This is a genomic window from Oerskovia enterophila (genome assembly GCF_001692445.1).
GTDB lineage: Bacteria > Actinomycetota > Actinomycetes > Actinomycetales > Cellulomonadaceae > Oerskovia > Oerskovia enterophila.
This window is the reverse complement of sequence record NZ_MAQA01000036.1, coordinates 1-51,004: the sequence shown is the minus strand read 5'-3', so window position 1 is coordinate 51,004 and position 51,004 is coordinate 1. Positions and strand designations below refer to the sequence as shown.

Genomic DNA, 51,004 nt, shown 5'->3' with positions numbered 1-51,004 from the left:
CCGCCCCCCTCCCCGCGTCCGCCCCAGCAGCAGCCTCGCGCAACGCCGCTCCGACGGCCCCCTTGACGGCCGCCCGCACCGCCGCCTGCGCCTGGGGCGCGAGGCGTCGCTGGAGCGAGACGAGGTCCTTGGACTCGTCGAGCACGACCTCGCCGCCGCGGCGCTCCTCGATGACGCGGAAGGTCATGCGAAGGTGGCCGGGAAGGCGTTCGGTGCGGGCGTCGTCCCAGGCGTCGTCGGGGATGACGACGTCGCGCAGGGCGCGGACGGCGCGCGTGAACGCGACGTGGAAGGGCTCGGCCATGTCGCCCGCGCGGGTGATGTCCTCCCAGGCCGGGGTGTTCTCGCGGAGCCAGCCGACGACGTCGCGCGCGACGTCGGGGGCGGGGACGAGCTGGACGCGCACGGGCTTGGGCAGCGAGCGGATGGTCGCGGTCGCGAGCTCGTCGAGGAGGCCCGGGACCATCCAGTCGAAGCCGTCGGGGACGACGCGGTTCAGGACGCTGATGGGGATGTGCACGGTCACGCCGTCGGCGTCGGTCCCAGGCTGGAACTGGTAGGTCAGGGGGAGCGTGAGGTCGCCCTGGGCCCAGGTCTCGGGGAAGAGGGAGGTGTCGACGGACTCGGCGTCGGGCACGAGCTGTTCGAGCGTGAAGGTGAGCAGGTCGGGGTCGCGGCGCCTGGCGGACTTCCACCAGGTGTCGAAGTGGCGCGCGGAGACGACGTCCTCGGGGATGCGCTCGTCGTAGAACGCGAAGAGCACGTCGTCGTCGACCACGAGGCCGCGCTGGCGCGAGCGCGCCTCGAGCTCCTCGGCCTCCTCGAGCAGGCGGCGGTTCTCGTGGAAGAACTGGTGGTGGGTGGTCCACTCGCCCTGGACCAGGGCGTGGCGGATGAACATCTCGCGCGCGGCCTCGGGGTCGACCTTGCCGTAGAGGACGGTGCGGTCGGCGACGATGGGCACGCCGTAGAGCAGGACCTTCTCCTTGGCCTGCGCGGCGCCCTGCTTGGTGGACCAGTGCGGCTCGGAGTAGGTGCGCTTGACGAGGTGACCGGCGAGCTCCTCGGCCCACTCGGGCTGGATCTTGGCGACGTCGCGGCCCCACAGACGGCTGGTCTCGACGAGCTCGCCGGCCATGACCCACACGGGCGGCTTCTTGGACAGGGGCGAGCCGGGGAAGATCGCGAAGCGTGCGCCGCGCGCGCCGAGGTACTCGTTGCGGGCCTGCTTCTTGGCCCGCTTCATGGCGAGCTCCTTCTGCTGGCCGCGCAGGTGCGCGACGGACGAGGCCTTGACCTCGGTGGCCTCCTGCATGCCGATCTGGGAGAGGAGCCCGGCGAGCAGTGCCTGGTGGATGGTGTCGTCGTCCCAGGTCAGGCGGTGCTCGACGGGCTGGTCGGTCGCCTCGGCGACCGTGGTGCCCGACGACGTCGCTCCCCTCCCGGAGGTCGCGTCGCCCCGGGTGCGGGGTGTGTAGGACATGTCGATGCCGAGCGGCTTGCTCATCTCGCGCAGCTGCGCGACGACGTCCTGCCACTCGCGCACGCGCAGGAAGTTGATGTACTCGGCCTTGCACAGGCGCCGGAACGCCGACGACGAGAGCTCGCGCTGCTGCTCGCGCACGTACTCCCACAGGTTGAGGTAGGTGAGGAAGTCGGAGCGGGGGTCCGCGAAGCGGGCGTGGAGCTGGTCGGCCTGGGCGCGGAACTCGGCGGGTCGTTCGCGAGGGTCCTGGATGGACATCACGGCCGCGATGATCGCGACGTCGCGCGCCACGCCGCGGCGCGAGCCCTCCCAGATCATGCGGGCCAGGCGCGGGTCCATGGGGAGCTGGGCGAGGACGCGGCCGACCTCGGTGAGGCGCGTGACGGCGCGGCCGGGCTGTGCGTCCTTGTCGGCGCCGCTGCGACCGGCGGGCTCCGCCGCGGTCTCGAGGGCGCCGAGCTCGGTCAGGAGCTGCACGCCGTCGCGGATCGAGCGCGTGTCCGGGGGCTCGACGAACGGGAAGCGCGCGACGTCGTCGGGCGAGGAGACGACGCCCACCGAGATCATCTGCAGCAGGACCGACGCGAGCGAGGTGCGCAGGATCTCCGGCTCGGTGAACTCGGGGCGGGAGAGGAAGTCCTCCTCGGAGTACAGGCGGATCGCGATGCCGTCCGCGACACGGCCCGAGCGCCCCGAGCGCTGGTTGGCGCTGGCCTGCGCGATGGGCTCGATCGGCAGGCGCTGCACCTTGGTCGCCTTGGAGTAGCGCGAGATGCGGGCCGTGCCGGGGTCGACGACGTAGTGGATGCCGGGGACCGTCAGCGACGTCTCGGCGACGTTGGTCGCGAGCACGACGCGGCGCGAGGAGTGCGCCTGGAACACGCGGTGCTGCTCGGCCGAGGACAGGCGCGCGTAGAGCGGCAGGATCTCGACGAAGTCGGGGCGCTTGGCGTCCCGCGTGCGCTCGCCCAGGCGGGACTCGAGGGCGTCGGCCGTGTCGTGGATCTCGCGCTCGCCCGACAGGAAGACCAGGACGTCGCCTGGTCCCTCGGCCATGAGCTCCTCGACCGCGTCGACGATGCCCGTGACGAGGTCCTTCTCCTGGCCGGCGGCCCCCTTGGCGGTGCCCCGCTTGGTCTTGCCCGTCTCGGGGTCGACGTCGGGGCTCAGCGGCCGGTACCGGATCTCGACGGGGTAGGTACGACCCGTGACCTCGATGACGGGAGCCGTGGGGGGATGGTGAGCGGCGCCGTCGGGCCCGTCGACTGCCACGGACCCGTTGTCAGAGGTGCCCAGGTCCCCCGCCCGGTCTGCCTCTGACAGCTCGTCGGCCGTGAGCGGCGGGAGCGGGCCGCCCGGCGCGAAGTGCCGCGCGAACCGCTGCGAGTCGATCGTCGCCGACGTGATGATGACCTTGAGGTCGGGGCGCTGCGGCAGGAGCCGCGTGAGGTACCCGAGCAGGAAGTCGATGTTGAGCGAGCGCTCGTGCGCCTCGTCGATGATGAGCGTGTCGTACGCCAGGAGCTGCGGGTCGCGCTGGATCTGCGCGAGCAGGATCCCGTCGGTCATGACCTTGACGAGCGTCTGGTCGCTCGACTGGTCGGTGAACCGGACCTGGTAGCCGACGATCTCGCCGAGCGGCGTGCCGATCTCCTCGGCGATCCGCTCCGCGACCGTGCGCGCCGCGATCCGTCGGGGCTGCGTGTGCCCGATCTGGCCCTTCCGGCCTCGGCCGAGCTCGAGCGCGATCTTGGGGAGCTGCGTCGTCTTGCCCGAGCCCGTCTCGCCCGCGACGATCACGACCTGGTTCTCCGCGATGGCTTTCGCGATGTCCTCGCGCCGCGCGGAGACGGGCAGCTGCTCGGGATAGGTGATGGGCGGCACGACGACCTGCGCGCGCCGCTCGGCGGCCCGCGCGAGCTGGGCGCGGCTCACCTGCTGGCGGCGGGTGCCGCGCTGGTTGCCACGCGTCGAGGTGCCCGACGTCGGACGCTCGCCCCGGGCGTTCCTGTCGCCCTCGGGTGTCTTCTCGGCGCGGGCGCGGCCGGCGTCCCGGCGGGGGGCGGAGTCCGTGCGACCGGCGGCCTCGTCGGCCTTCTCGGCCTGCTCGGTGGCGGGGTTCTGCTCGCTGACCTGGGGCTTCGCCCGTCCGCGTCCTCCGCGTCGGCGGCGTGGGCTCCCGCCCGTGCGCGGCTCGCGACCCGCCTCGCCCGTGGGGGCGCTCGCAGGGCTGTCCACGGCGGGCCGTGCGGGGCCGTGCGGTTCGGTGCTCACGACCAACCATTCTCTCAAGCGGTCGCAACTTCAATTGCCCGGACGTCGTCCGGCACGTGCCGTGGCGAGGAGGATCGGCCCGGCGCGTCGGCTCGTGGGAAGGCGTGGCACTACGGTGACGACGTGAACTCCATGGCCGAGGTCGTCGGCGCCGCACTTCCCCTCGCAGTGGCCGTCGCGCTCAGCCCGCTGCCGATCATCGCCCTCGCGCTGCTCCTGACGTCGGACCGGGGACGCGCCTCGGGCGTGACCTTCGTCGTGGGCCGGCTGCTCACGCTCGCGGCCCTGCTCGGCGTGGTCGTCGCGGCGTCGGACGTCGTCGAGCACCTCCTGGGGTCGAGCGAGCTCCCGGCGTGGGTGCGGATCGTCCTGGGAGCCGCGCTCATGGTGCTCGGCCTCACGCAGTGGCGCCCCAAGCCCGAGGGCGAGGTGGCGAGCCTCCCCGGCTGGCTGGCCTCGATCGCGGACGCCACCCCCGCGCGTGGCCTCGGCGTCGGTGCGCTGGTCACGGTCGCCAACCCCAAGGAGCTCGCGTTCGTGCTCGCCGCGGGCGTCTCGGTGGGCGGAGCGGCGCTCGGGTTCGTGCAGGAGGTCGTGGTCGTGCTGGCGTTCGTCCTGGTGGGCGGGCTGTCGGTCGTGGTGCCGCTCGTCGCGACGCTCGTGGCCCCCGCCCGCGTCGTGCCGTGGCTCGACCGCCTGCGGGAGTGGCTGACCGCCAACACGTCGCTCGTCATGGGGGTGCTGCTGCTCGTGATCGGGGCGACGGTCCTGGGGAACGCGATCGGGGAGCTGTAGGGGCTCGGTCGGACGGCCCCGTCCCGGGGGCCATTGCAGCCGGCGGGCCCGGGAATGGCAGCCGCTCGGCCTCCCGGGGGATTGCAGCCGCTCGGCCCCCCGGGGGATTGCAGCCGCTCGGCCTCCCGGGGGATTGCAGCCGCTCGGCCCCGGGCGCACGCTGGGGGCATGGCCACGTCCTGGGTCGACAGGTGGCAGCTCGATCTCGATCGGCTGCGCTGGTACCCCGCGGCCCAGGAGATCCGCGCGGTGCGCCGGGAGGACCCGACCACGCTCGTGCTCCGCTCGACCACCGCGCGCCTGGTCTGGGAGCCGTGGCGCCTGCTCCCGGTCTACGCGGTCCCCGCGGCGGACGTGCGCGTGCCCCTCGTCGAGGGCGAGCACCAGGAGGGGCAGGTGCGGCACGGGCTGATCCCGCACCCGCTGCACTTCGAACGGCACACGTGCGGGGGGACCGAGCTGTGGCCCGGGGGCCCGGACGGCGTCCCCGAGCCCGGCACGTCGGCGACGTTCTTCCGTCCCGACGACGGGGACCTCGCGGGCCACGTCCTGGTCGACTTCCAGGCGTACGACTGGTTCGCCGAGGACCAGCCCCTCGCGGCCCACCCGCGTGACCCGTTCAAGCGGGTCGACGTCGTGCCCAGCTCGCGCCACGTCGTCGTGTCCCTCGGCGACGTGCTGCTCGCGGACAGTTCGCGGGCCATGGCGCTCACCGAGACCTACCTGCCCCTGCGGTGGTACGTCCCGCGCGAGGACGTGCAGTGGGACGCGCTGACGCCGAGCACGACGACGAGCGACTGCGCCTACAAGGGGCACGCCCGCTACTGGTCGCTCGCGTCGGGCGACCCCGCCGGCGCGGACATCGGCTGGAGCTACGAGGACCCGTTGTCCGACGGCGAGAGGGTGCGCGGGTACGTCGCCTTCTGGTGCGAGCGCACCGACCTCGTGCTCGACGGCGTCGAGATGCCGCGCCCCGAGAGCCTGTTCTTCCCCCGCGGGAGACGCTGAGCGCAGTGCGACGCGCGTCGACCGGGACGCTCAGCCGACCCGGACGCTCAGGACGAGCTGCTCGCCGACGTCGAGCCGCACGTCCGAGAGCGTGACGCCCGGCGGCAGCGAGGACGCGAGGTCGATGCGCTTGCCGTCGACCTGCTCGAGCTTCCCGCGGACGGCCAGCAGGAGCGCCGCGACGACCGGGTTGCGGCTCGTCGCCCCGATGTTGCTCAGCGTGAGGACCATGGCCTGGTCGATCTCGGCGGTCGCGGTGATCTGGGCGCTCGCGGACAGGAAGCCCTTGCGGATCTTCGCGGACGCCACGATCGACGCCGCGCGCGGCCCACGGGACGCGAGGTCCACGTCGAGGGCGGTGAGCGTGAAGCCCTGGTCCGCGAGGGCCTTGGTCGCGAGCTCGCGGACCGTGGTGACGAGCGCGTCGCGGCTCGCTGCGGCACGCAGGTGACCGCTCACGGGGTGCTCGGTGTTCTGGCCGGACTCCTCGATCGAGAGCGAGCCGTCGGCACCCTCGACCCAGGAGAAGCGCAGGTCGCGGATCTCGGCGTCGAGGTCGACCGCGACGCCGGCGACCGTGACGGGATGCCCCTGGGCGCGGATCGTCCGCGCGACGGCCTTCTCGCGCCCGACGACGTGCTCGACGTTCTCGGCCGGGTCAGGGGCGTCGGCGGCACCCATCGCGCGGACGACGAGGCCCGTCACGTCGACGTCGAGGCTCTGGACGTCCGGGCTGCCGGGGACGGTCGCGGCGTCGATGCGGACGCGGTCCAGGCCGGAGGCGTGGGGCCCGAGGTTCCTGGTCATGACCTCGCGCAGGCGCTCGGCGAGCGCGGGGCCCGTGTCCGGGCGCGGGGCGCGGCCGAAGGGGAGGACGTCGTGGGCGGGGCTCAGGTCGTCGGACATGCGCCGAGCCTACGACGAGGCAGGCGCCCTGGACCGCCGAGGGTGACCGACTGGCGTGCTGAGGGTGGCCGTGCGGTCACCGTCGGCAGTCCACACGGTCACCTTCGGCGGGCAGTGACCTCCGCGAACGCCCGCACCGGGAACGTCCCGAATCCCTCGACCTTGGGCGGCGCGGCGGTGAACCGCGCACCGCGCGGCGGCACGGCACCCAGGTTCGTCAGGTGCTCGACGACGTGGATCCCCGCCGCGAGGAGCAGCGAGTGGGCGGGGCGCGCCCCGCCGGAACTCACGGGGTCCGTGTCGTCGATGTTCAACGAGTCGATACCGACGAGCGCGACCCCCGCGTCGACGAGGTGCTGTGCGCCGGCCTCGGTGAGGAAGGGCGCGGGCTCCCCGTAGGCCGGGGTGCCGAAGTGTCGGTCCCAGCCGGTCTGGAGCAGCACCGCGGTCCCGGCCAGGTCGCGGTCGAAGAAGACCTCGGCGCCGATCCCGCGACGACCACCCCGCGCGGGGTCGACGACCTCGCTCAGCCGAAAGACCTCGGCAGGCAGCCCGACGAGCGACTCCAGCTCGAGCCCGGAGAGGTCGGTCCCGCCCTCGTACCGGTGGAAGGGGCTGTCGAGGTAGGTGCCCGTGTTGCCGATCATGGTCAGGACGTCCATCGCGAACTGGGTCCCGGGCGCGTACTTCGCGACCGAGTCCGCCCGGGTCAGGAACGGCGTGATCGTCGGGGCGGGCAGGCCCGGGTAGGTCACGAGGCCCTCGCGCACGGTGTGGCTCAGGTCGACGAGCCGCGTCGCGCGGCCCGCTCCTTCGCGGGGTCCGGCCCCTTCGCCGACCCCAGCGTCACCGACGGCGCGACCGACCCCACGGCTCCCCACGTGCGGTTCCTCGACGAACGTCAGCCCCGTGATCTCGACCGACCCGACCAGTGCGAGGCCCAGGTGGCGGACCAGGAGGCGAGCGACGTCGTCGGGCAGGAGGTCGCCCGACGGGACGTCGAGGCGGAAGCCCTCCGTGCGGAGGCTGCCGCCGTTGGCGAAGGTCACGTGGGCGTCGAAGTGCGCGCGCTGCTCGGTCATCACCGGAGTCTCGCACCGCGGGCGGCCCACGGGAAGACGCAGCGAGGCCGCCGCCCCCGGAAGGGGACGACGGCCTCGTGGGCGACCGGGAAGGTCAGTACGTGCTGAGCTCGCCCGACGCGGCCAGCGCGGCGAAGGCGATGATGTAGACGACCCAGCCGATGGCTCCGAGCACCGTGAAGATGATGCTGAGGATGAGGCCCCACTTGGCGAGCTGGTTGTCGAAGCCGGCCTCGCGGGACTTCTTCTTGGCGATCGCGCTGACGACGATGCCCGCGATCGCGAAGACGAACGCCAGGACGAAGCCGACGATGCCGAGCGTCTTGCCCGGGTCCTCGACGGGGGCGCCGTAGTACTGCGGGGCCTGGTCGGACTGCGGGGCCTGCGGGGCGCCGTAGGGAGTGGTCACGGGGGTTTCTCGTTTCTCTCGCGCGCCCGAGCCTTGCCGGGAGCGTGGGGATCGTGGCAAGGAGTGCCACGGGAGTGCGGTGCTCATTGTGGAGGAAAACGGCGCGCCTGCACAGGGGTAATTCTCCCCATGGGGGTGAAAAACGACTCGCGGCTCTGCTCTCGGCAGAGCCGAGGCGGGCTCAGCGCTCGAGGTGGCCGCCGCGTCAGGCCGCGGCGCGGCTCGTCTCGCCCCGGAGGTGGTCGATCGTGTTCTGCACGTCGCGCAGCGTCGAACCGACGTCGGCGCCCTGTGCCACGGTCTTGTCGGCGACGTATCGGACCTGGGCCGAGGCGGCGTCGAGCGCGACCTGGGCGTCGGTGAGGGCGAGGACCGCGCGGCCGTCGCCGAACTCGTCGGTCGCGGCCTGCGCGAGCGCGGCGTTGGCCTCGTCCGTGGCGGCCTGGGCGTTCGCGACGGCGTCCTCCACCTCGAGGCGCAGGCCGGAGGGGAGCGTGGAGAGCTGGGTGCTGGCCTTCTCGAGGTCCTCGCCGATCGAGTCGACCTGACACTGCGTGTCCTCGATGAGCCGGGATACCTCGGCGGCCGATGCGGTCGCGCTCAGCGGCAGCATCATCGCGAGTGCGAGGAAGCTGGCGGCGGCGAGCCGGGCGGCAGGTCCTGATGTCTTCGGCGACGTCATGCCGAGAAGTCTGCCCGGTGAACCTGGGAAAAGACAGGGAGGACATGGAGGGCTCGTGGAGATTTCGCCCACGGCACACGCAGGGGCCGCCCTTCCGGCGCCGGCGGGGTCCGCGCGCCCGGGTAGCGTTGCTGCCGTGTCCCACCCCGTAGCCCTCGAGGCAGCCCGATGATCCGCCGCGCCCTGGCGCGCGCCTACTGGGCGGCGAGTCGGTGGACCCTGCGCACCGAGCAGCCCCCGACCGACCGCCCCGGCATCCTCATCGGCGCCCCGCACACCTCGAACTGGGACTTCGTGCTCATGCTCGCGATCTCGGCGAGCGTCGGCGTCAAGGTCCGCTGGCTCGGCAAGCACACGCTGTTCAAGGGCGTCGTGGGACCGTTCGCGCGGGCCCTCGGCGGGATCCCCGTGGACCGGACGGACCCGAGCCGTGTGGTCGACGACATCGTCTCGCGGGTCCGCACGGGCGAGGTCTTCTCGCTCGTCATCACGCCCGAGGGCACACGCAGCAAGGGCGAGTACTGGAAGTCGGGCTTCTACCGGATCGCGCGCGAGACGGGCATGCCCGTGACCCTGGGCTACGTCGACCGCACGACCATGACCGCGGGCCTGGGCCCCACGCTCGACCTCACGGGTGACGTCCGTGCCGACATGGACCTGGTCCGCGCGTTCTACGCAGACAAGGCCGGGTTCGACCCGTCGCGCCGCACCGAGCCGCGCCTGCGCGAGGAGGACCGGCCCGCCCGCGGGGCGAGTGCCGCAGAGGGCGACCCGAGCGTCTGACGGGCGCGGCGCCGTCGGGCCATCGTGGCCCCTCGGACCACGCGGCCCGACGGCGGTGCTTCCGTCACGGGGCTGCGGCGGCTCGCGTCGTCCTCGTCCAGGAGACGGGCCGTCCCCGGACCCGCTCGGCCTCAGCCCGCAGCCGGGTCTGTCGGTGCGTAGACCCGGAGCCCGCCGCGCACCATGGTGAGCGTCGCGTCGACGACGCGGTCGCCGTCGATCTCGAGCGTCTCGCCGTCGTGCGCGAGGATCACCGGGTCGTGCGGCTCGCCGTCCCCGAAGCGCAGCGCGAGGTCGGGCGTCGTCCACGAGTCGACCGCGAGGTGGCGTTCGAGGGGCTGGACGCGCTGCGCGAGCGAGGACGCGCCACCGCCCGCGACGGTCTCGAGGAACAGCCGGGCCCGGCTGTAACGCTTCTCGGCGCGTCCCGTACGGACGTCGAGCACGCCGTCGTCGAGCCGGACGCGCTCGACGGGCGCGAGGTTCTGCGGGACGTACTTGTTGACGCCCGCGAAGAACGACCAGTAGGAGCCGACCACGCCGTCCACGGACAGCCGCAGCGGGGCGGCCGAGCGCAGGACGCGCGAGGTGGCCCACACGGTCGCGGGCCACTTGCCCAGGCGCTTCTCGGCGCGCTCGCGCTGCGAGACGAGCTCGGGGTAGATGCCGAGCGAGAACGTGTTGAGCACCGTGAGCGGGTCCTCGCCGTCGACGCGCAGCTCGGCGACGTCGACGCTCACGCCCGAACCGGTCCGGACCGCGTCGACCGTCGCGGACATCGACGTGAGGTCGGCCGCCTTGGCGAAGTGGTTGAGCGTCCCGCCGGGCAGGACCACGAGCGGGAGCCCGTGCTCCCGGGCGGCCGCAGCCGCTGTCGAGACGGTCCCGTCGCCCCCGCTGATCCCGAGCGCGACGGCGGGGCGGACGTCGTCGGACTCCGTGCCGGGGCCCGCAGCCCCACCAGACCCGACGGCCCCGCCGTGGGCCGCCCGGTCGTACAGCTCGCGCAGGTCGTCGCCCTCGGCGAGGACGTGCACCCGGGCCCTGGGGAGGTCACGGCGGAGGACCTCGAGCGGGTCCTCCTTGAGGAGGCGCCCGGACCCGGCAGACGTGTTGACGACGACGAACAGGCCCTCGCCGTCGGCCAGCGCGGGCACGTCGGTGGGCGGCCCGGCGGGCACGTCGGGTGCGGGGCCCGGGGGAGAGGGCACGAGCCACCTGCCGAGCACGGCGAGACCGACCCCGAGCGCTGCACCCCCGACGACGTCCGAGAACCAGTGCGCCCCCACGTGCAGCCGCGAGTACATGACCGCGCCGGCGACGGGCGCGACGACCAGCCCGGCGGCGGGCCACTCGAGGGCCACGCCCGTCGCGAACGCGGCAGCCGACGCCGAGTGACCGGACGGGAACGAGGGGGTGGTCGGGTAGCGGCGCAGCCGTCGCACGAGCGGCAGCACGTCCGCGGCGGGACGATCGCCACCGAACAGGCCCTTGCCGAGCAGGTTGGCGGCCGCGCTCGCGACGGCGAGCGTCCCCAGGCCCCGTACCGCCGCCCGGCGCCCTCGGGCACCCGTCGCGGCCAGCCCGGCGCCGAGCCCCATCCACAGGACGCTGTGGTTCGCCGCCGTCGAGAGCCGCACGAGCGCGGCATCGGCCTGCGGGCCGAGCCGTCGCCCGTAGGTCCGTTCGTTCATGCGGCGGTCGAGCCGGGCGATCGCGGGGAAGGCCTCGTGGGGCTTGATGAGGCCCGTGAAGCGGGGCTTCCGCCGACGGTTCCGGACGGGGACGGAGGAGGACGACGGCATCCTTCCACCGTAGGGCCGCCCCGCCGGCCCTGCCCGCCCGCGCGCTGTGACGTCGAGCCCGCGCTCCTGCGGGAGCGGCGCCGTCGGGCCTCCTGCTCGTCCGGCACCCTCGTTCTGACACAACTCCGATAAGTTCTCCCTATGGGCACCACCCCCGACCCCATCCGGGTCTTCCTCCTCGACGACCACGAGGTCGTCCGCCGTGGCGTCGCCGCCCTCCTCGAGGCCGAGGACGACATCCAGGTCGTCGGCGAGGCCGGCACGGCCGCGTCGGCGCTGCCGCGCATCCGTGCGGTGCGACCGGACGTCGCCGTGCTCGACGTGCGCCTGCCCGACGGCTCGGGCGTCGAGGTCTGCCGCGACGTGCGCTCCGAGATGCCGGAGATCGGCTGCCTCATGCTCACGTCCTTCGCGGACGACGAGGCGCTGTTCCAGGCCGTCCTCGCGGGGGCCTCGGGCTACGTCCTCAAGCAGATCCACGGCTCCGACCTCGTGGGTGCGGTGCGGACCATCGCGGGCGGAGGCTCGCTGCTCGACCCGGTGAGCACCGCGCGCATCCTCGACCGGCTGCGCACGCCGCAGGCCCAGGAGGTCGACCGCCTCGAGGGGCTCTCGCCCCAGGAGCGGCAGATCGTCGACCTGATCGGCGAGGGCATGACGAACCGCCAGATCGGTGAGCGCCTGTTCCTCGCGGAGAAGACGGTCAAGAACTACGTGTCGCACATCCTGTCGACGCTCGGGCTGCAGCGCCGTACGCAGGTCGCGGTCCTCGCGACCGAGATGCGCACCGAGGACCGCCCGCGCGGCTGAGCCGCACGGCCCGCTGGGCATCGCCCGACGGCGGAGCGATCGTCCGTACCGGACCTCACCCTCGTCGGTGGTCGCCTCGTCACCGACGGGTCACGGGTCCTCCGCGTGGCCGCACGAGGTGAGGCGGTCGGCGACCGGACCGAGCACGAGCATCCCCGTCGCGCCGCCCGCGAGCTCCTGGCGCGCAGGCTCGAGCGCCCGGCACGACCTCTCGGCCGCGCGAGGGTGCGCGGCGAGCGTCGCGGCATCGGCGACCAGGCTCCACAGGGCCTCGACGAGGAGGCCCGGTGGGGGGTCGGGAACGTCGTCCAGGAGCGCGGCCGCGGCCGCGGTCTCACCGGCGCGAGCGTGGCGGAGCGGGGCGAGCCAGGGGTCATAGGCGCCTGCGTGCAGGTCGTCGAGCGGCGCGTCGTCGGCCCGGACGCCGACGAGGGCGAGAGCGAGGAGGCCCTCGGCGACGCCGGGCATCCCCGCGCCGTCGAGGGTCTCGGCCGCGGCGCGGTAGCGGGTCTCGGCCGACGGATCGTGCCGGGCAGCGGTGCGGGCGGCCTCGTTCCACAGGGTGAAGACCCGGGCGAGCGGTCGCTCGTGGCGGTCGGCGAGGGTGTCGACGGCAGAAGCGAGCGACGCAGCCTCGGCGAGGTCTCCGCGTGCGGTGGCGGACTGCATGCGCACCAGGAGTCCGTGGAGGTGGAACGTCGGCAGGTCGTGGCGCCGTGCGAGGTCGACGATCTCGGTTGCGACCCGGTCGCGCTCGGCGGAGAGTCCCGGCCGGTCGCAGAGCTGGACGACGGCAGCGCTCAGCGCGAAGCAGAGCAGCTCGGGGTTCCCGAGCCCCCGGGCGAGTCGGACGGCTTCGTCGGCAGACGCCCGGCCCGTCCTCGTACGACTTCCGCGCAGCTCGACGGCGACGACGGCGAGGAGCCGTGCGCGGGCGGTCGTGCCGTCGGGGTCGAGCTCGTCGAGGGCTCGGAGGGCCGCAGCGGCGACGGCGGCCGAGGCGTGCTCGTCGTCGGACCGCGGCCAGATGCTGGGGACGTCGAATCCGCCGATGATCCGCGCGGCCAGCGCAGGGTCGCCCAGGCGGTCGACCGCGTCCACGATCTCGGACCGTTGCGAGCGGGCCTCCGCGAGGCCCGTGCCGCCGGACACGGCCAGGGTGCGCAGCAGCGCGACCGTCGATTCGAGGCGCAGCCGGGAGTGGGCGTCGGTGATGCGCGTCGAGGCCTCGGTGGCGCGGGAGAACGCGTCCGAGTCCTCTCGCGGACGCTCGTGCCGGAGGATGCTCGTCTGGAGGTCGTCGAGCTCGCGCGAGGGGTCGAGCCCGACGACGACGAGCTCGCCCCGCGCGGTGCCGAGCACCTCGAGCGCCTCGGCCGATTGCCCCGAGCCGTCGAGCGCCCGCGCGAGCAGGAGCGATGCTCGCTCCCGGAGGGGGTGCCGGCCGACCAGCTCGCGCAACGTCGGCACGGCCTCGTGGGGCCGACCCAGCGCGAGGAGCGCGGTGGCGCGCCGCTCGATCGCGACGTCGCGCAGCCCGGTGAGACGCGCACGCTCCTCGACGGCCCAGGGCGCGTCGCCGGCCTCGGGGTAGGGCGTGCCGCGCCACAGAGCGATCGCGGCGGCGAGCGATCGTTCGACCTCGCGGGGTGCTCGGCCCGCGGCCTCGTCGGTCGCCCGTTCGAGACGGCGGCCGTCGACCGCGTCGTCGGGGAGCAGGAGCGCGTAGCCGTCGCCCACCGTGGTGAGGACGCGCGCAGGCTCTCGTGGACGGCGGTCCGGTTCGAGCGCGTGGCGGAGGTCGCCGACGAAGGTGCGGATCGCACCGACCGCGCGCGGCGGGGCTTCCTCGCCCCACAGCGCGGCAGACAGCTCGGCGACCGGCAGGGCGCGGCCGCGCGCTGCGACGAGCCTGCCAAGCAGGGCCCGGTGGCGGGCCCCGTGCAGGGCCAGCGGCGTGCCGTCGGCGCGGGCCCCGTCCGTCGGGCCGAGGACGCGGAGGGTCACCCAGCCCAGCGGGTCGGGGGACGGCGGGCAGGGCATCGGTCCACCGTACGCCCGACGACACCTGCTGATCCGTTGCTGATCGACGGGCGCGAGGCTCGAGGGACCGAACGAAAGGAGTCCCGATGACTCTCTCCATCCCAGGGTTCACGACCAGACGGCTGCGCGGAGCGGGCGACGTCGTGCTCAACGTCGCGGTCGGCGGCAGCGGCTCGCCGATCGTCCTGCTGCACGGCTTCCCCGAGACGCACGTGATGTGGCGCCACGTCGCGGCGGACCTGGCCCGCGACCACACCGTGATCTGCCCCGACCTGCGCGGCTACGGCGCGAGCGACAAGCCGGTCGAGGCGGACGAGCACACCTACTCCAAGCGGACGATGGCCGCCGACGTCGTCGCGGTCGCCGCCGGGCTCGGCTTCGACCGTTTCGCGCTCGCCGGGCACGACCGCGGCGCGCTGGTCGCGGTCCGTGCGGGGCTCGACCACCCTGACGCCGTGACCCATCTCGCGTCGCTCGACGTGCTGCCGACGCTGGACATGTGGGACATCCTGCGCGGCGCGGACGCGAAGGTCGCCTGGCACCTGTACCTCATGGCACAGCCGCCGGGTGTCGCCGAGCCGATGATCGCCGGGGCCTCGGACGCGTTCTTCGCGTCGTTCCTCGACGGCTGGACCTCGGCCCCGGAGGCGATCCCCGCCGAGTACCGGGCGGAGTACCTCCGCGCGTCCCGGGAGGCGATCCCGTCGATCGTGGCCGACTACCGCGCCTCGGCGGGGATCGATCTGGAGCACGACCGCGAGGACCGGGCCGCGGGGGTGCGTCTGACGATGCCGACGCTCGTGATCCAGCAGGACTGGGGTGCAGAGCTGGGGTACGACGCGCAGGCGCTGTGGTCGGCCTGGTCGGACGACCTCGTCCACAGGACGCTGCACGCGGGCCACTTCATGGCCGAGGAGTCGCCCGAGCGCATCTCCGCCGAGCTGCGGGAGCTCGTCGCGCGGTGAGCCCCTGCGCCGGGCCGTGGCGAACCGCCACGGCCCGGACCGGGGTCTCAGGCGTTGGGGATCCTCCACACGAGCGCGGTCCCGCGGCCCGTCGGGACCGCGGTCGACGAGCCGTCGCCCGTCGTCGCGGCGTCGGCCCCTGTCCCACGAGCCCCCACGACCTCCCGTGCCACGGCCTCGGCGGGTCCCACCGCGAGCTTCCCGCGCAGGGCCTCGGCGCGCGTCGCGAGGTTGTGCAGCCCGCCGCGGTGGTCGCCCGCGTCGACCCCTTCGCAGCCGATCCCGTCGTCGACCACCGACAGCGTGATGGCGTCGTCGGTGACCTTGAGCCGCACGTCGACGCGCGAGGCCCGCGCGTGCCGGGCCACGTTCGTGAGGGCCTCGCCCACCACGACCACGAGCTGGTCCGCCACCTCGGCGGGCACGAGCGACGAGTCGTCGCTCTCGATGATGACCGACGGGGCGAACCCGAGCGCGGGGGTCACGGCGTCGGCCGCCGCGGTCAGCCTCTCCTGGAGGCTCGCCTCGGGGGGAGTCGTGGCCTGGAGCGCGAAGATCGTCGAGCGGATCTCCCGGATGGTGTCGTCGAGGTCGTTCACGGCCTCCTCGACGCGCGAGCGCACGATCTCGTTCTCGATGTGCTTGGTCGTGCTCATGAGCGTCATCGCGGACGCGAAGATCCGCTGGATGACGACGTCGTGCAGGTCCCGGGCGATGCGCTCGCGGTCCTCGAGCACCGCGACGCGGCGGCCGTCCTCGTAGAGACGGGCGTTGTCGACCGCGACGCCCGCGGCGGCGGCCAGGGCGCGGACCGCGGCCTCGTCGTCCTGCGTGAACGGGGAGCCGTCGCGCTTGTCCGTGAGGTAGAGGTTGCCGTAGACCGAGTCGCGGACCTGGATCGGCACCCCGAGGAACGAGTGCATGGGCGGGTGGCCCGCGGGGTAGCCCGACGCTGCGGGGTAGCCCTCGATCTTGTCGACCCGCAGGGGGTGCGGGTGCCGGATGACCTCGCCCAGCAGGCCGTGGCCGTGGGGCCAGTGGCTGATCGCCTCGACCTCGGAGTCCTCCATGCCGACGGGGACGAACCGGCCCAGCCGGTCGCCGTCGCGGACCCCGAGCGCGCCGTAGCGGGCTCCGGTGAGGTCCATGGCGGCCTCGACGATGCGGCGGAGCACGGTGTCGAGGTCGAGGTTGCTCGTGATGGCGACGACGGCGTCGAGCACGCGGTGCGCGACGGCGGACGGGAGGGACTCGGTCACCCACGTGAGTCTGTCAGATGTGCGGACCGGAGCTGGCCTCGGGAGGACCGGGACGGTGCTCTCCCACTGGTGGTGGGTCTTCAGATATTCCATGACGAACCCCCTCGATCTGGGACAGTCCCGGCACCCGCCGCGGTTCCGACGGGTGTGCCCCCGGCCGGTCGACGGGTGGCCGACCGGCCGGGGAAAGAGCGACGGCCCTCCGGGAGGTGACCGGGAGGGCCGTCGGGCGGGCCGGGGTCTCGCGTTCCCCGTGATTCCCGCGTCTACCTGGGTGTATCGCCGTGGCGAGCGGATCGCGTCGCCGAACCGGGGATCAGACCAACCAGGAGTTCTTGCGGACGAGCGGCAGGCTCTTCCACTGTCGGCCGAGGCCGAGGGTGTCGCCGGCGCCGATCATGGCCAGCGAGATGATCGCGAGGGCCTCGACGACGTGGCTGTCGATGATGGGGTTGGTGGTCAGGGGCAGCGACGCGAGGTACATGAAGCCGAGGAGGACGGTCCCGGCGGTCGCCGCGATCCGCATCCCGATCCCGAGCATCAGGGCGAGCCCGATCCCGAGGAGGCCTGCCATGAAGAGCCAGTCGGCCCAGGCCGCGCCGGCCATCCCGTTGAAGAAGCTCGCGAACGGTCCCTGGACGCCGCCGAGGAAGCCGGCCGTGGGGCTGCCCCCGTTGATCCAGGCCCGCTCCGAGGGGGTCGAGAACCCGAGCCCGAAGGTCTTGTCGAGGAAGGCCCACACGAAGTAGAAGCCCATGACGATCCGGAAGATCCCCAGGACGATCTGGGTCGGGAGGGTGCCGCGGACCGCGAGGCTCGCGGTCGTGGTCGCCCCGGTGACCTCGTGAGGGACGGCACGTACTGCTCGGGCCGAGCGGGCCGAGCTGGCCGGGCGTTCGATCGTTGCACTCATGTCGTCTGTCTTCCTCGTCTCCAGGACCGGATCCCCTTCCGGTTCGTTGACTCCATTCCACCGGAGCGCGAGGGGCGTGACCTGGGGCGAAGGTCGAGGATCTCGGGGGACCTAGGTCCCGTCGTGAGGCTCGGCGCGGACGCAGCGGCAGGTTCAGGAGAACGCGGGATACCCGCCCGACGGCGAAGGTCCCCACTCGCGCTCGGCCCACGCGACGCCGTCGGACAGGAGGGACGCGATGCCCGGGGTGACGTCCCGCAGGTGCTCGGCGCCCCAGCGCCACCGGGACAGCACGAGCTGGCGGTACGACGGCGAGCGCCCCTCGGGCCCCACGCGCGGGCGGTCCTCGACCGCTCCGTCGAGGAGCCAGCCCGTCATGGCGAGGATCCATCCTGCGCTCGCGACCAGCACGTCCCGGGTCCAGGCGGGCTCGGCGACGGCGTCGGGCAGGTGCCGACCGAGCCCCGCGGTGAACGCCGCGAGGAGCTCGTCGGTCAGGCCGGGCGGCGGGTCGAAAACGCACCAGCACGTCGAGAACGGCATGAGCGTGTAGGCGGCGTCGAGCGCGGGGTGGTGGGCCGTGGTGTCCTCGAGGTCGAGGAAGACCCACCCGGCGGGCGTGAGGACGGCGTTGTCGGGGCACGTGTCCCCGGGGGAGACGACGACGGCGCTCCCCGGCGCACGCAGGCTCGCGAGGGCCTCGAGGTCGTCGTGCAGGAACGCGAGGGTCGCGTCGAGCGGGTCGCGCGCGAGGTCCGTGGGCGTGGGCAGGGCCGCGACGAGCCGGTGCACCCCGGCGCGCGCGTCAGCCTCGAGGTCCCACCCGCGCACGACGCCGCGGGCCGCGAGCTCGGCCGAGAACCGCTCGACGTGCGGCCCCGAGGCGCCCGCGAGCTCGCCGAGCGCGGTCGCCCACGAGAGGGCTCCGCGCCAGGCCGCGTCGCGGTCGGTGCCGAGCAGCAGGTCGGCGAGCGTCGGCCCGTCGCCGACGTCGCTCATGACGAGCAGGCGGTGCGCCTCGTCCACGGCCAGGAGCACGGGCGTGCGGTCGAGCGCCAGGAGCCCCGCGACCTCGTGCTCGAACGGCAGGCCGTGCGTCCCGGGGCTGTCGAGGAACCGCTTGACGACGACCGTGCTGCCCGGGGCGCGCGCGGCGGCGCGGGTCGTGTCGAGGCGGTCGGTCGTGAGCCCCGCGACCACGCGGGCACGGACGACGAGGGATCTCGCCGACCCGCCGAGGGCCTCGGGCTCGGCGAGCGCGGCGCCCAGGGCGACGCCTGCGAACGCGAGGGTCTCGTCGAGGTCGGGCACGGGCGTGCGGGCAGGCGCGGGCTCGGGCGGGGGAGCGGCGGACGGCATGCCTCAGTCTGCCCCGCGGGCTCCTCGCCCGGCGGGGTGCGACACGGCCGTCAGGACGTGGCGTCCTCGACGTCGGCCGACAGCTTGTCGACCTCCGTGCGGAGCTCGTCGAGCTTCGAGCTCACCGCCTGGTCGGCCGACTCGACCGCGTCGGACGCGGACTGGAGCCGTGCCGAGGCCTCGTCGAGCCGGGTCCGTGCCTCGGCGACGCGCTGCTCCGCCTCCGCCTTGGTGTCCTCGCTCGCGGTCGCGGCCTCGTCGATCGCGGCCTGGAGGTCCTGCGACGCGGTCCGTGCCGAGGTCACGGCCTCCTCGACCTGGGCACGCTTGTCCTCGGGCAGGGAGCCGAGCCCGTCGACGAGGGACTGCACGTCGGCACCGATGGTCTCGGCCTGGGCCTTGGCGTCGTTCAGGAGCTGGTCGAGCTGGTCGCTCGTGATGGTGAACTCGGGCAGGGTGATGCTCCCGTCGTCGCCGCAGGCGCCGAGCAGGGACGTGGACAGCACGAGCGCGAGCCCGACGGCGGCACTCCGGCGGGGGCGTCGGGTGCGCTGCGCGGGGGGCGCCTGGAACGGGTTCGAGGTGTCCATGCGCCCATTGTGCTCGCGCAACCTGAGAAGTCACCCTCAGTGTTCATCCAGGAGGGGTGGCGTACACGCCGTTCGTCGTCCAGGCTTGAGTTTGGCCTTTCTCGCGATAGCCTCGCTACGTCGAAAGACGCAAGACCGGACAATTGGAGTCTCGTGGTGACCTTGCCGACGCACCGTGTGCGTTCACGCCGCCCTGCGGGAGCAGCAGTGAGCCCGCACGACGAGGCAGGCTCGGTCGCCGGCTCGTCCCTCCCCGTCGCCACTGAGGCCGCGACCGACGCTCTAGCTCCTACGACGCCTCCGTGCCTCGCGGCGAGCGCTCGCCCGCGCCACACGTCCCGCGCGGTCCCGTGGATCCTCTCGACCACGCTCGTGCTCGGGTCGGTCATGACCGTCGGGTTCGTGGGGTCGTCGATCACGCACCGTGAGTCCTGGTCGGTCGAGTACGCCGCGCCGGAGACCCCGACCCCGGGTGCCGCGTTCGGCGTGCTCCCCGCCGCCTACGAACCGCCGCACGAGGACGTCCAGCTCGAACGGGTCGTCGCTGCGGTCGACCGCTCCGACGAGTACATCGCGGCCGAGGCGCAGGTCCCGGACGGTGTGCTCCAGGCCCGCTCGGAGCTCGGCATGCTGCTGGCCACCTACCAGGCGCAGCAGGCTGCTGCCGGTGGGAGCGCTCCTGGAACGGGCGGCGGGACCAGCACGAGCGGGGCCGGGAGCTTCTTCCTGGACGGCCTGGCCACACCGCCCGCCCCCGCACCGTTGTCTCCGCTGGCGCCGGTCGCCCCTGTCGCGCCTGCGGCTCCTGGGTCCTCCGGTGTGGTCGAAGGGCCCGGGGCCACCGCAGCACCCTCCGACGTCGTGGACGCTGCCGCGGCGGCGAACACCGTGTCGTCCGGCCTGCCCGCGGGGTACGTGCCGGCAGGCGCCGCGGACGCCCTGGCGACCGACCTCGCTCCCGTCCCGCCCGAGCCCACGGCCCCGGTGGCGCCGGACGCGGCGGGCGGGGACACGCCGTCGGGCACGGTCCTGGACGGTGCGGTGGCGCCCGACGACACCGTCCTTCCGGACGGGACGGTCGAGGACGGGGCGCCGCTCCCCGGTGACCTGACCGGCGACCCGACCGACGAGGACGCCCCCGACCACGACGACCTGGTGACGCTCGACGACGTCGTGGTCGCCGCGACCCGGCTCGCAGAGCTCATGGGCCCGTCCTACGCGCTGGCGCCCGGCGACGTCCTGCCGGCCGCAGGCATCACGGCCCCCGCCGGCGGCACGCTCGCCGACCAGCTCGCGGCCGTGGTCGCCAAGTACGCCGACAGCACCGCGCAGTACGGCAACGGACTCCTGCCGGACTCGGTGCTCTGCGGTCTCGACTTCGCCTCCGGGCACAGCCTGCGCTGCGACGCCGCCGAGCAGCTCAACGCGCTCGCGGTCGAGTACCAGAAGGAGTTCGGCAAGCCGCTCCGCATCACCGACTCGTACCGCAGCTACGACGCGCAGGTCGCGGTCAAGGCCGCCAAGCCGTACCTCGCCGCCGTGCCGGGCACCTCGCAGCACGGCTGGGGCCTGGCGATCGACGTCGGGCAGCCCGTCTCCACGGGCCGCAGCGCCGAGTACCTGTGGATGCGGTTGCACGCACCGGACTACGGGTGGGACAACCCGTCGTGGGCGCGGCTCGACGGCCGCAAGCCCGAGCCCTGGCACTTCGAGTTCTACGCGGCAGGCGCCATGCCGGACCGCTACACCGGGGGGACTCCCGCGACGCCGACGGCCCCTCCGGTGGTGCCGACGACCCCGCCCACCACACCTCCCACGACGCCGCCGAGCCCGGCTCCCACGCCGAACCCGACGCCCACGACGCCCGCGCCGACGGACCCGCCGACGCCGACGAACCCCCCGACGACGACTCCGCCGACCGAGACGCCGGACCCGACGGACCCGCCGACGACCACCCCGCCGACCGAGACGCCGGACCCGACGGACCCGCCGACGACCACCCCGCCGACCGAGACGCCGACGGCTCCGCCGACCTCGACACCGGACCCGACACCGACCTCGGACCCGACGTCCACGGCCTTCGTGACCCAGGAGCCCACGGCGACCCCGTGACGACTTCACGCCGAACGGCGCGCGTCCCCGCGAGGGGACGGGCGCCGCTCGCGGCTCACCAGCCCGTGCCCTCCAGGGCGCCCCGGGTCGAGACGGCCGGAGTGGAGGCAGGCGGCGGGAGCAGCCCGACAATGCGGTCGCGGGGCGCCGAGGCGACCGCGTAGTGTGGGGCCCATGTGGATCTGAGCCTGCCCGCGAGACCCCCTTCCTCTCGCGCCCCGACGTCGCCCCGCGACGTGACCACCTCGTCGCGTCCCGGCAGCGCTCGACGTCGGCAGGCAGCCTCCTGTGCCGCCGTGGCGCCCTTCCAGTCAGGTGACCCCATGCCCCATGCCTCTCCGTCCCTCCTCACTGCCACGGACCTCACCAAGTCCTACGGCGACCGCACGGTCCTGGCGGGGGTGAACCTCGCCGTCGACCCCGGCCACCGGACCGGCCTGGTCGGTGAGAACGGTGTCGGCAAGTCGACGCTCCTCCGCCTCCTCGCGGGGGTCGAGGACCCCGACTCCGGGGTCGTCACCCGCCCGGCCGACCTCGGCTACCTGCACCAGGAGTTCCCCTACGGTCCGACGACGACCGTCGGCGAGGTCGTCGAGGACGCCCTCGCGGGGGTCCGGGAGATCGAGCGCGAGCTCGAGGCGGCCGCTGCGGCCCTCGCTTCGTTGTCAGAACCTGGCCGGGGTGCAGCCCGGCCCAGCTCTGACGACGGGTCCGCTGACGTCGATGCCCTCACTGCGGCCTACGACCTGGCTCTCGCGCGCGCCGAGCAGTCGGACGTGTGGGGGGCCGACGCCCGTGCCTCCCGCGCGCTGGCGGGCCTGGGCCTCGACGTGATCCACCGCGGCCGCCTGGTCGCGCGGCTCTCGGGCGGCCAGCGCACGCGCCTCGGCCTCGCGGCGCTCCTCATCCGCCAGCCCGGCGCGCTCCTGCTCGACGAGCCGACCAACCACCTGGACGACGAGGCCGCCGAGTTCCTCGCGACCGCGCTGCGCGCGCTGCCCGGGGCCGTGCTCCTCGCGAGCCACGACCGGGTGTTCCTCGACGAGGTCTGCACCGAGATCCTCGACCTCGACCCCTCGCAGGAGGCCAGCTCCGCGGGTCGCACGGGCGGCACGCTGTACGCGGGGACCTACCGCGACTACCTGCGGGCCAAGCGCGTCGAGCGTGCCCGCTGGGAGCAGCAGTTCGCGGCCGAGCAGGACGAGCTCAAGGCGCTGCGGCGGTCGGTCGCGACCACGGCCCGCAACGTCTCGCACAACCGTGAGCGCGGCAACCAGTCCAAGCTGCTCTACGACGCCAAGGGCGAGCGCGTGCAGTCGCAGGTCTCCCGGCGCGTGCGCAACGCCCAGCAGCGCCTCGACACGCTCGAGGCCGAGCAGGTGCGCAAGCCCCCGGAGCCGCTGCGGTTCGCGCCGCCGCACCTCGTGCGCGAGCGGGCGACGAGCTCGTCGCCCGGGCGGTCGGGCGGTCGGCGCGGCTCCCAGGGGGCGTCGAACGGCACCGACGGCCTGGCGCTCTGGGCGCGTGACGTCGTCGTGCAGGGAGGGGCGACCGAGCCCGACCCTGCGACGCCCGGCCGTCCCCGCCTCGACCTGCGAGCCGCGGGGGTCCCGTCGATCGACCTCGCGCCGGGCGCCAAGCTCCTCGTGACCGGGGCCAACGGCTCGGGCAAGTCGACGCTGCTCCACGTGCTGGCGGGGGACCTCGTGCCGACGTCGGGCACCGTGGGGCGTGCGCGAGGCGTCGAGGTCGCCCTGCTGGAGCAGGACGTCCGCCTGCACGACGACGAACGCACCCCGCGCGACCTGCTCGCCCTCATCACGGGTCAGGACCCCGCGGACCGCCCGCTCGTGAACGCGCACGGCCTCGTCGCCCCCCGCGACCTGGACCGACCGCTCGGGATGCTGAGCGTGGGCCAGCGGCGCCGCGTGGTCCTCGCGATGCTCGTGACGCAGGCCCCCGACGTGCTGCTCCTCGACGAGCCGACCAACCACATCTCGCTCGCGCTCGCCGAGGAGCTCATGGCCGCGGTCGAGACGTGGCCGGGGGCCGTGGTGGTCGCCTCGCACGACCGGTGGCTGCGGCGGACCTGGAAGGGCGACGTGGTGCACCTCGGCTGACGGCTGCACGCAGGGAGCTCGGGGAGACCCGGCGGCTCCCCGGCTCGGGCGCTCGACCGAGCCGCGCGGAGGCTAGGCCGGCACCTCGACGGGCACGGTCAGCCGCGAGCGGATCTCGTGGACGACCTGCTTCTGGACCTCGACCGGCGGCGACCCGTCAGGGTAGATGCCCAGCAGGGTCGCGAGCCGGAGCTGGGCCTCCTGCAGGTCGGCGAGCCGGCGGCTCTCGGCCGCACCGCCCGCGCGTCGGGCCGCCTTGCGCACCGCCCGCCGCGCGTGGACGGACCGCAGCGCCTCCATCTCGCCCGGCGTCACGACGTCCGCGGGCTGGTCGGCGAGGACCGTCTCGAACCAGTGGTGGTCGATGCTCCGGGCGTAGCGGAAGACCAGGACGAACGCGAGGATCAGGACCACGTACTTGAGGAAGACCGACGCGAAGACGCCGGCCTCGGACGACGAGAGGAAGATCTCGGGGGCGTTCCACGCGAAGTGCAGGGCCCAGGCGAGCAGGTACGCCCCGAGGGCCACGCCGATGCGCCGGGCCACGGAGATGCGGAACGCCGTGAGCGCGTAGGCCACGCCGAACCCGGCGATCGCGCTGAACATCACGTGCGCGCCGAACCCGACCAGGACCCTGCTCAGCCCGACCTGGAGCGCGCCCACGGCGTCCGAGTTCGGGTCCATGATCGCGCCCTGCACGATGTAGCTGATGTTCTCGCTGACCTCGAACCCCAGGCCCACCATGGCTCCGTAGACCAGCCCGTTGAGCGGCCGGGTCACGTGCGCGCGCCCCGCGTAGAGGACCAGGACCACACCGAGGACCTTGATGAGCTCCTCGTCGGTCGGCCCCGCGAGGGCAGCCGACCAGGAGGCCAGGCCGACGCGCTCGAGCGCGGAGATCAGGTGGTCGTTCGCGACCACGACGATGGTCGGTGCGGCCACGAAGCCCCACGCGTAGGCCGCGAGCAGCAGGGGGCCCGGCTCGTCCTCGAACAGGTCGAGACGGCGGATGATCGCCGTGAGCAGCAGCGTGACGAGCGCGGCGAGCAGGACCCCGATCCCGAGGCCCTCCGGGGTGAGCAGCGCGTCCTGGCGTGCCGTCAGGAGCATCGAGAACCCGGTCACGACCAGGCAGACCCAGTAGAGCCAGGTCGCCCACTGGTAGTGGGGGAACAGGCCACGCCGACGTCGTGCTGGAGCGCCCGTGGGCAGGACCACAGGAACGTTGCGGAGGTGGTCGGTCACGAGATCGTCACTGCCTTCACCAGGGTGGCCACGGCCTCGGACTGGGCCTGCAGGTCCGACGACGTCCCGTACGCGAGGATCGAGACGCCTCCCTGGGCGTACTGCCGGGTGACCTTGACCGTGAGCGCTGCCGCGGCGGGGCCGTCCGACCGGAAGACGCCCGAGACCTCGGCCGGGTCGCCCTCGGAGACGATCCGGGCGTCGTACAGGCTCGCGCCGGTCGAGAGCTCGGCGAGCCGGGCCCGCCGTGCGAAGAAGACGTTCGCGTTCTCGACCCCCGACGCGACCTCGATCTGGACGCCGACGCCGGCGCGGTCCACGGTGAGGCTCGCGCCCTCGAACGTCGACTCGCTCGCGTCGCCCGACGGGCTGATGTCGGCCGTCGTGGACCACCCCGCGGGGAACCGGATCGTCGCGGTCGAGGCGCCGTCGGACACCGTCACGATCCTCCCGGCGGGGATCTCGGTCTCGGTGGGCGGGGTGCCCTCGTCGACGGCGGTCGGGACGAGCCACAGGGCGACCATGGCCAGCAGGACGAGGGTCGTCGCGACCGACCCGACGCGATCCATCCCGAAGCGTCCGCGACGCTCGGGCCGCAGGAGCGGGGGAGGTTCCGGCTGCATCGTGCTCCTCGGGTCGGGGCGGCGGGACGTCCCTCCGATGCAAGCACCGGGCGCGGCGTACCGCGACCGCTGGCCGGCGCGGACGACGGGGGGAGGAGACGTGGACGAACTGTGCGGGCCGTTCTCTCGGGCGGTGGGTGTCGGCGGCGGGGCCTAGGGTCTGAGGAATGAGCGAAGAGCGAGCACACGCCGCACTCGAGGCGTCCGGGATCGACTTCACGATCACCCGGCACGGCCCGGTGGGCTCCCTCGAGGAGGCCGCGGAAGCGCGCGGGATCGACCCGGCGAACATCGTCAAGACGCTCGTGGTCCGCCGTGGTGACGACGACTACCTGTTCGTCCTGGTGCCCGGCGACCGGACCATCTCGTGGCCCAAGCTCAGGTCTCTCCTGGGGGTCTCGCGGCTGTCCATGCCGGACAAGGACGTCGCCCGCGAGGTCACCGGGTACGAGCGCGGCACCATCACGCCGTTCGGTTCCACGACCGCGTGGCCGGTCGTCGCGGACTCGCGCGTCGTCTTCCGCGAGGTGGGGGACGTCGTCGGGCAGGACGAGGGAGGGGCGGACCTTCTCGGTGAGCCCGACGGCGCCTCGCCGCTCGTCTCGATCGGCGGGGGCGCGTTCGGCGTCGCGGCGACCGTCGACGGGGCGCGACTTGCCGCCGTCCTGGGCGCGCAGGTCGCGGACGTGACCGAGCCGGTCTAGCCTCACAGGGTTTGACCATCACGGGCCCCGACCCCGGGAACACCGTTCATTGCCCGATCGTTGACCAGGAGGACGGTCCGCGAGGACCAGCCTCACCGACTGACGGAGCACGAGAAAGCATGACCATCCCCAGCACCTTGGACGCAGGCATCACCTACGAGGCGACCCCGGAGGGGTCTCTCATCACGCTGTGGGGAGAGATCGACGCAGCCCTGCGAGACCGCGCGAGCGACGCGATGGCGCAGGTCATCACGCACCCAGGTCCCGTGACCATCGACGTCGGTCGGGTGACCTTCATCGACTCCTCGGGCATCGCCTTCATCCTGCAGGTCTACATGCTGGGCTCCGAGGACGGACGCCCCGTGGTCCTGCAGGATCCGACGAGCACGCTCGAGGACCTGCTCGAGATGATCGGCATGGCCGGCACCATCCCCGTCGTGCGGACGGCTTCCGCGGGGTCCTAGGCGTCGTCGCGGCGGTCCTCGATCGCGGGTGGGGTGCCCCACGGGGCACCCGCGTCGGCGGGCCGTGCGGGCTCGATCCGGTCACGGACGGGCGGCTCGATCCGCTGCGTCTCGTCCGGGGCGGGGAGCTCGTGCGGCAGCTTCTGCCGGAACGCCGAGAAGTACAGGCCCACGAGCACGCCCCCGACCATCATGATCGGGAACTGTGCGGCGCTGAACCACATCGCCGATGAGGCCACGAGCAGGCCGAACGTGACGGGGACGGCGACGTCCAGGGTCCTGCGGTCCACGGGGCCTCCGGTGCTGATCGGTGTGAACGAGGAGCGTAGCGCGCGGGCGGGTGCGGCCCGAGCGCGTGTCACGCCTCGGCGCCCGCCGTGCTGTGGGTGGCTCGGGCTACGGTTCGGACCATGCGCATCCTGCACACCTCGGACTGGCACCTCGGCCGGACGCTGCACGGCGTCGACCTGCTGGGCCACCAGGCGGCGTACCTGGACCACCTGGTCGAGCTGGTGCGTTCGGAGGGCGTGGGAGCGGTCCTCGTCGCGGGGGACGTGTACGACCGGGCGATCCCGCCGGTCGACGCCGTGAACCTCCTGTCGGACACGGTCGCTCGGCTCGCGGAGCACGCGGACGTCGTGCTGACGCCGGGGAACCACGACTCGGCGATCCGGTTGGGGTTCGGGGCGTCGCTCATGCGTCCGGGGGTCCACTTCCGGACCCGTGTGCCCGACGTCGGCGCACCGGTGCTCCTGGACCCCGCCTCGCGCGGTGGTTCGGGTGGGCAGGTCGCGGTCTATGCCGTGCCCTACCTCGACCCGGACGGCGTCCGGTGGGAGCTCGCGGACGGCTGTGGCTGTGGGGAGCCGGACGCACCCGAGGCGCAGGACGCGCCCGCACCGACCGCACCGAGCGCACCCGCCGCCGAGAGGCGACCCCTGCCCCGCTCGCACGAGGCCGTGACGGCCGCGGCCATGCGGCGGATCGCGGCCGACGTGGCGGCTCGTCGGGCGGCCGGGCAGGGCGAACGCGTGCGGAACGTCGTGATGGCGCACGCGTTCGTGGTCGGCGGGCAGGCCTCGGAGTCCGAGCGAGACATCCGGGTCGGCGGCGTGGACTCGGTGCCCGCGGGGGTGTTCGGTGGCGTCGGGGTCGACTACGTGGCCCTGGGCCACCTGCACGGACCCCAGAAGGTCAGCGTGCCGAGCGACGTTTCACGTGAAACCACAGGCCAGGGCGGTGCAGGCGCGACGATGGCCCGGTACTCGGGGTCGCCGCTCGCGTACTCGTTCTCGGAGATGCACCAGAAGAAGTCGACGGTCCTGCTGGACCTCGACGCGACCGGCGAGGCCCGGACGGAGCTCGTCCCCGCCCCCGTGCCGCGACGGCTCAGCGAGGTCAGCGGCACGCTCGACGAGCTGCTCGGTGCGCCCGGAGACGCGTACACCGACGACTGGCTGCGGGTGTTCGTGACGGACGAGTCCCGGCCCGCCGAGATGTACGCCCGCGTGCGTGGTCGCTTCCCGCACGCGCTCCAGGTCCAGCACCGCCCGCCGCGCACGGCCGAGCGCGAGGTGGTCTCCGTCGTCGGCTCGGGGCGTGACCCGCTCGAGGTGACCCACGAGTTCGTCCAGCACGTCACCGGATCGGGGCCGGGTCCCACCGAGGCCGCAGCGCTGCGCACGGCGCTCGAGCGGGCCCTCGCGAGCGAGCGGAGCGCCTGATGCACCTGCACTCCCTGACCCTCCAGGCCATCGGCCCCTTCGCGGGGACCCACCGCATCGACTTCGCCCAGCTCGCGACCTCGGGGATCTTCCTGCTCGAGGGACCGACGGGTGCGGGAAAGTCGACCATCATCGACGCCGTGGTCTTCGCGCTCTACGGCAAGGTCGCCTCCGAGGCCGCGAGCGAGGACCGGTTGCGGTCGGCCTACGCTCCGCCCGAGGTCGAGTCCTTCGTCGACCTCGTGTTCGAGACCGGATCGGGCGTGTACCGCGTGCGGCGCAGCCCCGAGTTCCAGCGCCCCAAGAAGCGCGGCACCGGGACCACGACCCAGCAGGCGGGCGTCAGGCTCTGGCGGCTCGCGGGGGTGGACCAGACCGTCCTCGCGGCGGACGGGGCGCCGGGGGAGCGCGCTGACGCGGACGACGTCGCGGGCGAGCTTCTCTCGACGAGGCTCGACGAGGCCGGGCTCGAGATCCACCGGGCGATCGGGCTCGACCGCCGCCAGTTCGTCCAGACCATCGTGCTCCCGCAGGGAGAGTTCGCGAACTTCCTCCGTGCCGACCCCGAGCACCGCCGCGACCTGCTGCAGAAGGTCTTCGGCACCGAGATCTACGACAGGGTGCAGAGCGAGCTTGCGGCCCTGAACCGCGAGGCGCAGAGCGCGGTCGCCGCGGCCAGGTCGGTCGCCACGGGGTCCGTCGAGAACTTCGTCGGCGCGGCAGGGCTCACGAGCGAGGACGCCGCGGCACTGCGCGAGGCCGCGCGAGACGATGCACGACTCGCGGGGCCCGTCGACGAGACCCCGGTCCCGGACGACGACCTGTTCGCGATCGCGGGTCTCGCGGCAGACGAGACCACGACGCTCTCGCCCGTCGAGCCCGGGGCCTCTGTCCGTACGCTCGTCCGCCGTCACGTCGTCGCGCTCGAACGGGCTGCAGAAGAGCTCGGCGCGCAGGAGATCACGGCCAACACCGTGCTCGTCGCGGCCCGGGAGGCCTTCGAGGCGGCCCGTGCGCTGAGCGCAGCAGCGGCGCGCCGCGACGCACTGCTGGCTGAGCAGGCCGCCCTGGACGCAGCGGCCGAGCAGGTGGCGCTCGACCGGAAGGCCCTCGCGGCCGCGCGTCGCGCGGCCGTGGTGGAACCCGTGCTCGCCGGTGCGCGCCGGGCCGCGCAGGAGTCGACGGCCGCCCAGGAGCGTCTGCTCCTCGCGCGGACCGGCGTGCCCGCGTCGTTGGCGGCGTCCGACGTGTCCGCTCTCGAGGTGCTGCGGTCGAGCCTGTCCGCAGCCGAGGCGCGACTGGTGCGGCTGCTGCCGCTGGGCGAGTCGCTCCCGCTCCGTGAGCGGGAGGTGGTCGACGGGCGCAAGGAGACCGACCGCGACCGCGAGGAACGCAGCCGGACCCTCGCCGACCTCGAGGCCCGCCCCGCTGCTCGGGCCCTGCTCGAGGCGCGCCGCGACACCCTCGCAGACGCCGCGGGCCGGCTCGGCGAGCGTCAGGAGCGGGTGCTCGCGGCCGAGTCCGTGCTGCGTGCCGCTCGTCAGGCGGTCGCGACGGGCGCGGACGTCGCCGCCGCGCGCGAGCGTCAGGACTCGGCGGTCGCGGCGGCGCGCGCCGCCTCGGACGCCGAGCACTCCCTGCGGACCGCCTGGCTCGGGGGGATCGCCGGAGACCTCGCAGCAGAGCTGCAGCCCGGCTGCCCCTGCCCGGTCTGCGGCGCCGAGGAGCACCCTGCTCCGGCCCGCACGGGAACCGAGCGCGTCGGGCGGGACGTGGTGGAGGCAGCTGAGACCGCACGTCGCGCCGCGGAGCAGTCCGTGGCCGAGGCCTCGGCCGAGGTTGCCACGCTCGCAGAGCGGCTCGACGGGCTCCTGCGCACCGCGGGCGGCGTGACGACCGACGACGCGCAGAACGTGGTCGACGCAGCCAAGGAGCTGGTCGCGGAGTCCGCCGCCGCGGTCGCCGAGCGTGCGGAGGCCGCGACCGCGCTCACGGACTTCGACACCGCGACCGCAGCCCTGACCGGGCTCGCCGCGAGCCTCGCCGAGCGGATCGCGGGCGAGACCGCCCGCCTCGACGCCCTCGCGACGGGTATCGAGCGTGACCGCCAGGAGATCGCTGCCGAGCTCGACGCGACCGGTCCGCTCCTCGCGGACGCCGCCCTGCCGGACGCGCTGGCCGACGAGGGCTCTCCCGCCAACCCCGTCGTGGTCATCGAAGCCGCACTCCGCGACCGCGGTATCGCCGTCAAGGCGCTCCTCGACGCCGAGTCGGCCGTGGCCCACGCCGCCGACGCCGTGGCTGCCCGGGCAGCCGAGGTCGCGACGGTCGTGGCCGAGTCCGGGTTCGACGACGAGCAGCACGCGCTCGACGCGGTCCGCCCGCCTGACGAGCGAGAAGCTCTCGAACGGCGGCTCCGCACCGTGGACGCCGACACGGAGCGCGTGCGCCAGGGGCTCGCCGAGGAGTCGATCGCGACCCTGCCCGCGGACGTGGAGGTCGATCTGGACGGGGCACGTGACGTCGTCGGGCAGGCGGAGACCGCCGAACGGCGAGCCGCGCTCCTGGCCAACGGCGCCGCTCAGCGCGCCCGGCTCGCCGCACGCGCGGCGAGCGAGATCTCCTCGGCCGTGGAGGGGTGGGCTCGGGAGCGCGAGGCCGCAGCCCCCGTCGCCCGCATGGCGAGCCTCGCGGCCGGGTCGGGCTCGGACAACGCCAAGGCCCTCTCGCTCGCGACGTACGTGCTGGTCAGGCGGTTCGAGGACGTCGTCGCGGCTGCCAACGAGCGGCTCCGTGAGATGTCCGACGGGCGCTACGAGCTCGAGCGCTCCGACGAGAAGGAGGACGTCCGCACGCGCCGGACCGGGCTCGCGATGAAGGTCCTCGACCACCGCACCGAGGCCGCCCGCGATCCGCGCACGCTCTCGGGCGGTGAGACCTTCTACGTGTCTCTGTGCCTCGCGCTCGGGATGGCCGACGTCGTGACCGCCGAGGCCGGCGGCGTGGACCTGGGCACCCTGTTCGTCGACGAGGGGTTCGGGACCCTCGACCCCGAGACCCTCGAGGCCGTGCTCGGCGAGCTGGGCAAGCTCCGCGCGGGTGGCCGCGTCGTCGGCGTGGTGTCGCACGTCGACGCGCTCAAGCAGTCCATCGCCGAGCGCATCGAGGTCAGACGGTTGCCGAACGGGGCCAGCACGCTCGCGGTGCGGGCGTAGCGTCGGTCAGCCGCCCAGCTCGCGCGCGCGCAGCAGCACCGCGTCGAGCATCTCGGGCGTCAGGCGCCCCGTGAAGGTGTTCTGCTGGCTCACGTGGAAGCACCCCAGCAGCGTCAGGCCGCGCCCGTCGGGGTGCGTGATCCGCACCTCGGCCCCGTGCCCGAACCGCGGCCGCGGACGGGGTACCACCCACCCCTGGTCGTCGAGCGTCGCGAGCAGCGCCTGCCACCCGAACGCGCCGAGCACCACCGCGACGCGCGGCCCGACGAGCTCGAGCTCGCGCCCCAGGTACGGCGCGCACGTGTGACGTTCGAGCGGCGTCGGCTTGTTGGCCGGTGGCGCGCAGTGCACGGGCGAGGTGACACGGATGCCCGTGAGGACCAGCCCGTCGTCGGCGCGCACCGACGTCGGCTGGTTAGCGAACCCCGTGCGGTGCATCGCCGCGAACAGGAAGTCGCCCGAGCGGTCGCCCGTGAACATGCGCCCCGTGCGGTTCGCGCCGTGCGCGGCGGGCGCGAGACCGACCACGAGGACCGTCGCTCGTTCGTCGCCGAACCCGGGCACGGGCCGGGCCCAGTAGACCTCGTCCCGGAACGAGGCCCGCTTCACGGTAGCGACCTGCTCGCGCCACGCGACCAGGCGGGGGCAGGCTCGGCACGCCACGAGCACCTCGTCGAGTGCCGCGACGCTCCCGGCCGGACGGGCCTGGAGTGGGTAGGTGACGTCGTCGGGCCCGACGGCGCCGCCCGCCTCACGGGGCGCGGCGCCTCGCGGAGGGCTCACCGGCCGGACCGTGCCGATGTCATGCCTGCGGCGTGACGAGCTGCTGCAGCGCCCAGGTGTTGCCGTCCGGGTCTGAGAAGTACGTGAACCGGCCCCACGGCAGATCCTCGACCGGCGGGGCGTCGATGCCGTGGTCGAGCAGGTGCTGACGGGCCTCGTCGGCGTCGGGCACCACGATCTGCAGACCGCGCTGCCCGCCCGAGGGCATGTCGGTCATGTTGACGTCGAGCACGATCGAGCACGCCGACCCCGGCGGGGTGAGCTGGACGAACCGCAGGTCGTCGTTCACGGGGATGTCGTGGTCGGCGTTGAAGCCGACCTGGTCGACGTAGAAGGCCTTGGCCCGGTCGATGTCCGACACGGGCACGGGGACGAGCTCGAGCTTCCAGTCCATGGTCGTCGCTCCTGGGGTCTGCTGGTGGTCGCGGCCCGCGGGATGACGGGCACCTCTTCACCGTACGAAGAGAAGCGGTCACCCGCTGGCCGGGACCTGAGCTCCTGTCGGGACGAGCACCAGTGTCAGGAGCACCTAGTCGTCAGAAGTGGGCCGGGGGATACCCCGGCCCACTTCTGACAACTCAGCGGGGCTCGCCGACGGAGGCCGGCGCCGGGAGGGCAGGAGCCGCCTCGGCGGCCTCGACCACCGCCTCGGCCGCCGCGACGACCCCGAGCTCGGAGGCGTCGGAGACCACGATCGGCTCGTCGACTGCCGGCGCGGCCCGCAGCGAGCGCGTCAGGCTCAGCAGGAGCAGGCCCGCGACCGAGATGACGCCGAACATGACCGCGGCCATGGTGATCGTGACGTCGCCGCCGATCAGCCCGGTCAGCGGCGCGATGCCCGCACCGACGCCGAACTGCATGGCGCCCAGCAGGGCTGCCGCGCTGCCGGCCCGGTGCGCGTTGCGCTCGAGCGCGACCGCCGGGACCGAGGGCATGACGAACCCGGCCGTGCCCAGGGTCAGGACGATGAGGGCCACCAGGACCGGGAGCCCCGCGCCGCTCAGGGTCGCGGCGAGCAGCCCTGCGGAGAGGACCATGCCGACGGGCACGATGACGCGCAGGATCTGCTCGGGCGTCACGCGCCCGACGAGCGCGCCGTTGACCTGGCTGCCGATCGTGACGGACACCGCGCCCGCGCCGAAGATGATCGCGTACTGCTGGGCGCTCAGGCCGAACTGCTCCTGGAACACGAACGTCGACGCGGAGATGTACGTGAACATCGCGGCCATGTAGAACCCGCCGAGCAGCGCGAGGCCGAAGAACGACCAGTCGCGCACGAGCGAGCCGTACGAGCGCAGGGCCGCCGACGTGCCGCCCGTCCGCCGCATCTCGGGGGGCAGCGACTCCTTGAGCCGCAGGGCCGCGAGGACCAGCAGCAGCACGCCGAACACCGCGAGGGCGACGAACATCAGACGCCACGAGCCCATGCGCAGGAACTGGGCACCGATCGTCGGAGCCAGGATCGGGGCGACGCCAACGACCAGCATGAGCCGCGCGATGACCTTGCCGACCTGGAAGCCCTCGAAGTTGTCGCGCACGATCGCCATCGACAGGACCATGCCTGCCGCGGCCGTGAGGCCCTGGACGAACCGGAGCGCGGTGAGCATCTCGACCGACTGGACGAACACGATCCCGACCGAGGCCAGGACGTAGAGCGAGAGGGCGGACAGCAGCGGGAGGCGGCGCCCGATCGCGTCGGAGAGCGACCCGATGAGGAGCTGACCGAGCGCGAGGCCCGCGAGCGTCGCGGTCAGGGTGAGCTGGATGCGGGACTCGGTCGTGCCGAGCTCCCGCACGATCTGCGGGAAGGCCGAGAGGTACAGGTCGATCGTGAGCGGGCCGATCGCCGTGAGCGCCGACAGGAGCAGCACGAAGCCGACGGTGATGCGCGTGCCCCGGGTGGGTACGGAAGCCGACGGCGCCGACGGTGCTGACAGGTGGGAGACCGCGTCGGAGGTGGACGACGCTGGTGGTGGGGTGGCCATGACTGCGGCAACCCTCGCCGCCGGGCCGTTGTTCCCGGACGGCGTACGGCGTCCGGTGGCTGAGACGGGGCGCAGCCGCCGCGTGCGCGGCGCGCCCCGTCCTGCCGGAGGTCAGCCCTCGGCGCGCGCGTCGCGCCAGGCGACCCACTGCTCGACGAGCGAGAGGTCGTAGTCGGGGCCGCTGACCCCGACCGTCAGGAGCGTCGCGCCGAGGCCCACGAGCTGGTCGCCCACCTCGGCGGGCGGACGGTTCACCGCGACGGACCGCTCGACGAGCGAGGCCGTGTCGCGCCCGACGGCGGCGCCGTGCTCGTCGAGGATCGCGCTCTTGCGGGCGAGCGTCTCGGCGTCGCCGAACGAGTGCCACGCGGTCGCGTGCTGGGCGACGATGCGCAGGGTCTTGCGCTCGCCCCCGCCCCCGACGAGGATCGGGATCTCGCGCGTGGGGGCCGGGTTGGACGCGGCCCAGCGGGCCTTGATGCGGGGGAGCGCGTCGGCGAGGTCCGCGATGCGCGAGCCCGCCGTGCCGAACTCGTAGCCGAACCGGTCGTAGTCCTTCTCGAACCAGCCGGCGCCGATCCCGAGGATCAGGCGGCCGCCCGAGATGTGGTCGACCGTGCGGGCCATGTCCGCGAGGAGCTCGGGGTTCCGGTAGCTGTTGCACGTGACGAGCGCGCCGATCTCGACCCGGCTCGTCTGCTCGGCCCACGCGCCGAGCATGGTCCAGCACTCGAAGTGCTTGCCGTCGGGGTCGCCGCTGAGCGGGAAGAAGTGGTCCCAGTTGAAGATCACGTCGACCCCGGCGTCCTCGGCGCGGGCCACCGCGTCACGGATCTGGGGATAGTCGGCATGCTGGGGCTGGAGCTGGACACCGATGCGCACGGGACGAGTCATCCATTCAGCCTAATCGGCGCGACCTGGGGCGTGCCGCCGTGAACGCAGCGAACCAGGAGGACCCGGGCAGCGGCGCCCGACGTCCGTGGTGGACGCGCACGACAGGGCGACGGCACCACCACGCAGCTGCCCGCCGTGAGCGACACCGCAGGTCACGGATCCGCATCGTCCGAGGCAACGCCCAGCCTCGCCACCTACTGTGGGCGGATGAAGCGATGGTGGTGGTTGATCGGCGGGCTCGTCGTCCTGGTGCTCGTGCTCGTCGTGGTCGACCGCGTCGCGGTGCGCGTGACCGAGGGGGCCGCGGTCCGGTCCATGGAGCAGGGGGACGTCGAGCTCACGGACGCGAACCTCGACATCCAGGGCTTCCCGTTCCTGACGCAGGTGGTCGGCGGCGAGCTCGAGCACGTCACCGGGACGGCCGCGACGGCGACGTTCGGCGGCTACACCGTGTCCGACCTGCACATCGACGCCCGCGGCGTCTCGACGCGCGACCCGTACGTCCTGCAGTCGGGCACCGCGACGGGGCTGCTCGCACCGTCCTCGCTCGACGCGGTCGCGAGCGAGGCAGCGGGGTCCCCGGTCACGTTCAGCACCGACGGGAACCTGCTCGTCGCGAGCATGTCGGTCCTGGGCGTCGACCTCTCGGCCCGGCTGACGCCGCGCGTCGACGGCAACACCATCGCGGTCGACGTCGCGGCCCTGACCCTGGGGCCCGCGACGATCACGATCTCCGACCTCCCTCGCCCGATCGCGAACCTCCTGACCAACCTCCAGGTCCCGCTCGACCTCCCGACGGGCGTCACGCTGACCTCGGTCGGGGTCACCGACGGCGCGATCCGCGTCGAGCTGAGCGGGACGGACGTCGCGCTCGCGGACCTCGCGGCGTCGTGATCCCGGGGCGGTGAGCGGCGTGGCCGGCGAGGGAGCAGGGGCGACGCCGCCCGGCGCAGACACGGTCGTCGCGACCCGGCTGGGTGCGCACGGCCTCCGGGGGGCCGGCCTCCCGAACCTGCGCGACGTCGTCGGGCACCTGGGCGCCGTCCAGTCGCAGGAGTTCCACCCGTCCCTGTGGGGGGTCGCGCAGCGCGCGGCGGGGACGCCGTCCGCGGCGTCCGCGCGCGAGGCGTTCTCCGCGGGGGACCTGCTGCGCACGCACGTCCTGCGCCCCACGTGGCACACCGTCCTGCCCGACGACGTCCGCTGGCTCCTGCAGCTCACCGCGCCCCGGGTGCACCGCCTCAACCGTCCGTACTACCCGGACCTGGGCGGGCCCGCGCAGGACGCGGCCGCGACCGACCTGCTCGCCGAGGCCGTCGCGAGCGGCCGGCACCGGACCCGGGCCGAGCTCGCGGAGCTGCTCGCGTCGCACGGGCTGCCGTCGACCGGCATCCCGTTCACGTACATCCTGATGCGGGCCGAGCTCGACCGGGTCGTGATCAGCGGCGCGCTGCGCGGCAGGCAGCAGACGTACGCGGCGTTCGACGAGCGTGTGCCCGCCGGCTACGGGCCCCTCGGGGCGACGTTCGACGAGGATGCGGCGCTGACCGAGCTCCTGCGGCGCTACCTGCGCAGCCGGGGGCTCGCGACGGTCAAGGACTTCGCGGGCTGGTCGGGCCTCACGATGACCCGTACGCGGGAGGGGCTCGCGGCGCTGGGCGGCGAGGTCGAGCAGGTCGTGGGCGCCGGGGACGCGGCGGCGGGGCTGGTCATGTGGCGGCTGGTCGACGACCCGCCCCTGACCGCAGCCGCGGGGGACGGACACGTCGACCTGCTCCAGGGGTACGACGAGTACTTCGTGTCGTACAAGGACAGCCGGGACCTGGCCCGCGACCCGCTCTCGGTCGAGGCCCCCGCGGTCCTGCCGCTCCGGCTCCCCGGCACGGAGGAGTCGCCGTTCCTGCACGTGATCGCCGTGGGGGGCCGGGTCGTGGGGCGGTGGCGGCACGTGCTCACGGCGCGCACCCTGCGGCTCGACACCCAGCTCTTCCGGCCGCTCGTCCGGGCCGAGCAGCGCGGGTTCGAGGTCCAGGCGGAACGCCTCGCGGCGCACTGGGGCGTCGAGCACGTACCGTCCTGACCGGTGCCCGGTCCGACATCAGCACCCCTGCACCCGGCACCCGCACGGCGCCGCCGTGGCACGCTGGACCCATGACCGCTCTCGCCCCGGGAACGGCGCTGACCATCGCTGAAGCGGCCGCGTCGTCGGGCCTCACCGTCCACACCCTGCGCTACTACGAGCGCGACGGGCTCATGCTCGACGCGGTCGAGCGTGCCCCGTCCGGGCACCGGCGCTACACGCCTCGTGACCTCGACTGGCTCGTGCTCCTCACGCGGCTACGTGGGACGGGCATGCCGATCCGTGAGGTGCGCGCGTACGCGGACCTGGTCCGCGCGGGCCAGGGCAACGAGGTCGAGCGGCTGCGTCTGCTGCACGCGCACCGCGAGCGCGTGCGCGCCGAGCTCGCGTCCGTGCAGGAGCACCTCGCGGCGATCGAGCGCAAGATCGACGTCTACGAGGGGCGGACCGGGGACCGCTGACGACGGCCGTCCTCTTGACCTCGAGCGCACTCGAAGTCGCACGCTGGAGTCATGACGGACACCACCGCAGCTCGGCACCTTCCCACCCACACGCTCGGCAGCACCGAGAACGGGACACTGCTCGAGGTCGGGGCCGTGGGCCTCGGCTGCATGGGCATGTCGGCCTTCTACGGCGCGACGAGCGGCGAGGGCTCGACCACCGACGAGACCTCGATCGCCACGATCCACCGCGCGCTCGACCTGGGCGTGACCCTCCTCGACACGGCCGACATGTACGGCCCGCACACCAACGAACGCCTCGTGGGCCGCGCGCTGCGCAGCTCGGGCGTGGCCCGCGACGACGTCGTGGTCGCGACCAAGTTCGGGATCTCCCGAGCCGGGGCGAGCGCGGGCGACCGGACCATCGACGGACGACCCGAGTACGTGCGCCAGGCCGTCGACGGCAGCCTGCAGCGGCTGGGCCTCGACCACATCGACCTCTACTACCAGCACCGCGTCGACCCCGACGTGCCCATCGAGGACACCGTGGGCGCCATGGCCGAGCTCGTCCAGGCGGGCAAGGTCCGCCACCTCGGCCTGTCCGAGGCCGCGCCCGAGACCGTCCGGCGCGCGCACGCCGTGCACCCCCTCACCGCTCTCCAGACCGAGTACTCGCTGTGGTCGCGCGACGTCGAGGCGCAGATCCTGCCGACGCTGCGCGAGCTGGGCATCGGGCTCGTCCCGTACTCGCCCCTCGGGCGCGGCTTCCTCACGGGGACCATCTCGTCGGTCGACGGGCTCACCGAGGACGACTACCGCAGGACCAACCCGCGCTTCGTGGGCGACGCGCTCGACGCCAACCTCGCGCTCGTGGCCCAGGTCCGTGCGCTCGCGGCGGCGCGAGGCATCACGGCCGGGCAGCTCGCTCTGGCCTGGGTCCTGGCGCAGGGGCACGACGTCGTCCCGATCCCCGGCACCAAGCGGGTTCGGTACCTCGAGGAGAACGTCGCCGCGGCGGCCGTCGAGCTCGCTCCCGAGGACCTCGCGGCGCTCGACGCGGTGCTCCCGGCCGGGGCCGCGGCGGGTGACCGGTACCTGGACATGTCGCCGCTCAACGGCTGACGAAGGGCTGATCGGGTGCGTGCCGACCGAGGCGTCGGGCCCATCCGGGGGCGCGACGCGGTCGGGCGGGTCAGGGCTAGGTGCCGAACCGAAACCCTTACGTGACGCGAGCGAGACGTATCGCCCCTAGAGTGGCGCGCCACGACGTCCCCACCCGATCGGAGCTCTCATGCGCAAGATGCCTCTCCTCGTCGCCCTCACGGCCGCGGCGACCCTGGCCCTCACGGCCTGCACCGACGCCTCGCAGCCCACCGACTCCCCGTCGACCGGTTCCGCGGGCGAGACCTCCACGGCAGCTCCCTTCGACCTCACGTCGGTCCAGAAGGACGACGCGGCCGCGGCCCTGCTGCCGGCCGACATCGCGAGCGCGGGCAAGCTCGTCGTCGCGTCCAACACGGAGTACGCACCTGCCGAGTTCATCGACGCGGACGGCCGGACACCGGTCGGCTACGACATCGACATCATCACGGCCGTGGGCGCGGTCCTGGGGCTCGAGGTCGTGATCGAGTCGGCCGACTTCCCGGCGATCATCCCGGCGCTGGGCAGCAAGTACGACGTCGGCATCTCGTCGTTCACCATCACGACCGAGCGCATGGCCGAGGCGAACATGGTCAGCTACTTCAACGCGGGCGAGGCGTTCTCGGTCCAGAAGGGCAACCCCAAGGACGTCGACCCGGCGAACATCTGCGGCCTGACCGTCGCGGTGCAGACCGGCACGGTCGAGGACGAGGGCGCCGACGAGATCAGCTCGACGTGCGTCGAGGACGGTGAGCAGCCGCTCGAGGTCCTGCGCTACGACAACCAGGCCGACGCGACCACCAACCTCGTGGGCGGCAAGGCCGACATCATGTACGCCGACTCGCCCATCGTGTCCTACGCGATCGAGCAGACGAACGGTGAGATCGAGCAGATCGGCGACGTGTTCGACTCCGCGCCCCAGGGGATCGTGACCGCGAAAGCGGACACCGAGCTCGCGGCCGCGATCCAGGCCGCGCTCACGGTCCTCATGGAGGACGGCACGTTCACCGACATCCTGGCCTCGTGGGGCAACGACGCGGGGGCCCTCGACGAGTCGGTCGTCAACCCGCCGGTCTCCTGAGCAGAGCGAGGTAGGCGAGCGCGGTACCGGTCGAGAGGTGCCGGGTCCGACGACGGCCGAGCCGCTCCACGGAGCTGCCCGGCCGCCCTCGGGTCCGGTGCCCGGGCCGCTGCCCGGCGAGCACCCGGCTCCCAGCAGGACGGCGTCGTTTTGCCAGTCGGGGCGCCCGCACGGGAAACTGGGAGGGCAACGGTGCGGCGCCGCTCCGTGCTGCCCGCGTTGCACGGTGTCACGACCCACCCCCCTGAGGTCGGCGCCGGAGCTCATCACCATGAAACGGGAGACCCCCATGCGCAGGCTGCCTGCCCTCACCGCCCTGACCGCCCTCGTCGCGACCTTCGCTCTCACGGCGTGCACCGACGCCTCGACGGACTCGGCCGCGAGCCCGACCGCCGGCGGCTCGTCGGCCGCGACGTTCGACCCGTCGACCATCGCCAAGGACGAGACGATCGCCGCGATGCTCCCGGCCGACGTCGTCGAGGCCGGCCTCCTGACCGTCGGCACCAACGCCACCTACGCCCCGGCCGAGTTCATCGGTGACGACGGCAAGACGATCGTCGGCTACGACGTCGACCTGGCCAAGGCCGTCGGCGCCGTCCTGGGCCTCGACGTCGAGGTCACCAACGCCGACTTCGCGTCGATCATCCCGGCGATCGGCAGCAAGTACGACATCGGGGTCTCGGGCTTCACGATCACGCCCGAGCGCCTGGCCGAGGTCAACATGGTCAGCTACTTCCGCGCGGGCGAGGCGTTCGCGGTGGCGCAGGGCAACCCCAAGGACGTCGACCCCACCGACGTGTGCGGACTGAGCATCGCCGTCCAGACCGGCACGGTCGAGGACGAGGCCCTCGACGGCCTCATGGCGGACTGCGAGGCCGCGGGCAAGCCCGACATCACGCCGCTGCGCTACGCGAGCCAGGCCGACGTGACGACCAACCTGGTGGGCGGCAAGGCCGACGTCATGTACGCGGACTCGCAGGTCGTGGCCTACGCCGTGACCCAGACGGGTGGCCAGATCGAGCAGCTCGGCGACATCTTCGCCGACTCGCTGCACGGCATCGCGATCGCCAAGGACGACACCGCGCTCGCGCAGGCCGTCCAGGCCGCGGTCCAGAAGCTCATCGACGACAGCGACTACACGACGATCCTCGACACCTGGGGCAACGCCTCCGGTGCGGTGACCACGGCCGAGCTCAACCCCGTGGTCTCCTGAGCTGATCCCCTGACAGAACAGAGGTAGCCATGGCCCAGCCGCCCAGCACCCCATCGCCCGACGGATCGCCGGGCGGGGGCTCGTCGAGCCTCGGCACGGCGTCCGCGCCTGCCGACCGGATCCCGGAGCGCATCCACGCGGTCCCGGTGCCCCGGCCAGGACGCTGGGCGGCGGCCGTGGTCCTCCTGGTCCTGGCGGCCATGGCCGTCCACGGTCTGGTCACGAACGAGAAGTTCCGGTGGGACGTCGTCTGGCTCTACCTGCGGGACGTGCAGATCATGCGCGGCGTGGGCTGGACCCTCATCCTGACGTTCTCCTCGATGGCCATCGCCGTCGTGCTCGCGGTGATCCTCGCGGTCATGCGGCGCTCGGACAACCCGGTCATGCGGGCGACGAGCTGGTTCTACATCTGGTTCTTCCGCGGTACCCCGATCTACACCCAGCTCGTGTTCTGGGGACTGATCTCGGTGCTGTACCCCAAGCTGAGCCTGGGCGTCCCGTTCGGGCCCGAGTGGTTCGTGTTCGACACGGCCGACCTCATCACCGCGGCACGCGCGGCGATCCTGGGGCTCGCGCTCAACGAGGCCGCGTACCTCGCGGAGATCGTCCGCGCGGGCCTGGGCTCGGTGGACCCGGGCCAGGCCGAGGCCGCGAAGGCCCTGGGCATGAAGGACGGCAAGATCCTGCGGCGCATCATCCTGCCGCAGGCCATGCGCGTGATCGTGCCGCCGACGGGCAACGAGACCATCTCGATGCTCAAGACCACGTCGCTGGTCCTCGCGGTGCCGTTCAGCCTGGACCTGACGTTCGCGTCGAACGCGATCGCGAACCGCATCTTCCTGCCGATCCCGCTGCTCATGGTCGCGGCGATCTGGTACCTGCTGATCACGAGCATCCTCATGGTCGGCCAGCACTACATCGAGCAGTACTACGGGCGCGGGTTCGGCTCGTCGACGGGCACGAGCCGCCGTCGCAAGCCGGGCAAGGGCCCCAAGAAGCCGAGCAAGCAGGAGGCGATAGCGGCGTCGGGCACGACCGCGAACGCCGACCCCTTCCTGGAGGTGACCCCGTGACCGCGGACGCTCTCGACCGCCCGTCGGGGGCTTCGACCCCGTCCTCCGCCTCGGCGTCAGGCCCGACGGCGGCACGCGCCGACGCGTCCGCCGCCCCCATGGTGGAGATCGCCGGGGTGCACAAGATGTTCGGTGACGTGCACGTCCTCAAGGGCGTGGACCTCGAGGTGCCGCGAGGCTCGGTGTGCGTGGTGCTCGGCCCCTCGGGCTCGGGCAAGTCGACGCTGCTGCGCTGCATCAACGAGCTCGAGGACCTCACGGCGGGGCGCATCTACGTCGACGGCGACCTCATCGGGTACCGCGAGGTCGAGAAGAACGGCAAGAAGCGCCTGCACCGGCTGCACCCCAAGGTCATCGCGACCCAGCGCTCGCGCATCGGCATGGTGTTCCAGCGCTTCAACCTGTTCCCGCACATGACGGCCCTCCAGAACGTCATGGAGGCCCCCGTGCAGGTGCGTGGGCTGTCGCGGGCGCAGGCCAGGGCGCGGGCCGCGGAGCTGCTCGCCCGGGTCGGCCTGTCCGACCGCGTCGACCACTACCCCTCGCAGCTCTCCGGTGGTCAGCAGCAGCGGGTCGCGATCGCGCGGGCGCTCGCGATGGACCCCGAGCTCATGCTGTTCGACGAGCCGACGTCGGCGCTCGACCCCGAGCTCGTGGGCGAGGTCCTCGCGGTCATGCGCGACCTCGCGGAGAGCGGCATGACGATGATCGTCGTGACCCACGAGATCGGCTTCGCGCGCGAGGTCGGCGACCACGTGGTCTTCATGGACGACGGCGTGATCGTCGAGCAGGGCGACCCGCGTGAGGTGCTCACGAACCCGCGCGAGGAGCGGACCCGGGAGTTCCTGGCGCACGTGCTGTAACCGTCCGCGCCTGTCGAGCGTGAGCTGTGGCCCCTGGACCGCTCGGTCCAGGGGCCACGTCCGTCGTACCACCACGAGAGGGGCCGCGGCGCCCGCCGGCGAGAGCCGGTCAGCGCTCGCAGGCCACCCCGTTGCCGTCCCAGTCGAGCGCCGGGTTGAAGCCCGCGTCGTCCTTCTTGAGCGGCGTCTTCCCTTCGCGTTTCGCGGCCTCGCACGTCAGGTAGATGCCGTTGACCTTGCCCGAGTCCCAGCCGCCGTCGTTCCCGTCGTCGCCGTTGTCCTGCACCGCGGCCTCGCGTTCCGCGATCGCCACCTCGCGGTCGTCGAGCGCGACGTCGCGCGCGTCGAGCTCGGCCTCCTTGGTGGTCGCGGCGGTCTCACGGGCCGTGACGGCCTCGGTCGAGGCGGCGATCCCGGCGAGCTGCGTCTCGAGGTCGGCTCGCTCGGCGTCGAGCTTCTCGCGCTCGGCGGCCATCTGCTCGGTCGTGAGGGCGGCCGCCGCGGTGGCGTCCCCGGCCTCCGACTGGGCCTTGAGCGTTACGCCGAGGCCGATGAGCAGCCCCACGGCGAGGCAACCCACGCCGATCCCGAGGGGCAGGAGCCAGCGCATGTACGTCCGCTCCTCGCGCTCCTCGTCGTCGCTCGAGAAGATCGCGAGCGGCCCCCGGTCGGCGGCAGGAGTGGGCCCTGCGGGCGAGGCAGCAGTCCCGACGGCGACTGCGGGCCCGTCGACCTGGGCGGCGCTCGTGGCCGCGACGGGCGGGGCTGCAGCGGTTGCGACGACCGGCAGGATCATGGTCGAGGAGGGTGCCTCCGCGGGCGCGGGAGCGCTCACGTCGCGGCGGGACCGCCTCGTCGGCCCGACGGCGGGCGTCCCGTCCCCGGGAGACGTGACGGGGGCCATGACGTGCGTGGAGTCAGCGGGCGAGGGCGCTACCGAGGCTCCGGGCGCGACCGCGGTCTGGAAGAGGACGGGGATCCCGCCCCCCGGCGTCTCGCGGGACCAGGCCTCGGCCCCCGAGGCGGGCGGCGCGGGCGGCGCCGGCGGCGCGGGGACAGCATGGGCGGACTCCACCCAGAAGACCCAGCCCTGGGGCGCGGCCGGCCAGGCCGGGTCGGGATGCCAGTCGGACGAAGGGGCGAAACCGGGAGGTACCAACCAGCCGGGCGGCGGGTTGAAATGTACGGCCATGGGAGAGCTCCTTCGACAGTTCCAGCGCGCTCACTATGCTGCAGATCGGCCCGTTGACGCTAATTCCGTGCCCTGTCAGCGGCGCCGGGTACAAAGGAACCGGGCCGAGACGCGTGCGGCGGCCCCCGATCGGCAGCCTCCACGGGTGATCGGCAGCGCGCGTGAGCGATCTCGAGGAGTCGTCGTGTTCCTGATGGACCAGCAGGACCCGTCCGCGGGGGAGCTGCTCGTGTTCTCCGCGAGCGACCTCGTCGCGGCGAGCGAGTGCGAGTACCGCCTGCTGCGCACGCTCGACGAGAAGACGGGGCGCGCTGCCCGCGGTGCGGTCGAGGTCGACGACATGCTCGAACGCACCGCGACCCTGGGCGACGTGCACGAGCAGCACGTCCTCGCCGGGCTCGTGGACCTCGTGGGTGCTGACGCGGTCCGGGAGATCCCCGTGCCGCGCACCGTGCGCCGCGAGGACCTCGTGGCCGCGCACGCCGCGACGCTCGCGGCCCTGCGGGACGGGGTGGAGGTCGTCTACCAGGGCTCGTTCTTCGACGGCCGCTTCCACGGCCGCGCGGACTTCCTGATCCGCACGGACAGCCGGGCGGCCCACGTCCCCCTGCTCCCCGCCGGCCCGACGACGTCGGGCACCCTGGGAGGGCCCGGCGCGCCGGGTGCGGCCGGCCCCGTGTACGCGGTGTACGACGCCAAGCTCGCGCGGCGCGCCAAGGTCCCCGCGCTGCTCCAGCTCGCCGCCTACGCCGACCAGCTCCTGGCAGCCGGCGTCGAGACGTCGCCCGTGCTGCACCTGATCCTCGGCACGCGGGCCGTGACCGACCACCGGCTCGCGGACGTCCTGCCCGTGTTCCGCGAGCGGCGCGCCGAGCTGCTGCACCTGCTGGACGCGCACCGCGCGGCCGGCGAGCCGGTCCGCTGGGACGCGCCCGGGCTGCGGCAGTGCGGGACGTGCGGGTTCTGCGCCCAGCAGGTCGAGGAGCACGACGACCTGCTCCGCGTCGCGGGCCTGCGCAGCACCCAGCGCGTGAGGCTCCGCGCGGGTGGCATCACCACCATGACCCAGCTCGCGTCGGCCACGACCCCGCCGCGCGGGCTCGCGGCGCGCACTTTCGAGACGCTGCGGGTCCAGGCCCGGCTCCAGGCCGGGCTGGTCGACGTGCCGGCGGACGGGGGCGAGGTGCCGGGCCTGGGCCCCGGTCCCAGCGGGTCGGTCATGTGGAGCACTCGGGCGGCCACCGGGGTGGGGGATCTCGACGCGAGCAGCCCCCGCAGCGCGTCCGGGGAGGGGGCGGTCGCTCATGGCGCCGAGGACGCCCCGGGCGGCGCCGGGACCGAGCAGCACACGCTGTCCTACGTGGTCGTCGACCCCGCACCGCTGCGCGCCCTGCCCCCGCCGGATCCGGGTGACGTGTTCTTCGACTTCGAGGGCGACCCGCTGTGGTCGGTCACGGACCCTGCGACCGGCGACATCACGTGGAACATCGACTACCTGTTCGGTCTCGTCGAGCGACCCGGCACCTCGGGGGAGGTACCGCCCTTCCACGCGTTCTGGGCGCACGACCTGGAGCAGGAGAAGCAGGCGCTCGTCGACTTCGTCGACTACCTGGCCAAGCGACGCGCCCAGTACCCCGGGCTGCACGTCTACCACTACGCGTCCTACGAGAAGACCCACCTGCTGTCGATCGCGGCCCGCCACGGGGTCTACGAGCAGGAGGTCGACGACCTCTTGCGCCAGGGCGTGCTCGTCGACCTCTACGCGACCGTGCGCCACTCGCTCAAGGTCTCGGCGCCGTCGTACTCGATCAAGAAGCTCGAACCGCTGTACATGGGCGACCAGCTCCGCGGCGGCGACGTGACCGACGCCGCCGCGTCGGTCGTGGCCTACGCGACCTGGTGCGCCGCGCGCGACGCGGGCGACGACGAGGAGGCGGCCAGGCTGCTGCGCGGCATCGCCGACTACAACGAGTACGACTGCCTCTCGACCCTGCGGCTGCACGAGTTCCTGCTGGGCCTCGCCGGACGCACGGCCCCCGCGACGAGCGACGTACGGACGACGCCCCCGGCGGGCAACGGGTGGGAGGACGACCTGCCGCCCGCCCTCGAGCTCAGCGACGCCGAGGTGGCGCGCCGGGCCAAGCGCGCCGAGGCCGAGCAGGTCGAGCTCGACGTGCGGGGGCTCGCGGGCGGCGTGGACGGCCGCTCGGGTGCCGGGCGGACCGACGACGAGGAGGCCGTTGCGCTCCTGGGCGCAGGGGTCGGGTACTACTGGCGCGAGGCCAAGCCCTTCTGGCAGGAGTACTTCTCCCGGCTGAAGGACCCCGTGGACGAGTGGCAGACGCCCCGGTCGTACTTCGTCGTGGAGCGGGCCGAGGTGATCGAGGACTGGGCCCGGGCGACGCCGCGCAGCAACCCGTCGCGTCGTCTGCGGCTCTTCGGCGAGCTGCCCGACGGCACCGAGCTCAAGGCGGGCTACGAGGGCGCGACCGCGCTCTTCGAGGGACCTGCTCCCGACGGGATCGAGCCCGCGCACGGCGCGGTGCGCTGGTCGACGGGGAGCGTGCGCGTGCACGGCGTCGAGCGCGGGCGGCTCGCGAGCGGCCGGGAGGTCGACGTCCTCGACGTGCGGATGCCCGTCCCCAAGGGGGCCGCCACGCACGACGTGCTGCCCATGGCGCTGACGGTGGGCCAGGTGCTGCCCACGCCGCAGCAGGAGGCCTCGATCCGAGCGCTCGCGACGCTCGTGCAGGGCCAGAACCCCGCTGGGGTCGAGGCCCCGCTGGTGCTTCCCGACCACCCTGCGCTCGACCTGCTGCGCCGGCGCCCGCCGCGCACGAGGTCGGGCGGTCCGCTCCCGGCCCTGGCGGACGGCCCCGAGCGGTACATCGACGCCGTCACGGACGCCGTCCGCGACCTCGACGGGTCCTACCTCGGCGTCCAGGGTCCTCCCGGCACCGGGAAGACCCACCTCGCCTCGAAGGTGATCGGCCGCCTCGTCGCCGAGGGCTGGCGAGTGGGTGTCGTGGCGCAGTCGCACGACGTCGTCGAGAACGTCCTCGCGGGCGTCATCACCAAGGGCGGCGTCGCTGCGGACCGCGTGGGCAAGAAGGCCTCGGGCCCCAAGGGGCGTGACGTGTCGAGGGTCGGGCGCGACGTGGGCTCCGGCCTGGCCGACGACGTCGCCGCGGCGGACCTGCCCGAGGGCTCGCGGCTCGTCCCCTGGCGGCTCGTGGACTCCGCGCAGACCTCGGCCTTCGTCGCGGAAGGTCCCGGTGTGATCGGCGGGACGGCCTGGGACTTCGCGCACGTCGAGCGGTTCGGCGACGGCGAGCTGGACCTGCTCGTGATCGACGAGGCCGGGCAGTTCTCGCTCGCGAACACCGTCGCGGTCTCGCGGGCCGCGCAGCGGCTCCTGCTCCTGGGCGACCCGCAGCAGCTCCCGCAGGTCTCGCAGGGGCAGCACCCCGAGCCGGTCGACCAGTCGGCCCTCGGCTGGCTGACCCGTGCCGGCGGAGGGCACGACGTGCTGCCACCGGAGTTCGGCTACTTCCTCGCGCGGTCCTGGCGCATGCACCCGGCGCTGTGCGACGCGGTGTCCGAGCTCGCGTACGAGGGCCTGCTGCACGCAGAGGCGGCCGCGGGCGAACGCTTGCTCGTGGGGGTCGAGCCCGGCGTGCACGTGGTCGAGGTCGAGCACGCAGGGAACGCGGTGTCCTCGGTCGAGGAGGCCCACGAGATCGTGCGCCAGGTCCAGGCGCTGCTCGGGACCACCTGGTACCCGGGCGGGCGGGGCGGGGGCGCCGCAGGCTCCCACGGTGGGGCCGCCGCCGGCTCGCGCCTGCTCGACCAGCACGACTTCGTCGTCGTGGCCCCCTACAACGCGCAGGTCTGGACCGTGCGGCACGCGCTCCAGGCCGCGGGGCTGGGGGACGTGCGCGTGGGCACGGTCGACAAGTTCCAGGGCAAGGAGGCGCCCGTCGCGATCGTCTCGATGACGGCCTCGGCGCGTGAGGACGTGCCGCGCGGCATGGAGTTCCTGCTGTCCCGCAACCGCGTGAACGTCGCGGTCTCGCGGGGCCAGTGGTGCGCCGTCGTGGTCCGCTCGCACCGGCTCACCGACTATCTGCCGCAGCACCCCGAGGAGCTCGCCGAGCTGGGCGCGTTCATCGGGCTGTGCCAGTCGGGGGCTGCTCGGTAGCGGCCGGGCTTCCGCTGAGTGCGTGGTTCGGCAGCGACACGCCGGGCGAGTCGCTGCCGAACCACGCACTCGACGGCGGGTCAGGGCTCAGAAGTCCCCGAACCCTCCGAAGTCCCCACCACCGAAGTCGCCGAACCCCCCGAAGTCACCGCCGAGGTCCCCTCCGGCCTCGGTGACCTCACCGCCCGTGTCGCCCGCTCCAGGGTCGGCCTCGGTTGCTCCGGGATCCCCCTCGCCGCCCGCCCCGCCGTCGCTCGCGAGGTTCGCGGTCGGGTCGCCGAACATCGGGCCGAACATCATGTTGGCGACCGCGGAGCCGATCACGACGCCCGCGATGGTGCCGAGCATGCTCGAGCCGATCATCGAGCCCATGCCGGGCCCGCCCGGGCCGCCGACCCCTTGCCGGCCGCCGAACGACCGCTCGAGCGTGCCGGGGTTGCGCATCTCGGCGCGGGTCGCCATGCGGGCGAGCGACTGCGGGTCGTCGGAGGTCGTGCGCTCGGCGGGCGGCAGGTTCTCGCCCAGGTCGGTGAGCACGCGGCGCCGCTGCTCGGGCGTGAGCCGCTCGAACGCCTCGGTGTGCGCCTGCTCGACGGCCTCGGGGGGAGCCGTGCGCAGCAGGTAGCGGTAGCGGTCGATCGCGACGTCGTCCTCGCTGCGCCCCGGACCCGTCGGAGCGGGGGGCGGGGTGCCGTACACGGGGGACTCGTGGCCGTCGTAGGTCGCGTGGCGGCGCGGCATCCCCTCGTCCTGCGGGGTGCGGCCGAGGAGGCGGTCGAGGAATCCCATGAGCGTGTCCTTCTGGTCGAACCGTCGAGGGCGGGTGCCCTCACCGGTTCAACGCGGTTCGCCGCCCCTCCGTTCCGTCGAGTGCGTGGTTCGGCAGCGACACGCCCGGCGAGCCGCTGCCGAACCATGCACTCAGCGGGGAGCGGGCTCCGGCACGCAGCCCACCCCACCCAGGAGCCGGACGTTGAGCGGCTGTCCCGCGAGCTCGAGCGCGTGGTACTGCTCGTGCACGCGCACGGTCAGCCCGTCGGCCAGGTCGAGCCCCGTGTGGTGCCACACGCGGCACGCCCCCTCACCCGTCGTGTACTCGACGACGACCTCGACGCCTCCGTCGACCGGTCGTACCGCGCGGACCGTGCCGTCGCGCCAGCCCCAGGGCCGGTTGCCCAGCATGCGTGCGTGGACGGGGTGCAGGAGGTGCCCGGTGTCGTACCGGTCGCACACAGTCGGTACGGGACAGGGGGCGGTGCTCGCCCGGCGTTCCATGACGTGCTGGGCCATGGTGCTCCTTCTCTCCGTGCCCGACGGCGGAGCTCACCCGCGTGCGGGCACCCACCCGGGCGAGGCCCAGGGCGAGGGGCACGAGGACGAGCGCTGCGGCGTGGGGCTGCTCGCTCTTCCCCCACGGGTGTGGGGGCGGGTCTTCCTCCGGGAGCACCGTGCGCGTCGCGCGGTTGCCGGACCAGCACGCCGGAGGGCGGTTCGCTGGTCCTCTGGACCGTTCTCAGTTCTACCACGGCGTCCAGGACCAGGCACAGGGGTACCTGGTCCTGGACGCACGAGTGCCCCCGACCGGCGAACCGGTCGGGGGCACTCGTTCAATGATCAGCTACGCCCGGAGGCGAGTGAGATCAGAGCGGGCGGATGTTCTCCGCCTGCGGGCCCTTGGGGCCCTGCGTCACGTCGAACTCGACGCGCTGGTTCTCCTCGAGCGAGCGGAAGCCCTGCGTCTGGATGGCGGAGTAGTGCGCGAACACGTCGGCGCTGCCGTCCTCAGGTGCGATGAAGCCGTAGCCCTTCTCGCCGTTGAACCACTTCACGGTTCCCAATGCCATGGGGATCTCCTTCTAGAGTTTCAAACAGCTCCATGATCTGGAGCCGAACATCACGGTGTTCGTCGTCAACTCTTGGGTAACAAGGTTCGCGGTGGCATGGGGCCGTTGCGCAAGGACAAGCGAGGCACTGCAATCTCACCGGTAACGGTACAGGGGTTACTCCGACTGTGCTACCCCTGTTGCTAACGATTGAAGTACTTGTGTCCCCCAACCAGGTCATGACCGAGCAAATCGGGCACGGTCACGAGCGTGTAACCAGCAGCCCGCAGGCTGTCCACGATGCCGGGCACGGCCGACACGGTCGAGGCGTGGATGTCGTGCATCAGCAGGATCGCCCCAGGTCGGGCACCTGCGAGGGCCCGCTCCGAGGTCATGGCCGAGTCCTTGTTCTTCCAGTCCTCGGTGTCGACGTTCCACAGGATCGCCGGCTCGTTGCGCTGGGAGAGGACACTCGTCACAGTATCGCTCGTCGCGCCGTACGGAGGCCGTACGAGCGTCGGTCGGACGCCCGACGCGGCCTCGACCGCGTCCGCGGTCGACTGCAGCTCCTGCGAGATCTGGTCGGTGCCGAGCTTCGACAGGTCGGGGTGGGACCACGTGTGGTTCCCGACGGCGTGCCCCTCCGCGACCTCGCGACGCACCAGGTCGGGGTTCGCCTGGACCGACCGCCCGACGAGGAAGAACGTGGCCCTGGCCTGCTTCTCGGCGAGGGTGTCGAGGAGCTGGGACGTGTACTTGCCGGGGCCGTCGTCGAACGTCAGGGCGATGCACTTGAGCACCGAGCAGTCCGGCGCGTCGGGCGAGGCGGGGGGCGGTGGGGCCACGGGCGGCTCCTCGAC

Annotated in this window: 43 protein-coding genes and 1 riboswitch; of the genes, 20 read left to right on the top strand and 23 right to left on the bottom strand. The window is 73.4% G+C overall.

Going from position 1 to position 51,004, the window contains the following annotated elements; translation table 11 throughout:
- On the bottom strand, positions 1–3,760 hold a 3,760-nt coding region (locus tag OERS_RS14215; RefSeq protein ID WP_068626405.1), incomplete at its 3' end, for a DUF3418 domain-containing protein.
- A gap of 132 nt (positions 3,761–3,892) precedes the next feature.
- Between OERS_RS14215 and OERS_RS14210 the strand changes: the two genes are divergently transcribed.
- Complete coding sequence (locus OERS_RS14210; RefSeq protein ID WP_068626402.1) at positions 3,893–4,555, top strand: GAP family protein; 663 nt, start codon at positions 3,893–3,895, stop codon at positions 4,553–4,555.
- 168 nt (positions 4,556–4,723) lie between these two features.
- On the top strand, positions 4,724–5,563 hold the full coding sequence (locus OERS_RS14205; RefSeq protein ID WP_068626400.1) for a DUF427 domain-containing protein: 840 nt from the start codon (positions 4,724–4,726) through the stop codon (positions 5,561–5,563).
- A gap of 30 nt (positions 5,564–5,593) precedes the next feature.
- On the opposite strand, the gene OERS_RS14200 is transcribed toward OERS_RS14205, so the two are convergent.
- The 4 genes from OERS_RS14200 to OERS_RS14185 all read right to left on the bottom strand — a co-directional run bounded on the left by OERS_RS14200 (position 5,594) and on the right by OERS_RS14185 (position 8,642).
- Positions 5,594–6,469 carry a hypothetical protein gene (locus OERS_RS14200; protein WP_068626395.1) on the bottom strand — a complete coding sequence of 292 codons (876 nt, stop codon included), beginning with the start codon at positions 6,467–6,469 and terminating at the stop codon, positions 5,594–5,596.
- A 98-nt stretch (positions 6,470–6,567) separates the two neighbouring features.
- The gene (locus OERS_RS14195) at positions 6,568–7,551 is read right to left on the bottom strand and encodes a cyclase family protein (protein WP_068626393.1); all 984 of its coding nucleotides are present in this window, start codon (positions 7,549–7,551) and stop codon (positions 6,568–6,570) included.
- 94 nt (positions 7,552–7,645) lie between these two features.
- Positions 7,646–7,960 (bottom strand): DUF4190 domain-containing protein, encoded by a 315-nt coding sequence (locus tag OERS_RS14190; RefSeq protein ID WP_197487085.1) that lies wholly within the window; start codon positions 7,958–7,960, stop codon positions 7,646–7,648.
- A gap of 205 nt (positions 7,961–8,165) precedes the next feature.
- Complete coding sequence (locus OERS_RS14185) at positions 8,166–8,642, bottom strand: hypothetical protein (protein ID WP_056653341.1); 477 nt, start codon at positions 8,640–8,642, stop codon at positions 8,166–8,168.
- 168 nt (positions 8,643–8,810) lie between these two features.
- Here OERS_RS14185 and OERS_RS14180 point away from each other — a divergent pair, with 168 nt between their 5' ends.
- Entirely contained in the window at positions 8,811–9,425 is a 615-nt protein-coding gene (locus tag OERS_RS14180) for a 1-acyl-sn-glycerol-3-phosphate acyltransferase (RefSeq protein WP_068626391.1), read from the top strand.
- Between the two features lie 131 nt (positions 9,426–9,556).
- On the opposite strand, the gene OERS_RS14175 is transcribed toward OERS_RS14180, so the two are convergent.
- Complete coding sequence (locus tag OERS_RS14175) at positions 9,557–11,230, bottom strand: bifunctional phosphatase PAP2/diacylglycerol kinase family protein (RefSeq protein WP_083201477.1); 1,674 nt, start codon at positions 11,228–11,230, stop codon at positions 9,557–9,559.
- 141 nt (positions 11,231–11,371) lie between these two features.
- Between OERS_RS14175 and OERS_RS14170 the strand changes: the two genes are divergently transcribed.
- On the top strand, positions 11,372–12,040 hold the full coding sequence (locus OERS_RS14170; protein WP_056653332.1) for a response regulator: 669 nt from the start codon (positions 11,372–11,374) through the stop codon (positions 12,038–12,040).
- Between the two features lie 90 nt (positions 12,041–12,130).
- Here the strand turns inward: OERS_RS14170 and OERS_RS14165 are convergent, their stop codons facing one another.
- Positions 12,131–14,083 (bottom strand): AfsR/SARP family transcriptional regulator, encoded by a 1,953-nt coding sequence (locus OERS_RS14165; protein WP_068626389.1) that lies wholly within the window; start codon positions 14,081–14,083, stop codon positions 12,131–12,133.
- 86 nt (positions 14,084–14,169) lie between these two features.
- Here OERS_RS14165 and OERS_RS14160 point away from each other — a divergent pair, with 86 nt between their 5' ends.
- Complete coding sequence (locus OERS_RS14160; protein ID WP_068626387.1) at positions 14,170–15,048, top strand: alpha/beta fold hydrolase; 879 nt, start codon at positions 14,170–14,172, stop codon at positions 15,046–15,048.
- Positions 15,049–15,095: 47 nt separating this feature from the next.
- Here the strand turns inward: OERS_RS14160 and OERS_RS14155 are convergent, their stop codons facing one another.
- The 4 genes from OERS_RS14155 to OERS_RS14140 all read right to left on the bottom strand — a co-directional run bounded on the left by OERS_RS14155 (position 15,096) and on the right by OERS_RS14140 (position 19,169).
- Positions 15,096–16,307 carry a GAF domain-containing sensor histidine kinase gene (locus tag OERS_RS14155; protein ID WP_056764286.1) on the bottom strand — a complete coding sequence of 404 codons (1,212 nt, stop codon included), beginning with the start codon at positions 16,305–16,307 and terminating at the stop codon, positions 15,096–15,098.
- A 316-nt stretch (positions 16,308–16,623) separates the two neighbouring features.
- Complete coding sequence (locus tag OERS_RS14150) at positions 16,624–17,220, bottom strand: hypothetical protein (RefSeq protein WP_082849105.1); 597 nt, start codon at positions 17,218–17,220, stop codon at positions 16,624–16,626.
- A 153-nt stretch (positions 17,221–17,373) separates the two neighbouring features.
- Complete coding sequence (locus OERS_RS14145; protein WP_068626385.1) at positions 17,374–18,579, bottom strand: aminoglycoside phosphotransferase family protein; 1,206 nt, start codon at positions 18,577–18,579, stop codon at positions 17,374–17,376.
- Between the two features lie 50 nt (positions 18,580–18,629).
- On the bottom strand, positions 18,630–19,169 hold the full coding sequence (locus tag OERS_RS14140; RefSeq protein WP_068626383.1) for a hypothetical protein: 540 nt from the start codon (positions 19,167–19,169) through the stop codon (positions 18,630–18,632).
- A 207-nt stretch (positions 19,170–19,376) separates the two neighbouring features.
- On the opposite strand from OERS_RS14140, the gene OERS_RS14135 reads away from it, so the two are divergent.
- Both OERS_RS14135 and OERS_RS14130 read left to right on the top strand, forming a co-directional pair.
- Positions 19,377–21,281, top strand: a complete 1,905-nt coding sequence (locus OERS_RS14135; RefSeq protein ID WP_068626381.1) for a M15 family metallopeptidase — start codon at positions 19,377–19,379, stop codon at positions 21,279–21,281.
- A gap of 323 nt (positions 21,282–21,604) precedes the next feature.
- Entirely contained in the window at positions 21,605–23,401 is a 1,797-nt protein-coding gene (locus OERS_RS14130) for an ABC-F family ATP-binding cassette domain-containing protein (protein ID WP_068626379.1), read from the top strand.
- 72 nt (positions 23,402–23,473) lie between these two features.
- Here the strand turns inward: OERS_RS14130 and OERS_RS14125 are convergent, their stop codons facing one another.
- Together OERS_RS14125 and OERS_RS14120 are read right to left on the bottom strand one after the other, a co-directional pair.
- On the bottom strand, positions 23,474–24,646 hold the full coding sequence (locus tag OERS_RS14125) for a PrsW family intramembrane metalloprotease (protein ID WP_068626378.1): 1,173 nt from the start codon (positions 24,644–24,646) through the stop codon (positions 23,474–23,476).
- Positions 24,643–25,269 (bottom strand): hypothetical protein, encoded by a 627-nt coding sequence (locus OERS_RS14120; RefSeq protein WP_068626375.1) that lies wholly within the window; start codon positions 25,267–25,269, stop codon positions 24,643–24,645. Before OERS_RS14120 ends, OERS_RS14125 begins: the two co-directional genes overlap by 4 nt.
- A gap of 167 nt (positions 25,270–25,436) precedes the next feature.
- Between OERS_RS14120 and OERS_RS14115 the strand changes: the two genes are divergently transcribed.
- Together OERS_RS14115 and OERS_RS14110 are read left to right on the top strand one after the other, a co-directional pair.
- The gene (locus OERS_RS14115) at positions 25,437–25,973 is read left to right on the top strand and encodes an aminoacyl-tRNA deacylase (protein WP_068626373.1); all 537 of its coding nucleotides are present in this window, start codon (positions 25,437–25,439) and stop codon (positions 25,971–25,973) included.
- 119 nt (positions 25,974–26,092) lie between these two features.
- Positions 26,093–26,437, top strand: coding sequence for an STAS domain-containing protein (locus tag OERS_RS14110; protein ID WP_068626372.1), 345 nt, complete (start codon positions 26,093–26,095; stop codon positions 26,435–26,437).
- Here the strand turns inward: OERS_RS14110 and OERS_RS14105 are convergent.
- Entirely contained in the window at positions 26,434–26,727 is a 294-nt protein-coding gene (locus tag OERS_RS14105; protein ID WP_068626370.1) for a hypothetical protein, read from the bottom strand. The two genes, OERS_RS14110 and OERS_RS14105, sit on opposite strands and share 4 nt — an antisense overlap.
- 120 nt (positions 26,728–26,847) lie before the next feature.
- On the opposite strand from OERS_RS14105, the gene OERS_RS14100 reads away from it, so the two are divergent.
- Together OERS_RS14100 and OERS_RS14095 are read left to right on the top strand one after the other, a co-directional pair.
- Positions 26,848–28,161, top strand: coding sequence for an exonuclease SbcCD subunit D (locus OERS_RS14100; protein WP_068626368.1), 1,314 nt, complete (start codon positions 26,848–26,850; stop codon positions 28,159–28,161).
- Complete coding sequence (locus tag OERS_RS14095; RefSeq protein ID WP_068626367.1) at positions 28,161–31,376, top strand: AAA family ATPase; 3,216 nt, start codon at positions 28,161–28,163, stop codon at positions 31,374–31,376. Before OERS_RS14100 ends, OERS_RS14095 begins: the two co-directional genes overlap by 1 nt.
- Before the next feature lie 6 nt (positions 31,377–31,382).
- Here OERS_RS14095 and OERS_RS14090 read toward each other — a convergent pair whose 3' ends face one another.
- The 4 genes from OERS_RS14090 to OERS_RS14075 form a co-directional block, all read right to left on the bottom strand.
- Positions 31,383–32,159, bottom strand: a complete 777-nt coding sequence (locus OERS_RS14090) for a uracil-DNA glycosylase (RefSeq protein WP_068626365.1) — start codon at positions 32,157–32,159, stop codon at positions 31,383–31,385.
- 19 nt (positions 32,160–32,178) lie between these two features.
- Positions 32,179–32,553: a VOC family protein gene (locus tag OERS_RS14085; RefSeq protein WP_056653287.1), complete on the bottom strand. Its 375-nt coding sequence runs from the start codon at positions 32,551–32,553 to the stop codon at positions 32,179–32,181.
- A gap of 184 nt (positions 32,554–32,737) precedes the next feature.
- Positions 32,738–34,030 (bottom strand): multidrug effflux MFS transporter, encoded by a 1,293-nt coding sequence (locus OERS_RS14080; protein WP_248948576.1) that lies wholly within the window; start codon positions 34,028–34,030, stop codon positions 32,738–32,740.
- 225 nt (positions 34,031–34,255) lie between these two features.
- Positions 34,256–35,038: an LLM class F420-dependent oxidoreductase gene (locus tag OERS_RS14075; protein ID WP_068626361.1), complete on the bottom strand. Its 783-nt coding sequence runs from the start codon at positions 35,036–35,038 to the stop codon at positions 34,256–34,258.
- Between the two features lie 207 nt (positions 35,039–35,245).
- Between OERS_RS14075 and OERS_RS14070 the strand changes: the two genes are divergently transcribed.
- The 8 genes from OERS_RS14070 (at position 35,246) to OERS_RS14035 (ending at position 42,928) form a co-directional block, all read left to right on the top strand.
- The gene (locus OERS_RS14070; RefSeq protein ID WP_068626359.1) at positions 35,246–35,932 is read left to right on the top strand and encodes an LmeA family phospholipid-binding protein; all 687 of its coding nucleotides are present in this window, start codon (positions 35,246–35,248) and stop codon (positions 35,930–35,932) included.
- A 10-nt stretch (positions 35,933–35,942) separates the two neighbouring features.
- Positions 35,943–37,118 carry a winged helix DNA-binding domain-containing protein gene (locus tag OERS_RS14065; protein WP_083201476.1) on the top strand — a complete coding sequence of 392 codons (1,176 nt, stop codon included), beginning with the start codon at positions 35,943–35,945 and terminating at the stop codon, positions 37,116–37,118.
- Positions 37,119–37,189: 71 nt separating this feature from the next.
- Entirely contained in the window at positions 37,190–37,579 is a 390-nt protein-coding gene (locus tag OERS_RS21200) for a MerR family transcriptional regulator (RefSeq protein ID WP_068626357.1), read from the top strand.
- A gap of 51 nt (positions 37,580–37,630) precedes the next feature.
- Positions 37,631–38,680, top strand: coding sequence for an aldo/keto reductase (locus OERS_RS14055; protein WP_068626355.1), 1,050 nt, complete (start codon positions 37,631–37,633; stop codon positions 38,678–38,680).
- A gap of 169 nt (positions 38,681–38,849) precedes the next feature.
- Positions 38,850–39,779, top strand: coding sequence for an ABC transporter substrate-binding protein (locus OERS_RS14050; protein WP_068626353.1), 930 nt, complete (start codon positions 38,850–38,852; stop codon positions 39,777–39,779).
- Positions 39,780–40,068: 289 nt separating this feature from the next.
- Positions 40,069–40,992, top strand: a complete 924-nt coding sequence (locus OERS_RS14045) for an ABC transporter substrate-binding protein (protein WP_083201475.1) — start codon at positions 40,069–40,071, stop codon at positions 40,990–40,992.
- 29 nt (positions 40,993–41,021) lie between these two features.
- Positions 41,022–42,065 carry an amino acid ABC transporter permease gene (locus tag OERS_RS14040; protein ID WP_082609069.1) on the top strand — a complete coding sequence of 348 codons (1,044 nt, stop codon included), beginning with the start codon at positions 41,022–41,024 and terminating at the stop codon, positions 42,063–42,065.
- A gap of 98 nt (positions 42,066–42,163) precedes the next feature.
- Positions 42,164–42,928, top strand: coding sequence for an amino acid ABC transporter ATP-binding protein (locus OERS_RS14035; protein ID WP_068626407.1), 765 nt, complete (start codon positions 42,164–42,166; stop codon positions 42,926–42,928).
- A gap of 109 nt (positions 42,929–43,037) precedes the next feature.
- Here the strand turns inward: OERS_RS14035 and OERS_RS21195 are convergent, their stop codons facing one another.
- On the bottom strand, positions 43,038–44,120 hold the full coding sequence (locus OERS_RS21195) for an excalibur calcium-binding domain-containing protein (protein WP_139107853.1): 1,083 nt from the start codon (positions 44,118–44,120) through the stop codon (positions 43,038–43,040).
- 193 nt (positions 44,121–44,313) lie between these two features.
- Between OERS_RS21195 and OERS_RS14025 the strand changes: the two genes are divergently transcribed.
- Complete coding sequence (locus OERS_RS14025) at positions 44,314–48,321, top strand: TM0106 family RecB-like putative nuclease (protein WP_248948578.1); 4,008 nt, start codon at positions 44,314–44,316, stop codon at positions 48,319–48,321.
- 87 nt (positions 48,322–48,408) lie between these two features.
- Here OERS_RS14025 and OERS_RS14020 read toward each other — a convergent pair whose 3' ends face one another.
- The 4 genes from OERS_RS14020 to OERS_RS14005 all read right to left on the bottom strand — a co-directional run.
- Positions 48,409–49,110, bottom strand: a complete 702-nt coding sequence (locus tag OERS_RS14020) for a hypothetical protein (protein ID WP_068626344.1) — start codon at positions 49,108–49,110, stop codon at positions 48,409–48,411.
- A gap of 132 nt (positions 49,111–49,242) precedes the next feature.
- On the bottom strand, positions 49,243–49,611 hold the full coding sequence (locus tag OERS_RS14015) for a hypothetical protein (RefSeq protein ID WP_056764323.1): 369 nt from the start codon (positions 49,609–49,611) through the stop codon (positions 49,243–49,245).
- 107 nt (positions 49,612–49,718) lie between these two features.
- Positions 49,719–49,830: riboswitch (SAM riboswitch) on the bottom strand.
- A 131-nt stretch (positions 49,831–49,961) separates the two neighbouring features.
- Positions 49,962–50,165 (bottom strand): cold-shock protein, encoded by a 204-nt coding sequence (locus tag OERS_RS14010; protein WP_030152390.1) that lies wholly within the window; start codon positions 50,163–50,165, stop codon positions 49,962–49,964.
- Between the two features lie 182 nt (positions 50,166–50,347).
- On the bottom strand, positions 50,348–51,004 hold a 657-nt coding region (locus tag OERS_RS14005), incomplete at its 5' end, for a polysaccharide deacetylase family protein (RefSeq protein ID WP_211268489.1).

Excerpts from the sequence above, each read along its gene's own strand:
- OERS_RS14210 (WP_068626402.1), top strand. The coding sequence starts at position 3,893 with ATGGCCGAGGTCGTCGGCGCCGCACTTCCCCTCGCAGTGGCCGTCGCG.
- OERS_RS14205 (WP_068626400.1), top strand. The coding sequence starts at position 4,724 with ATGGCCACGTCCTGGGTCGACAGGTGGCAGCTCGATCTCGATCGGCTG.
- OERS_RS14200 (WP_068626395.1), bottom strand. The coding sequence starts at position 6,469 with ATGTCCGACGACCTGAGCCCCGCCCACGACGTCCTCCCCTTCGGCCGC.
- OERS_RS14195 (WP_068626393.1), bottom strand. The coding sequence starts at position 7,551 with ATGACCGAGCAGCGCGCGCACTTCGACGCCCACGTGACCTTCGCCAAC.
- OERS_RS14185 (WP_056653341.1), bottom strand. The coding sequence starts at position 8,642 with ATGACGTCGCCGAAGACATCAGGACCTGCCGCCCGGCTCGCCGCCGCC.
- OERS_RS14180 (WP_068626391.1), top strand. The coding sequence starts at position 8,811 with ATGATCCGCCGCGCCCTGGCGCGCGCCTACTGGGCGGCGAGTCGGTGG.
- OERS_RS14175 (WP_083201477.1), bottom strand. The coding sequence starts at position 11,230 with ATGCCGTCGTCCTCCTCCGTCCCCGTCCGGAACCGTCGGCGGAAGCCC.
- OERS_RS14170 (WP_056653332.1), top strand. The coding sequence starts at position 11,372 with ATGGGCACCACCCCCGACCCCATCCGGGTCTTCCTCCTCGACGACCAC.
- OERS_RS14165 (WP_068626389.1), bottom strand. The coding sequence starts at position 14,083 with ATGCCCTGCCCGCCGTCCCCCGACCCGCTGGGCTGGGTGACCCTCCGC.
- OERS_RS14160 (WP_068626387.1), top strand. The coding sequence starts at position 14,170 with ATGACTCTCTCCATCCCAGGGTTCACGACCAGACGGCTGCGCGGAGCG.
- OERS_RS14150 (WP_082849105.1), bottom strand. The coding sequence starts at position 17,220 with ATGAGTGCAACGATCGAACGCCCGGCCAGCTCGGCCCGCTCGGCCCGA.
- OERS_RS14145 (WP_068626385.1), bottom strand. The coding sequence starts at position 18,579 with ATGCCGTCCGCCGCTCCCCCGCCCGAGCCCGCGCCTGCCCGCACGCCC.
- OERS_RS14140 (WP_068626383.1), bottom strand. The coding sequence starts at position 19,169 with ATGGACACCTCGAACCCGTTCCAGGCGCCCCCCGCGCAGCGCACCCGA.
- OERS_RS14130 (WP_068626379.1), top strand. The coding sequence starts at position 21,605 with ATGCCCCATGCCTCTCCGTCCCTCCTCACTGCCACGGACCTCACCAAG.
- OERS_RS14120 (WP_068626375.1), bottom strand. The coding sequence starts at position 25,269 with ATGCAGCCGGAACCTCCCCCGCTCCTGCGGCCCGAGCGTCGCGGACGC.
- OERS_RS14115 (WP_068626373.1), top strand. The coding sequence starts at position 25,437 with ATGAGCGAAGAGCGAGCACACGCCGCACTCGAGGCGTCCGGGATCGAC.
- OERS_RS14110 (WP_068626372.1), top strand. The coding sequence starts at position 26,093 with ATGACCATCCCCAGCACCTTGGACGCAGGCATCACCTACGAGGCGACC.
- OERS_RS14100 (WP_068626368.1), top strand. The coding sequence starts at position 26,848 with ATGCGCATCCTGCACACCTCGGACTGGCACCTCGGCCGGACGCTGCAC.
- OERS_RS14095 (WP_068626367.1), top strand. The coding sequence starts at position 28,161 with ATGCACCTGCACTCCCTGACCCTCCAGGCCATCGGCCCCTTCGCGGGG.
- OERS_RS14085 (WP_056653287.1), bottom strand. The coding sequence starts at position 32,553 with ATGGACTGGAAGCTCGAGCTCGTCCCCGTGCCCGTGTCGGACATCGAC.
- OERS_RS14075 (WP_068626361.1), bottom strand. The coding sequence starts at position 35,038 with ATGACTCGTCCCGTGCGCATCGGTGTCCAGCTCCAGCCCCAGCATGCC.
- OERS_RS14070 (WP_068626359.1), top strand. The coding sequence starts at position 35,246 with ATGAAGCGATGGTGGTGGTTGATCGGCGGGCTCGTCGTCCTGGTGCTC.
- OERS_RS21200 (WP_068626357.1), top strand. The coding sequence starts at position 37,190 with ATGACCGCTCTCGCCCCGGGAACGGCGCTGACCATCGCTGAAGCGGCC.
- OERS_RS14055 (WP_068626355.1), top strand. The coding sequence starts at position 37,631 with ATGACGGACACCACCGCAGCTCGGCACCTTCCCACCCACACGCTCGGC.
- OERS_RS14050 (WP_068626353.1), top strand. The coding sequence starts at position 38,850 with ATGCGCAAGATGCCTCTCCTCGTCGCCCTCACGGCCGCGGCGACCCTG.
- OERS_RS14045 (WP_083201475.1), top strand. The coding sequence starts at position 40,069 with ATGCGCAGGCTGCCTGCCCTCACCGCCCTGACCGCCCTCGTCGCGACC.
- OERS_RS14040 (WP_082609069.1), top strand. The coding sequence starts at position 41,022 with ATGGCCCAGCCGCCCAGCACCCCATCGCCCGACGGATCGCCGGGCGGG.
- OERS_RS14035 (WP_068626407.1), top strand. The coding sequence starts at position 42,164 with ATGGTGGAGATCGCCGGGGTGCACAAGATGTTCGGTGACGTGCACGTC.
- OERS_RS21195 (WP_139107853.1), bottom strand. The coding sequence starts at position 44,120 with ATGGCCGTACATTTCAACCCGCCGCCCGGCTGGTTGGTACCTCCCGGT.
- OERS_RS14025 (WP_248948578.1), top strand. The coding sequence starts at position 44,314 with ATGGACCAGCAGGACCCGTCCGCGGGGGAGCTGCTCGTGTTCTCCGCG.
- OERS_RS14020 (WP_068626344.1), bottom strand. The coding sequence starts at position 49,110 with ATGGGATTCCTCGACCGCCTCCTCGGCCGCACCCCGCAGGACGAGGGG.
- OERS_RS14015 (WP_056764323.1), bottom strand. The coding sequence starts at position 49,611 with ATGGCCCAGCACGTCATGGAACGCCGGGCGAGCACCGCCCCCTGTCCC.
- OERS_RS14010 (WP_030152390.1), bottom strand. The coding sequence starts at position 50,165 with ATGGCATTGGGAACCGTGAAGTGGTTCAACGGCGAGAAGGGCTACGGC.